This window comes from Paenibacillus sp. NN59 (assembly GCF_057597225.1).
In genome coordinates, this window is sequence record NZ_CP199678.1 from 3,806,054 (window position 1) to 3,863,724 (window position 57,671).

General features: G+C 43.9%; 49 protein-coding genes, 2 pseudogenes and 1 other annotated feature (2 of these 52 running past the window's edge). Of the genes and pseudogenes, 17 read left to right on the top strand and 34 right to left on the bottom strand.

Features of this window, described 5'->3' with window-relative positions:
- Positions 1-1,201: the 5' portion of an aldehyde dehydrogenase gene (locus ACT89M_RS16740; protein WP_261769339.1), read on the bottom strand. 104 nt of this gene lie to the left of the window's left edge; the window shows 1,201 of its 1,305 coding nt (coding positions 1-1,201); it begins with the start codon at positions 1,199-1,201; its stop codon lies beyond the left edge, outside the window.
- Positions 1,202-1,707: 506 nt separating this feature from the next.
- Between ACT89M_RS16740 and ACT89M_RS16745 the strand changes: the two genes are divergently transcribed.
- Positions 1,708-2,007, top strand: a complete 300-nt coding sequence (locus tag ACT89M_RS16745) for a hypothetical protein (protein WP_154890473.1) — start codon at positions 1,708-1,710, stop codon at positions 2,005-2,007.
- A gap of 192 nt (positions 2,008-2,199) precedes the next feature.
- Positions 2,200-2,940 carry a hypothetical protein gene (locus ACT89M_RS16750; RefSeq protein ID WP_154890474.1) on the top strand — a complete coding sequence of 247 codons (741 nt, stop codon included), beginning with the start codon at positions 2,200-2,202 and terminating at the stop codon, positions 2,938-2,940.
- Here the strand turns inward: ACT89M_RS16750 and ACT89M_RS16755 are convergent.
- Both ACT89M_RS16755 and ACT89M_RS16760 read right to left on the bottom strand, forming a co-directional pair.
- On the bottom strand, positions 2,937-3,293 hold the full coding sequence (locus ACT89M_RS16755) for a hypothetical protein (RefSeq protein WP_154890475.1): 357 nt from the start codon (positions 3,291-3,293) through the stop codon (positions 2,937-2,939). The two genes, ACT89M_RS16750 and ACT89M_RS16755, sit on opposite strands and share 4 nt — an antisense overlap.
- Positions 3,294-4,031: 738 nt before the next feature.
- On the bottom strand, positions 4,032-4,232 hold the full coding sequence (locus tag ACT89M_RS16760) for a YolD-like family protein (RefSeq protein ID WP_186809718.1): 201 nt from the start codon (positions 4,230-4,232) through the stop codon (positions 4,032-4,034).
- 394 nt (positions 4,233-4,626) lie between these two features.
- On the opposite strand from ACT89M_RS16760, the gene ACT89M_RS16765 reads away from it, so the two are divergent.
- The 4 genes from ACT89M_RS16765 to ACT89M_RS16780 all read left to right on the top strand — a co-directional run bounded on the left by ACT89M_RS16765 (position 4,627) and on the right by ACT89M_RS16780 (position 7,292).
- Positions 4,627-4,977: a hypothetical protein gene (locus ACT89M_RS16765; protein WP_308721658.1), complete on the top strand. Its 351-nt coding sequence runs from the start codon at positions 4,627-4,629 to the stop codon at positions 4,975-4,977.
- 368 nt (positions 4,978-5,345) lie between these two features.
- The gene (locus tag ACT89M_RS16770; protein ID WP_154890478.1) at positions 5,346-5,702 is read left to right on the top strand and encodes a hypothetical protein; all 357 of its coding nucleotides are present in this window, start codon (positions 5,346-5,348) and stop codon (positions 5,700-5,702) included.
- 299 nt (positions 5,703-6,001) lie between these two features.
- Positions 6,002-6,331, top strand: coding sequence for a zinc ribbon domain-containing protein (locus ACT89M_RS16775; protein WP_154890479.1), 330 nt, complete (start codon positions 6,002-6,004; stop codon positions 6,329-6,331).
- A gap of 493 nt (positions 6,332-6,824) precedes the next feature.
- The gene (locus tag ACT89M_RS16780; RefSeq protein WP_062325463.1) at positions 6,825-7,292 is read left to right on the top strand and encodes a hypothetical protein; all 468 of its coding nucleotides are present in this window, start codon (positions 6,825-6,827) and stop codon (positions 7,290-7,292) included.
- Positions 7,293-7,542: 250 nt separating this feature from the next.
- Here the strand turns inward: ACT89M_RS16780 and ACT89M_RS16785 are convergent.
- The 4 genes and pseudogenes from ACT89M_RS16785 to ACT89M_RS16800 form a co-directional block, all read right to left on the bottom strand.
- Positions 7,543-7,773 (bottom strand): annotated as a pseudogene (locus ACT89M_RS16785) (fibronectin type III domain-containing protein); the annotation flags it as partial.
- Between the two features lie 378 nt (positions 7,774-8,151).
- Positions 8,152-8,628: a hypothetical protein gene (locus ACT89M_RS16790; protein ID WP_154890481.1), complete on the bottom strand. Its 477-nt coding sequence runs from the start codon at positions 8,626-8,628 to the stop codon at positions 8,152-8,154.
- Positions 8,629-8,657: 29 nt separating this feature from the next.
- The gene (locus tag ACT89M_RS16795; RefSeq protein WP_308721657.1) at positions 8,658-9,143 is read right to left on the bottom strand and encodes a hypothetical protein; all 486 of its coding nucleotides are present in this window, start codon (positions 9,141-9,143) and stop codon (positions 8,658-8,660) included.
- Between the two features lie 166 nt (positions 9,144-9,309).
- The gene (locus tag ACT89M_RS16800; RefSeq protein WP_154890483.1) at positions 9,310-9,519 is read right to left on the bottom strand and encodes a hypothetical protein; all 210 of its coding nucleotides are present in this window, start codon (positions 9,517-9,519) and stop codon (positions 9,310-9,312) included.
- A 1,115-nt stretch (positions 9,520-10,634) separates the two neighbouring features.
- On the opposite strand from ACT89M_RS16800, the pseudogene ACT89M_RS16805 reads away from it, so the two are divergent.
- Positions 10,635-11,584 (top strand): annotated as a pseudogene (locus tag ACT89M_RS16805) (site-specific integrase).
- A gap of 106 nt (positions 11,585-11,690) precedes the next feature.
- Here ACT89M_RS16805 and glnA read toward each other — a convergent pair.
- The 19 genes from glnA to ACT89M_RS16900 form a co-directional block, all read right to left on the bottom strand.
- Positions 11,691-13,019 (bottom strand): type I glutamate--ammonia ligase, encoded by a 1,329-nt coding sequence (gene glnA / locus ACT89M_RS16810; RefSeq protein ID WP_090916813.1) that lies wholly within the window; start codon positions 13,017-13,019, stop codon positions 11,691-11,693.
- A gap of 130 nt (positions 13,020-13,149) precedes the next feature.
- Entirely contained in the window at positions 13,150-13,563 is a 414-nt protein-coding gene (locus ACT89M_RS16815; protein ID WP_056689944.1) for a MerR family transcriptional regulator, read from the bottom strand.
- Between the two features lie 82 nt (positions 13,564-13,645).
- On the bottom strand, positions 13,646-14,899 hold the full coding sequence (locus tag ACT89M_RS16820) for a methionine gamma-lyase family protein (RefSeq protein ID WP_090916816.1): 1,254 nt from the start codon (positions 14,897-14,899) through the stop codon (positions 13,646-13,648).
- Between the two features lie 86 nt (positions 14,900-14,985).
- On the bottom strand, positions 14,986-16,272 hold the full coding sequence (gene hflX, locus ACT89M_RS16825; RefSeq protein WP_154890484.1) for a GTPase HflX: 1,287 nt from the start codon (positions 16,270-16,272) through the stop codon (positions 14,986-14,988).
- 112 nt (positions 16,273-16,384) lie between these two features.
- Positions 16,385-17,356 carry an AAA family ATPase gene (locus ACT89M_RS16830; protein ID WP_154890485.1) on the bottom strand — a complete coding sequence of 324 codons (972 nt, stop codon included), beginning with the start codon at positions 17,354-17,356 and terminating at the stop codon, positions 16,385-16,387.
- Positions 17,357-17,469: 113 nt separating this feature from the next.
- Positions 17,470-18,033 (bottom strand): ribonuclease FAU-1 family protein, encoded by a 564-nt coding sequence (locus tag ACT89M_RS16835; RefSeq protein WP_090916821.1) that lies wholly within the window; start codon positions 18,031-18,033, stop codon positions 17,470-17,472.
- A gap of 299 nt (positions 18,034-18,332) precedes the next feature.
- A complete protein-coding gene (locus ACT89M_RS16840) occupies positions 18,333-21,005 on the bottom strand; it encodes a PBP1A family penicillin-binding protein (protein WP_154890486.1) in 2,673 nt (890 codons plus the stop codon).
- A gap of 167 nt (positions 21,006-21,172) precedes the next feature.
- On the bottom strand, positions 21,173-21,415 hold the full coding sequence (gene hfq, locus ACT89M_RS16845) for an RNA chaperone Hfq (RefSeq protein WP_090916826.1): 243 nt from the start codon (positions 21,413-21,415) through the stop codon (positions 21,173-21,175).
- Between the two features lie 546 nt (positions 21,416-21,961).
- Positions 21,962-22,918, bottom strand: a complete 957-nt coding sequence (miaA, locus tag ACT89M_RS16850; RefSeq protein WP_154890487.1) for a tRNA (adenosine(37)-N6)-dimethylallyltransferase MiaA — start codon at positions 22,916-22,918, stop codon at positions 21,962-21,964.
- Positions 22,899-23,684, bottom strand: coding sequence for a class I SAM-dependent methyltransferase (locus ACT89M_RS16855; RefSeq protein WP_154890488.1), 786 nt, complete (start codon positions 23,682-23,684; stop codon positions 22,899-22,901). Before ACT89M_RS16855 ends, miaA begins: the two co-directional genes overlap by 20 nt.
- A gap of 17 nt (positions 23,685-23,701) precedes the next feature.
- On the bottom strand, positions 23,702-25,999 hold the full coding sequence (mutL, locus tag ACT89M_RS16860; RefSeq protein WP_154890489.1) for a DNA mismatch repair endonuclease MutL: 2,298 nt from the start codon (positions 25,997-25,999) through the stop codon (positions 23,702-23,704).
- 22 nt (positions 26,000-26,021) lie between these two features.
- The gene (gene mutS / locus ACT89M_RS16865; protein ID WP_487344755.1) at positions 26,022-28,769 is read right to left on the bottom strand and encodes a DNA mismatch repair protein MutS; all 2,748 of its coding nucleotides are present in this window, start codon (positions 28,767-28,769) and stop codon (positions 26,022-26,024) included.
- A gap of 202 nt (positions 28,770-28,971) precedes the next feature.
- Entirely contained in the window at positions 28,972-30,222 is a 1,251-nt protein-coding gene (locus ACT89M_RS16870; protein ID WP_487344756.1) for a putative amidoligase domain-containing protein, read from the bottom strand.
- 216 nt (positions 30,223-30,438) lie between these two features.
- Complete coding sequence (locus ACT89M_RS16875; RefSeq protein WP_090916840.1) at positions 30,439-30,999, bottom strand: outer spore coat protein CotE; 561 nt, start codon at positions 30,997-30,999, stop codon at positions 30,439-30,441.
- A gap of 72 nt (positions 31,000-31,071) precedes the next feature.
- Positions 31,072-32,052: an aromatic acid exporter family protein gene (locus tag ACT89M_RS16880; protein WP_090916842.1), complete on the bottom strand. Its 981-nt coding sequence runs from the start codon at positions 32,050-32,052 to the stop codon at positions 31,072-31,074.
- 356 nt (positions 32,053-32,408) lie between these two features.
- Entirely contained in the window at positions 32,409-33,173 is a 765-nt protein-coding gene (locus tag ACT89M_RS16885; protein ID WP_090917310.1) for an ABC transporter permease, read from the bottom strand.
- An 80-nt stretch (positions 33,174-33,253) separates the two neighbouring features.
- Positions 33,254-34,048, bottom strand: a complete 795-nt coding sequence (locus ACT89M_RS16890) for an ABC transporter ATP-binding protein (RefSeq protein ID WP_090916844.1) — start codon at positions 34,046-34,048, stop codon at positions 33,254-33,256.
- A gap of 6 nt (positions 34,049-34,054) precedes the next feature.
- Positions 34,055-35,062, bottom strand: coding sequence for an ABC transporter substrate-binding protein (locus ACT89M_RS16895; protein ID WP_154890491.1), 1,008 nt, complete (start codon positions 35,060-35,062; stop codon positions 34,055-34,057).
- A 132-nt stretch (positions 35,063-35,194) separates the two neighbouring features.
- On the bottom strand, positions 35,195-36,709 hold the full coding sequence (locus tag ACT89M_RS16900) for a carboxypeptidase M32 (protein WP_253493827.1): 1,515 nt from the start codon (positions 36,707-36,709) through the stop codon (positions 35,195-35,197).
- A 224-nt stretch (positions 36,710-36,933) separates the two neighbouring features.
- Between ACT89M_RS16900 and ACT89M_RS16905 the strand changes: the two genes are divergently transcribed.
- From ACT89M_RS16905 to ACT89M_RS16920, 4 genes are all read left to right on the top strand, one after another.
- Complete coding sequence (locus tag ACT89M_RS16905) at positions 36,934-37,509, top strand: beta-class carbonic anhydrase (protein ID WP_090916851.1); 576 nt, start codon at positions 36,934-36,936, stop codon at positions 37,507-37,509.
- A gap of 174 nt (positions 37,510-37,683) precedes the next feature.
- Complete coding sequence (locus ACT89M_RS16910) at positions 37,684-38,250, top strand: PadR family transcriptional regulator (RefSeq protein ID WP_090916853.1); 567 nt, start codon at positions 37,684-37,686, stop codon at positions 38,248-38,250.
- Between the two features lie 99 nt (positions 38,251-38,349).
- Positions 38,350-38,850 carry a hypothetical protein gene (locus ACT89M_RS16915; RefSeq protein ID WP_090916855.1) on the top strand — a complete coding sequence of 167 codons (501 nt, stop codon included), beginning with the start codon at positions 38,350-38,352 and terminating at the stop codon, positions 38,848-38,850.
- Between the two features lie 5 nt (positions 38,851-38,855).
- Positions 38,856-39,137 carry a YxcD family protein gene (locus ACT89M_RS16920; protein ID WP_090916857.1) on the top strand — a complete coding sequence of 94 codons (282 nt, stop codon included), beginning with the start codon at positions 38,856-38,858 and terminating at the stop codon, positions 39,135-39,137.
- Between the two features lie 99 nt (positions 39,138-39,236).
- On the opposite strand, the gene tyrS is transcribed toward ACT89M_RS16920, so the two are convergent.
- From tyrS to ACT89M_RS16945, 5 genes are all read right to left on the bottom strand, one after another.
- Positions 39,237-40,499, bottom strand: coding sequence for a tyrosine--tRNA ligase (gene tyrS / locus ACT89M_RS16925; RefSeq protein WP_154957482.1), 1,263 nt, complete (start codon positions 40,497-40,499; stop codon positions 39,237-39,239).
- A 295-nt stretch (positions 40,500-40,794) separates the two neighbouring features.
- Positions 40,795-41,037, bottom strand: a binding site (T-box leader).
- Positions 41,038-41,110: 73 nt separating this feature from the next.
- Positions 41,111-41,557: a DMP19 family protein gene (locus ACT89M_RS16930; protein WP_154890494.1), complete on the bottom strand. Its 447-nt coding sequence runs from the start codon at positions 41,555-41,557 to the stop codon at positions 41,111-41,113.
- Positions 41,554-42,003 carry an Imm63 family immunity protein gene (locus ACT89M_RS16935; protein ID WP_487344757.1) on the bottom strand — a complete coding sequence of 150 codons (450 nt, stop codon included), beginning with the start codon at positions 42,001-42,003 and terminating at the stop codon, positions 41,554-41,556. Before ACT89M_RS16935 ends, ACT89M_RS16930 begins: the two co-directional genes overlap by 4 nt.
- Before the next feature lie 147 nt (positions 42,004-42,150).
- On the bottom strand, positions 42,151-43,620 hold the full coding sequence (locus tag ACT89M_RS16940; RefSeq protein ID WP_487344758.1) for a protein adenylyltransferase SelO: 1,470 nt from the start codon (positions 43,618-43,620) through the stop codon (positions 42,151-42,153).
- Between the two features lie 158 nt (positions 43,621-43,778).
- A complete protein-coding gene (locus ACT89M_RS16945; RefSeq protein WP_154890497.1) occupies positions 43,779-44,087 on the bottom strand; it encodes a Dabb family protein in 309 nt (102 codons plus the stop codon).
- Positions 44,088-44,277: 190 nt separating this feature from the next.
- Here ACT89M_RS16945 and ACT89M_RS16950 point away from each other — a divergent pair, with 190 nt between their 5' ends.
- Both ACT89M_RS16950 and ACT89M_RS16955 read left to right on the top strand, forming a co-directional pair.
- Positions 44,278-45,129, top strand: coding sequence for an AraC family ligand binding domain-containing protein (locus tag ACT89M_RS16950; RefSeq protein WP_154890498.1), 852 nt, complete (start codon positions 44,278-44,280; stop codon positions 45,127-45,129).
- A 5-nt stretch (positions 45,130-45,134) separates the two neighbouring features.
- Complete coding sequence (locus tag ACT89M_RS16955) at positions 45,135-46,064, top strand: DMT family transporter (RefSeq protein WP_487345318.1); 930 nt, start codon at positions 45,135-45,137, stop codon at positions 46,062-46,064.
- A gap of 133 nt (positions 46,065-46,197) precedes the next feature.
- Here the strand turns inward: ACT89M_RS16955 and ACT89M_RS16960 are convergent, their stop codons facing one another.
- On the bottom strand, positions 46,198-46,914 hold the full coding sequence (locus ACT89M_RS16960; RefSeq protein WP_154890499.1) for a pseudouridine synthase: 717 nt from the start codon (positions 46,912-46,914) through the stop codon (positions 46,198-46,200).
- A 310-nt stretch (positions 46,915-47,224) separates the two neighbouring features.
- On the opposite strand from ACT89M_RS16960, the gene ACT89M_RS16965 reads away from it, so the two are divergent.
- The 4 genes from ACT89M_RS16965 to ACT89M_RS16980 all read left to right on the top strand — a co-directional run bounded on the left by ACT89M_RS16965 (position 47,225) and on the right by ACT89M_RS16980 (position 51,730).
- The gene (locus ACT89M_RS16965) at positions 47,225-48,433 is read left to right on the top strand and encodes an MFS transporter (RefSeq protein ID WP_154890500.1); all 1,209 of its coding nucleotides are present in this window, start codon (positions 47,225-47,227) and stop codon (positions 48,431-48,433) included.
- 107 nt (positions 48,434-48,540) lie between these two features.
- Positions 48,541-49,779 carry an aspartate aminotransferase family protein gene (locus tag ACT89M_RS16970; RefSeq protein ID WP_154890501.1) on the top strand — a complete coding sequence of 413 codons (1,239 nt, stop codon included), beginning with the start codon at positions 48,541-48,543 and terminating at the stop codon, positions 49,777-49,779.
- 72 nt (positions 49,780-49,851) lie between these two features.
- Complete coding sequence (locus tag ACT89M_RS16975; protein WP_154890502.1) at positions 49,852-50,889, top strand: zinc-dependent alcohol dehydrogenase; 1,038 nt, start codon at positions 49,852-49,854, stop codon at positions 50,887-50,889.
- Positions 50,890-51,016: 127 nt separating this feature from the next.
- Positions 51,017-51,730 (top strand): HAD family hydrolase, encoded by a 714-nt coding sequence (locus ACT89M_RS16980; protein WP_154983762.1) that lies wholly within the window; start codon positions 51,017-51,019, stop codon positions 51,728-51,730.
- 166 nt (positions 51,731-51,896) lie between these two features.
- On the opposite strand, the gene ACT89M_RS16985 is transcribed toward ACT89M_RS16980, so the two are convergent.
- Both ACT89M_RS16985 and ACT89M_RS16990 read right to left on the bottom strand, forming a co-directional pair.
- The gene (locus ACT89M_RS16985) at positions 51,897-52,079 is read right to left on the bottom strand and encodes a YjfB family protein (RefSeq protein WP_154890503.1); all 183 of its coding nucleotides are present in this window, start codon (positions 52,077-52,079) and stop codon (positions 51,897-51,899) included.
- Between the two features lie 155 nt (positions 52,080-52,234).
- Positions 52,235-57,671 carry the 3' portion of an amino acid adenylation domain-containing protein gene (locus ACT89M_RS16990; protein WP_487344759.1) on the bottom strand. It continues 4,385 nt past the right edge of the window, so 5,437 of the gene's 9,822 nt are visible here — the last part of the coding sequence; its start codon lies off the right edge, out of view; the stop codon is at positions 52,235-52,237.

Genomic DNA, 57,671 nt, shown 5'->3' on the forward strand with positions numbered 1-57,671 from the left:
AATAATGCGAGGTCATGTGAGATAGAGTCTCATTAATACAGCCTCCACCAAAAGAAACCTTATTCAATACCTGCTCCTGTAAAGCTTCATTTTCAGTAAATAAATACAAAGCGAGTGGTTTAGGCCGCCGAGCGATTTCATCGAGCATTGGATTCAAATCACGATACGTAAATATGGGCAGAATAGGTCCAAAGATCTCTTCCTTCATTACTGGTGAATCCCAATCGATATCGCCAAGAATAGTCGGTTCAATCATAAGCTGATCCCGATTCGAACGCCCTCCCATTAAAGTTTTGCCATTCGTAAGGAAAGCGGTCAAACGATCAAAGTTACGTGTGTTAACGATATGAGGAAAATCCTTATTTTGCATCACATCATCCCCAAATTTATCGCGAACCTCGGCTCTGATTTCCTCGATGAATTGATCATGTACCTGTTCATCTACTACTAAATAGTCCGGTGCAACACAGGTTTGACCTGCATTCAGAAATTTACCGCGCACAAGACGTTGTGCTGCCAGTTTCAGATCAGCATCCCGATGCACAATGGCTGGACTTTTACCGCCTAACTCTAACGTCACTGGAGTTAAGTGCTCTGCTGCAGCTTTCATGACAATACGACCGACCCCCGTACTGCCTGTAAAGAAAATATAATCGAATTTCTCATTAAGCAGTGCTGTACTCGTTTCAACCTCTCCTTCCATAACAGCAATGTACTCCTCAGGGTATATGTCCTGGATCAGATCGTTAATTAAACGAGACGTCGCTGGTGTAAGCTCAGAAGGTTTGATCACAGCACAGTTCCCTGCAGCAATTGCACCGATTAGCGGCCCAAACGCCAGTTGGAACGGATAATTCCAAGGCGCGATAATCAGAGCAACTCCATAAGGCTCAGGGTAAATCGTACTAGCCGCGTCTGGCATTGCAGGGCTCGTTGGAACGTTACGTGGTGTAGCCCACTCACGCAGATGTTCCAGCGTGTAATCCAATTCACCCAATACAATGCGAATCTCCGAGCCATATCCTTCAGCCTCTGATTTATTGAGATCAGCACGAAGCGCATCCAGAATACGTTGCTGGTACTTCTCGATCCCTTCTCTCAAGTTTTGCAAAGCCTGAATCCGATACTCCACTTGTTTAGTCTGTCCTGTATTAAAAAACGTACGTTGTGTAGTCACAAGTTGCTTCGCTTGTTGTTCCAAAAATATCATCTCCAATTAATTTATAAAAATTATATTGTTCAAAATCAAATTAATTATATCTTTTATATATGAAACTATCAACATAGTTTTGAAACAGGACAGATGTCAAAAGACAAAATAAGTGGAAAGTATGACGCATACTTCTTTATTTTTTCCGCTAACTCTTTTATGAATTTTTCAGATATTGAATTTATTATATTTCTAACTCTTCATGTTCTTATTTGAGTTTAGTTTTCATTTAGAGATTTCACAATAATATAACTATTTACTTTTACTTTGCACAAATATAAATCATACCTTCTAACTTATTTAATGCAGAGGCTTGACATATTGATTTTTGACTTTCTTATTTTATCTTCATATATGTTTAATTGTGATCTGAGGATAAATATAGTAAACCATGTGACAAATGTTATTATTTTACATTGAATAATATGGTAGTTTTAAAGAGTAAAGTTTTATTAATTCATTACAAATCTTAGGAGGTATTTGTATAAAAAAAAAAAATGTATTCACTTGGAGCTTTAACTGTTATTGCGGCAATCGTCGCTGTTCCAACATCATTTGCTGCCGCTTCACCCTCTTCTCAAGATTCATTAACTTCACAAAGTATTACGATTCAGGCAACCCAGAAATATGTAAGATACTCAGACGTTAACAATAAATATGGAAATGCAAGTTATGTTCCACAGACCTACACTTATGCTGATGGCGTTTGGTATGGAAGATTAACATTAACATCTACTACCTATTCAAACGGATTATATTATGGAAACTATGAGGGTTACGTAACTAAGATGGAATAATTTATTCTTTTAGAATGAATTCATGAGCATAATAAAAGGGAGCGAAGATTGTATGATAAAGAAATTACTTGCTAGCTTATTAGCTGTATCTGCATGTTTTTGATCGAATATCAAGGCTCTGATTTAAATTAATAATCTTTGAATGAATTAAATTTAACTAATTATTATAATTATATTTTAGGAGGAGTTAACATGAAAAAGATATTAACTGTTGCTGTGTCTATTATTATGTTATTTACTTTTTCCTCAAGCATCTTTGCAAGCAATTCAGTTAAGGTTCAACTATCACAGGATGAACTTAAAAAAATCACAGAATACGCGGAGAATTTAGGTATATCAGATGCGGTAAGGGATTCTCTTATAGAAAAAATTGAAGCTGGTGGTATTCCAGATTCAGATAATCCAGAGAAAAAAGATACTGGAGTTACAGAAGAATATATTAACTCTGAGAAGCTAAAGGTTAAGAGAATAGTTTTTCCTGATGGTTCTGTAATTCAATCTACTTTTGATGCTACTGCTGCTACTTTAGAAGTTGTTAAACCTACTGCTAAACCTGACATGATTACACCTATGATTGTTGATAATGGAACTGGTTGGGTTGTAAGCGGAAGTGGTTATAAAAAATACTACAATGCACTTGTTAAAGAAGAAACTGTTTTTGTGAAAGCTAAATTTTATGCGGACTATGTATTGGTAAACGGTGGTTATGATTATATATCAAAGGTTTTTGACGGTTTTGTAGATGTGGCAGCAGGATATGCAAGTAATCAGGTTCAGCCTTATATTGTTCAGCAATATCAAACATATGACTCCCCAGCCAAAGCAACCTTTTCTTTTACTTACGTGAAATACAACGGTAATTTCAGTACTGATTACAAATTACAGCTTTATGTTATCAACGATTCACCATGGTCTTCACTTCAATCTTACTAAGGAATACAAAAAAACCTCCCTCGAGCAAAGACAAAATGAGTATAGAAAATTAAATGTGAAACGGTATAGAAAAGTCCTGTGCCGTTTCTTTTTTTGTTTAAGCACAAAAAAAGCACAGCGGAGGAAATGGCCCCAAACAAATCTCCAAAAGTTCCTCTACTGCCCCAGCTGTCAAAACACAGATAAATCAGTACAGCGGATAGACACCAAATCAATAAGAAAGCTAAAAGAATAGAACGTAGTTTCCAAACCACAAAACCTTTCTTCTTGACTTTTCCATCTTTTAATCTTGATGATTCTAAGTTTTCTACAAACAATGTGTTTGCCGTAAAATCTTTAATTTTGCTTGTCATATGTACAATTCTCCTTAACAAGTAATAACTCCATGGAAATGTGCAAGAGCAACTTGGGCATGGTAGTGTGCAAATTACATCCGATGTGAATGCTCATATTTCTATAAAGCTAGAAAAGAGAAACATTGATAAGTATCAAGAGTACACTTCCCTTATTTTTGGATCAGAAAATCAAAAACCGGGGGACGTTTGGGGGACGCAACCTCAATAGACGTGCAAGTCTCTCAAAACGTCCCCCGGTTTATTCTTTCAAAACCCCGTAGTTACAAGGTTTCTTCAATTAGTACAACGTGATATATTGATCGCGTTCCCATTGGTGGACTTGTGTATGGTTTATGTTCCTAGCTTTCAAAGTGTATCATTCACCATTTGAAACCCGCTTAAAACAAGTATTATCAATGATCAACTTTTCAAAACTAATCATAATCATTCAGACTTTTGTGGGCATTTTGTGGGCGCTTTTGTGGGCGCCCTTTTTTTCTTATTATAATGAAGAAACTCGTTTCAAATATTCATTTTGTTTTCATTACTACTCTGACATTAAATGCGATAAATCTATTCTATATTGCCTGATTAAATCGAAAATAATTAAATTAATGTACTTATACAGATATTATAAAGTATTACGTTCGCAATTCCAATGCGCTACAATCTCATTACTTAACAGAGACAATTTCGGCAAAGAAACCCAGCGGAACTCATCCTCTAGCATCAACTTTATTTCACACCGTGCAGAGTTTAATCCCACACCACAACTACTACTGAGAGCGGCTCTTCAAAGAAAGGGTTAAATAATATCAAATCAATCGTACTACTTCTATTATAAGAGTCAACAAGTAATTCACTGATCCGTTGCATTTCCTGATCGTCCAAATCTGGCTTGCCACGTCTCTTCTGTTGCTCGCACTGAGCCAACCATGCTTCTCTGTGTACAGGCATAATCATTCTGGATGTCTCATACAATCCGTTATCCTTCAGTCTGCTACGTATGACAAGCCCCCTTTATATTGAGTCCAATAGTCAATGTTTCCAGAAGGTGGTGTATGGTCTACCTTAGGACGTTCTCCCTCACTTTCCCATCCTTCCAGTATCACTATGTTGGCCGTAGCAGACCTATCTTCCCAATGTATGTATTCCGCAGCTACGCTACTAAAGAGCTACAGGCTATATGAAAGGATGTGAACAGTGGGCTGAGGGCATTGAAGGAAGAAGATATGAAATACATAAAATAATCGGATAATTTCGGGCTGGCAATTAGGTAGTGAATCTCCTAGAGAATTATCTAAATGATTGTGTGCTAGAGTTACATTAATTGAAGGGAAAAATGCTTCGTATGAGTGAACAAATGAATAAACTAAGTAATTACGTCGGTGTATTTGTTTTAGGAATAGTTGTATTAATATTTTTTTTGGTGGCAATCGTAGCTGCAATCTACATGTTTATCAATATCTATAGGAAATTAAGAGGTGTGAAAGTAAGTAAGACCAGATCTTGTAGAACGTGTGGACGATCAATATCAAGCACAGCTTTAATTTGTCCTGATTGCGGAGAAAATTATGGTGAGCTGCATGGAGCAGGTGATTCCATAGTTATGTGTTTTTTTCTCGCTTTAGTTTTTTTTGCACTAGGAGTTGCAGCTTTGACCGAGTCAGTTGGATGGTTTGAACGAACATTTTTGAATTGATTGAGTATTCCAACTAACCCATAACATACCGCCTCAATCTTTTATAGCAAATAGCTATAATTAGGTTGAGGTGTTTTATTTGTTACTGGAGATCCCGCATCTGTGTTTGAGTAATATAACAAACTGATTATAGATTTAAAGGAGGTTACTGGGGCTACTTAAGCCGTATGAAGCGGCTAAAATGTGAGTTTACGAGGTGTCGAAAGAAGTTGGAAGTGTGAGGAATAACGATGTGAAATTATTAAGGAAAATAAATTTATTATTTGAGTGTCGTCCTAATGGGACAAGCTTTTTTATCCAAAATTATGGAAATGGTAATATAGTTCTGATAGACTAATCTGGATTAAATACATAGATGGAGGAATAACATGAGTGATAAGGCTGAACTTATTTTTGCGCTAATAATTGGATTCTGCGGGATATCGCCACTTTTATATTTCGCTCACGCATGCTTTTACGCTTTATTCATGAATATTAGGGAAAAAATTCGTGGTTTGAGTTCCAAACTTGTACCGTGTAATGTATGCGGACATGAAGTATCAAAAACAGCCATTATTTGTCCCAGTTGTGGAGAAAGCTTTGGAAGAGGCAGCACATCCTCAATCGCTGAATCAATGTTTGCTATGCTTGTACTGGGCGTGTTGAGTGGTGCTTTGGCTGTGTTTCTTATTATAGTTATGTTTGAACCTGCACAAGAATTATACCTTTTATTCACTAGTAAATAGAAATTGGGGAGCCTGAAAAGGCTCCTATTTTTGTACCCTAAACTCAAATGTGTCCCTAAAAAATCTCTTTCCCGCCAACTTGACGGATACCTCCGTATAAGCATCCACCGATCCGCCGTAATCAATCAAGTGCTCCTGCTGCTCCAATGCATGCCAAAAGTATTCTCGCCTGGCGCAATACTACCATGTCACTTTTTAACTCTCGATATGTATTCATTATCCACATCCATACAATTTTATAGAAAAAAACAAATTGATCTGATAGACTATTCTGGATTGATTACATAGTGGAGGAATATATGGAAGAGAAAATATTCTTTGTTATTGCAATAATATTATTTTCAAGCTTTATTCTAGTTATATTAGGCTTATCTGCTGGTTTGTTTCTTTCTACATTCCGAAATATCAAAGCAACCATTAAAGGTAACTCATCAAGCATGGAACCATGCCGATCTTGCGGAAATCCGGTATCAAAAACTGCTATTATATGTCCTTATTGTGGAGATAATTTTGGAAATATAAATGTAGTCGCTAATTCTATAATAGGCAGTTTTTTAGCTGGAATTGTTGCTCTTGCATGTGGTCTATTACTTATATTGGGTTTAATAGAGTTCATAAGAGATTGGTAAAAAAGGAATCACTATATGGTTCCTTTTTTTGTACCCTAAATTCAAACGTATCACGAAAGTATCTCTTCCCCATAATCTTAATGGATACTGGACTATACTCCAACACCGGGTCGCCATAGTCAATGATGTGTTCGCGATCGCCCAAAACATGCCAGACTGATACGCGGACCTGGGCTAGGGCTGCTGAGAAAAAATCCATTTCTGTGGATAATATCTTATGTATATAATTCATCTCATCACCAATCTAACATTTCGATAAAAGTCGTGTTTTTCCTTCATTTCCATCTATTTTATAAATAGAACTTTCCAAAATAATAATTATAAATCCATCATTTTACAATATTATCGTTTACAAATATCGATTTATTATGGTATATTTATCCATGGTTGGCCAACCTAATTATGTGAGATCTCTTCTATATTTTTAATTTCAAATAACAACTTAACACAGAATCTTACTCTAGTGGCTCTAGTATATTTGGGAGGTTTGAATATGAAAAGATTAAGAAAATTCTCTATTTCTGTTATGGCAACGGCATGTTTGATGGCTTTCGGGTCAAGTTCTGCTTTTGCAGCAACGGGTTGGGCAGATACTCCTGAAACCGCGGAAGTAATGTATACAAGTATTAGTCCAACTTCTGGATTCAGCGCTACACAGTATTTAGACAGTATGAGTGATAATGATTATTATCTTGTAGACAATACAAATGGATCTTCTGTAATCACATTTGGCGTTATTGCTACCCCTCCACCTAATTTCGATATTGTTATGATTGTTTATAAAATGAATGCAAGCGGTGGAATAGAGTTCATTAAAACGGATAACTGGAATGGGCCTGGATACGCCGAGGCAATTGGTATGAGTGCTAAACCTGGGGAGAAGGTTTACTTTAGAATCATGGATAACGGCATTAACAACTACAACCAACCTTATAATATTCAATTTACAAAATACAACTAATCAATATTATAGTCTAAATTCAAGAAAAGGCTCTCCATCTTCATACAGGGAGTCTTTTTCATTTTGGTCTTTTAAAATGATTCATCGCTTCATACCATAAATTTTTCATAGCAAAATGTACCTAGTCCTGATAGACTATTCCGGTTGTTAATTATTACTATAAAGGAAAATGAAAAGCTATTTCAGTGTATTATAAAAGAACGAACAAAGGCTACCGCAATACAATCGCGGTAGCCTTTGTAACAAATTCTCAGTATTCGCTTACTTCAAACGTTAAGACACGATCAAATAGGATGTACTCCTTGCGACTTTTGAATGGTCCCTTGTTATTATCTTGCTTATCAATAGCGTATGATGCCTTTCCACTTCCAACTTGTTTTGATTCGTACCAATCGATAAAGTTGTTAACTTCTTGCATACTAAGATCGAATTCCTTTTCAAGACCTGTGGTCAAAGTTACCACAAAAATGGCTCGATTTCCATGGATGGCCGTAATTGAACTGTACATTATTCTGGCCCTGCAAGGCTCATTTACATGAGTTAAGGTACTTAATGAGGTTTTAAGTGATATGCATAATGATTAGATTTATATCTAATCGGCACTCGGACTATGTTCTTTTCCATTTTGGTAATCGGTACAAGTTCTTGTCCTTCAAATTTGTCGAGGGACAAAAACATGTTCCGATTACCGTATCCCCTCCCTTTTATTTCGGCACTTATTCCCATCGAACAAATTTCATTCTACACAGGAATCACTAATTTTAAAAACGCATATAAAATTGGCCAACCAGAGTTCACTGGCTGATCTTAATACGAAAGACATGTACATACAGCCAACAAACTTGGCATCCCCTTGTCGCTACTTGAATGCTCCTGAGCATCCCAAATTTGCGGCTGCCTCTCTATTGTCAATTAAACTGTCAGCATACATATTTTCAGTCTGGCCTGACTCGAGCTTCATTGATGCGCCCAACGCAACTAAAAGTCCTTTTACAACTTTAGGACATTGCTCGGCCGAGCTCCCGTCTCTTTCTCTATATTTTTTTGCCAATTCTAGTGCCATTTCATTTGCGTACTCCTCTGGTGTTGGTGCTTCGTTTAGTTTTTCAGCACTTTTGCCTAACGCATCATCTAAAAGTTCATTAAAATTAAGATTTAATCGTGTTAATTCATCGTTTATATCCTTCACAGCTTTTTTTGCGTCCTCAGGAATATGTTGAAAATCACTTCCTAACTTCTCAAAAAAATCTGAGGCATCTTTAATTTTAATACCTTTCAACTTTTTTTTTGCTCCTTCAGCCATCTTTCCTAACGTTCCACCAATTTTCAATCCCATATTAAAATCCTCCATATCTAATGTTTAATTTATTTATAAGCTTCTGTGCAACCCCAAGTTGCAGCAACAGGACCGGAAATAATAAGATAATCCGCATAAGGATTTGGAGCACCTGAAGATGCAGTTTTCATCGTTAAACCAGCAGCAACCAAAAGTCCTCCTACTGTTCCTGTACATAATTTTATAGAGGTATCGTCTTTAGTATCCTCTTTTACACGATTTGCAAAACTCAAAGCCATCTCTCTTGCAAACTCTTCTGGTGTAGGAATTTTTTCAAAAATTTCTTTCATTGAATCAAAACCATTCTCTAGTAATTCGTTAAAATTAATATTGAGACGTTTTAACTCCTCCTCAGTATCTTTTATTGCTTTTTTTACATCTTGAGGTAGATGATCAATATCATTACCTAATTTCTCGAAAAAATCGTTAACATCCTTGATTTTTAATTTTTTTAGTTCTTTCTTCGCTTTTTCAGCCAATTCTCCTAAAGTCCCACCGATAGTAATACTTGACATATGCGACCTCCTGCTTTCTTTGAGTTATTTGCTCTTCACTGGATAATTAGATGGATGGACTAGGTTCAGAATCACGATAATTCACAGAACCATCAACCGAAGATGAGAAAGAAGTGGACCCTTCTTCTCTACGTTTCAGTAACATAAAAATAGCATATTTTTGAATTTAACTAGATCTCTCCACTATCTCTGGGGACTCTCCGGTTTCCGTTTTTTTATAGGAAATCAAAACAAAATTTTGTTCGTCATCGTTACCAAATTGAAGCTGCAAAGGTAAACGTGCAATTTGTTGTCTAATATTCTCTTTAAATGTTAATGGATCGGAACTAACCAAAATTTCGTAGAATTTCCCCTCATTCACAAATCCAAACACCATTAAATTTCCTCCTTTTTTTAAAATTTCGTTTTATATTTTGTACAATGTTTTAAATTAGTATGCCCTCATGTGAATTCTCGCTATAAGAAATGTCTGTAATAACATTAAAACCTCCATTCTATTCAGTTCGGCGTCGAGGGCATGGCAAACGAATGAATAGAGTGACGGATGCGGGAATCCTTCCTACTCGCCGTCTTGACGCGTCGAAGGCATCTGTGGAAGCAGGTCCGATACATTCACTGATCGCGCTGAATCGGCTGTAAAACAAAATCGCAACGAGCTGGCTGGCTCTTCGCAGTGCCCTATAGGGTTCGCATAGGAGAAGTAACAACGAATACCCTCTATCCGCTTATCCGGAATGAGGGGTATTTTTATGCACGGAACTTGCCGTAGACGGTTAAACAGCTTCAATTGAATGTCCGGGACGGTTTGTGCTAATTTTCCACTATGTGCCAGTCGAGCTAGGTGTTTGAGATACTCCAAGGACGTAGCGTTTTTTACACTTAACTCTACCTTTCTCTTTCCGTTTTAATAAATATTGTAAATTGTGGGTCAAATGTATGTTTTTTATCCAAAACGATATGAGTTTTGTCACTGAACCAAGAACTTATATCGTTAAAATTAAGGTTCCTTAAAACAAAAAAGCCTCTATAATTGCGAATTTGAATAGAACATGATATTTTCAGTTAAATGCACAATGATTAGACACATCTCTATTCTCAGAATGAACTACGTTCTATTCCATTCCGGCACCTGGTACAAGTTCTGGTCTCGAACCAAGGACAATAACTATAAGCTAAAGTATGGTCAAACCCTCTGAAATAGGGTAGAATTAATATAGCTACTTTGTCAGTGAGAAACCACTGTCTTAAACCAATCACAACTTTTAGAGCCAATAGTGGCTTTTGCATAAACGAGCCTTAGTTACTAAGGCTCGTTTTTTGATGATTTCTTTAAAATATCTTTTTCAGATTCTAACTGAAAACTTCCCTTAAATATCTTTCAACAACAATAATTCACTGACTGTTTAAAATCAGTCAATAGGCGCTTACATCGCTGTGAGGCGGTTTTACATACACAAAAAAAGAACATAGGTTCTGATAGAGGTGATTTTTATGGCAAGCTTCAAGAAACATGCTACTGGCTGGGAGTACCGTCCAAGGTACAAAGATCCATTCACACAGACTTTTCGCGAAAAGTCTCAGCGGGGATTCAAAACCAAGAAAGAAGCTCAATTAGCTGCTGCAGAGTTCGAAAGGAGTCTCTCCGCTGGCTACGAGCAAAGTGATTTGAGTTTAAAAGATTATCTTTATTTTTGGATTGATCAATACAAAAAAGGGAGTGTTCGAAAAAACACACTACTTCTACATCAAAACAACATCAAGAATCACATCTTGCCTTATTTCAGAAACATACTACTTCGAGATGTTAAACCTATGTATCAGAATTTCATTAACTCGATTTCAGAAAAAGGTCCCACGGCTACATTTATTGGATCTTTTTCAAAGTCTTAATTGAAACAGGAATGAGAAAAGGTGAAGCTGCCGCCTTGAAATGGCCTGATATTGATCTAGAAAATCAGTTAATAACAATTGACGAAACTTTAGATTTTACCGCTAAAGATAAGGAAGGATTATTCGGAGAAACCAAGACCATCAAATCAGAGAGAACGATTAGAATATCCCAATCATTAGCTAATGATTTAAAGTATCACCAAGAATGGCAGAAGCAGAATAAAGGGGTTTTAGGGGAACGATATCATCTTGACCTTGATCTAGTGTTATGCAGAGAAGACGGTAACTATATGCCGAAATCATCATTATTCAATGCTTTCTCTCGGATACTGGACCGAAGCGACCTCCCCTCCCTCCCCATTCATTCCCTCCGACATACCTGTGCTGTATTGTTGCTTGAAGCTGGAGCAGATATGAAATTCGTACAAGAGCAATTGGGCCACGGCAGCATTCAAATTACGTCGGATGTCTATGCCCACATTTCTTCTAAAATTCAGAAAAGCAACATGGATAAGTTCGAAGTATTTACTAAAGGTATTCTTCAAGATTAAATTTTTGTGGGCAATTTGTGGGCACTATCATGTCAGTATAATATTTAATTCTTTTGCCCACAAAAAGAAAAACCCCTCACGCCAGATGGCGCAAGGGATTCGGGGATTAATACAACGTGATATATTGATCGCGTTCCCATTGGTGGACTTGTGTACGGTACATGTCCCACTCAATTTCTTTCAGCTCGTAGAAGTGAGCCAGGGCGTGGTCGCCGAGAGCATCACAGATTACTTCGCTGCGGATCAATTCGTTTAATGCTTCTTTCAGGTCAGCTGGCAAGCTAGGAATGCCTTCTTCCACACGCTCTTCTTCTGACATGATGTAGATGTTACGGTCGATCGGAGCTGGTAAGGAAAGCTCACGTTTGATTCCGTCCAGACCTGCTTTCAATAAAACAGCCAAAGCGAGGTAAGGATTAGCAGCTGGATCCGGGTTACGAACTTCAACACGAGTACTCAGACCACGTGAAGCAGGAATACGGATCATTGGGCTACGGTTACTTGCAGACCATGCTACGTAACATGGTGCTTCGTAACCTGGCACAAGACGTTTGTAGGAGTTCACAGTCGGGTTAGTAATTGCTGCAAACGCACGTGCATGCTTCAGCGTTCCAGCCATGAAGTGACGTGCAGTTTTGCTCAGGCCCAGTTCGTCCGACTCGTCAACAAATGCGTTCTCATTGCCACGGAACAAGGATTGATTACAGTGCATACCGGAACCGTTCATACCGAACAATGGTTTTGGCATAAACGTAGCATGTAATCCATGCTGACGTGCAATCGTTTTAACAACGAGTTTGAAGGTTTGGATCTGGTCTGCCGCTTTCAATGCATCCGCATATTTGAAGTCGATCTCATGCTGACCAGGAGCTACCTCGTGGTGAGAAGCTTCGATTTCAAAGCCCATTTCTTCAAGTGTAATAACGATATCACGACGACAGTTTTCACCAAGATCTGTTGGTGCAAGGTCGAAATATCCACCTTGGTCATTCAGTTCGTTTGTTGGATTTCCTTTTTCATCCGTTTTGAACAAGAAGAATTCTGGTTCAGGACCAACGTTAAAGGAAGTGAATCCCATTTCTTCGGCTTCCTTCAGGTTTCGCTTCAAGATGCCACGTGGATCACCTGGGAATGGGTTGCCGTCTGGCAGATATACGTCACAGATCAAACGCGCGACGCGATTATCGGATACCCATGGGAAAATAAGCCAAGAGTCAAGATCCGGATAGAGGTACATGTCGGATTCTTCGATACGAACATAACCTTCAATGGAAGAACCATCAAACATCATTTTGTTATCCAAAGCCTTCGTTAACTGGCTTACAGGAATCTCAACGTTTTTAATCGCTCCCAGCAAGTCGGTGAATTGCAATCGAACGAATCGTACGTTTTCTTCTTTGGAGATGCGGAGAATGTCTTCTTTTGTATAACTCATGATTCCTCTCCCTTTCTTATCTGCGTATTTGGCTTGCATGTTATATTTGTACATTAGAATGTTCCACGGGTCAAGGAGTCTGACATCAGAAGTTTGAAATTTACCTTACCCGCCTCGTTAGGTGAACCGATTATTTTTTATTAAAAAAACGAGAAAGTTCACCTTGGATGAGAGATACTTGGCCTGGTCTTTTGCCTGACACCAGCTGTTGCTTCAGCAAGCGGTGCAGTTGCGTATCGGACAGCTCTCTACGTTTAACTTCCGTATCTGGCGTAATCACCGTTGCCTCTTCAGACTCTTTTGAGACAGGATTCATCACTTGCTTGATGCCAGCAATGTTAACTCCTTTTTCAATCAGAGCTTTAATCTCTAGCAATCTCTCAACATCGTTAAAGGAAAACAAACGCTGATTCCCTGAAGTTCTTGCAGGAACAATGAGACTATGCTGCTCATAATAACGAATCTGTCTCGCGGACAGGTCGGTAAGTTTCATTACGATACCGATCGGGAATAAGGCCATATTTCTGCGAATCTCGTCGCCCATGTTCATCAACCTTCCAGTCATCTATTCTTGACCCTATTGTACATTTAGTTGTTACAAAGTGTCAATGACATGTTAGATAAACTCACAATAATTTACGATCTTTCATCGCTTGTAATGCCATCAAAACGCCATATTTAACATGAGAGTAAGTCAACCCACCTTGCATATAACCGATAAAAGGCTCTCGAATCGGTGCGTCGGCGGATAACTCCAAGCTTCCTCCTTGGATAAACGTACCTGCCGCCATAATGACAGGATGCTCATATCCAGGCATATCCCAAGGCTCAGGCACAACATGGCTATCAACAGCTGCTGCCTGCTGAATGCCTTGCACAAAAGCAATTAGATGCTCCGCAGAGCTGAATTGCACCGCCTGAATCAGGTCGGTACGCGGCTCATCCCACGCAGGCTTCGTTACAAATCCGGATGCAGCAAACATCGCCGCAGCAAAAATACTTCCTTTAATCGCTTGACCAACAATGGTCGGAGCCATGTAAAGTCCTTGGTAGATGCCTCGTGTTGTCCCCAGCATAGCACCCACCTCACCCCCAATACCAGGTGCAGTCAAGCGATACGCTGCCAGTTGTACATACTTCTCTTTACCACATATGTATCCTCCGGTTTCTGCTAACCCACCACCAGGATTTTTAATCAACGAACCTGCCATCAAGTCCACACCTACTTCCGTAGGTTCGCGTTCTTCAGTAAATTCGCCGTAACAATTATCCACAAACACGATAACGTCTGGTTTCAACGATTTAACACGTGCCACCATATCTGCAATCTCCTCAATTGTAAACGAAGAACGCCAGTCGTAACCGCGTGAGCGCTGAATGCCTATAACCTTCGTTGCTGGCGTAATAGACTTTTCCACCGCTCCCCAATCCACTTGCCCTGCGTTTGTGAGTTCAGTTTCAGCATAGCCAACCCCAAAATCACGGAGAGACCCTGTTCCATCCCCAGGCTTGCCGATCACTTTATGTAATGTGTCATAGGGCTTACCTGTGATGTACAACAGATTGTCTCCTGGCCGCAATACGCCGAACAGGGCCGTACTTATCGTGTGTGTTCCTGAGGCAAAATGAGGACGCACCAGTGCAGTTTCTGCACCAAACACATCCGCATACACCTCATCAAGCACCTCACGTCCACGATCGTTATAGGCATACCCCGTTGAGCCCGCAAAATGATAATCACTTACTTTTCTGCGCTGAAAGGCATCGATAACTTTCCATTGATTGTGATCTACAATACGATCAACCTGATGAAGTTGTCCCTCGATCTGACGTTCCACCTGATGTTGAAGTTCTAGAATAGTTGAATCAAACCTTGCCATCTTGCTTCATTCCCCTTTTATAGCACGAAACTGACGCATTCGAATCAATTCTCGTGTCAACTTATCACATTAATATGTCATGAATATTACAGTTCAATGAAATCTTCGAGTAAATATGCAAACTTCTCATATTCACCTTTTTGCAGCTCGACTTGATAGATAACATCGTTCTCATCATATTCCGTTCCTACAACGTCTCCGATTTTATAGAGTACAGATGTCAGATCCCCACGTTCCGCCGGAATACGGAATCGCTTCGTATCGCCTGTCAGTTCCGCTTGAATCAGTTCACGAACCTTGATCAAATCTGATTCATCAAGTGCACTTATTTTAATATGCTTTTTATCCAAAGGAAGCATCTGTAGTTGTTCCGGCGTGCAGGCATCTTTTTTGTTATACAGAACAAGCTGAGGCTTGTCCCCTGCACCAAGTTGCTGCAAAATGGTATGAACTGTGCTCATCTGATCGTCACGCATTTCGGATGAAGCGTCTACAACATGTAAAATCAGATCAGCCTCATTCACTTCTTCCAATGTCGCGCGGAAAGCCGCAACCAAATCGTGAGGTAAATTTTGAATAAAACCAACGGTATCCGTCAGTACAATTTCTTTACCACTCGGTAGCTCCATTGTACGTGATGTTGGATCGAGCGTAGCAAAAAGTTGATCCTGAATATATACATCCGCTGCGGTTAACTGCTTCAACAATGTTGATTTACCTGCATTTGTGTAACCTACTAAAGCAACTTGAATAATCCCAGTTTTTTTACGACGCTCTCTGTGCAGTTTACGATGACGTGTGACTTCCTCGAGGTGACGCTTTAGATCATCGATCCGTCCCCGGATGTGACGACGGTCTGTCTCCAGCTTGCTCTCACCTGGGCCTCTTGTCCCGATGCCGCCCCCAAGTCGTGACAAGTTTTTACCATGCCCCGATAAACGCGGCAACAAGTAGCTATGTTGCGCCAGTTCTACCTGAATGATCCCTTCCCGTGTACTGGCACGTTGCGCAAAGATATCCAAAATAAGCTGTGTACGGTCAATAATTTTCAGATCCAAAGCCTCTTCCAGATTTCGAACCTGAGCGCCAGACAACTCCTGATCAAAAATAGCTGTCGTTGCTCCCAGCTCGTCTGCAACCAAACGCAGTTCTTCCACTTTACCTTTACCAATAAACCATTTCGTGTCCCTTGTTTCCCGGTTCTGGGTTAATACACTGAGAACTTCAACGCCTGCGGTTTCAGCCAGCTTCACAAGTTCCTGTAATGAATACTCATGATTAATGCCTGAACGCTTCACTTCATCGGTAACCAGACTGACCAATATTGCGCGGTCTTTTTTGGTTGTATCTGTATCGTGCGTGCCCATTGTCATATATATACCAACTCCCCTGCTCCGTATAAATACATTAAACCACGAAATGCCCGTGGCATGGTTAAAGCCGAACCGGTTAGCCCGGCCGGCTCTGTTAAAAGGTTATTATCGCTTACTTTCGTTCAAACTTCAAATCTTCTGTACGAATAGTCATGAGCTCCAGCTTACCCGGACTTCCATCCGAGTACTGCTCCAGCAAACGAACAGCCTGATGCCGGATTGATCTCTCGATTGCATTCCTTACATACCTGGCGTTACTGAACGCGTGCAACGAATCATTCTTCTCCTGAAGAAGATGTTGCTTTAACTTGAGTATGGTCTGAGGCATCAAAATATAATCACGCTCTTTGGCCATAATCTCAGAGATTTGGATCAACTGGTCAATCGTATAGTCTGGAAATTCAACCTGAATCGGAAAGCGAGAAGGTAAACCTGGATTCGTTTGTAGAAAAAAATCAATTTCTTCCGAGTATCCCGCCAAGATCAGAATAAACTGGTTTTTATGGTCCTCCATTGATTTTACAAGTGTATCGATCGCTTCCTTGCCAAAATCTTTCTCCCCGCCGCGAGCCAGACTGTACGCCTCATCGATAAACAAAATGCCTCCAAGGGCTTTCTTAACCAAATCTCTGGTCTTCTGAGCCGTATGACCAATATATTCCCCCACAAGGTCAGCACGTTCCACTTCAATAAGATGTCCTTTGTTCAGCACGCCCATCTTCTGAAACATTTTGGCTACGATTCTGGCTACCGTGGTTTTGCCCGTTCCGGGGTTGCCTTTAAAGATCATATGATACACGTGTGCACCACTTAGCAGACCTGCCTCGGAGCGCATCTGCGCAATCTGAAGAAATGCATAAATTTCGAACACCAAATCTTTGATATTTTCGAGTCCCACCAGTTGCTCAAGTTCACCCTGAATCTCCTGAAAATGCGCATGCTTTGTTATACTTTTAGCCGCTTGTACCGAGAGTGCTTCATCTTTAGCGAGTATTTGAGGTTCCTGGTTACGTAGTACCACATTAATTTGCCTGGATGGTCTGCCTCCCGGTTGCCCTCCTGCAGCCATGACCCGTCCGTTCATTCGCCATCACCTCTATTTTATCGGGCTGATCTCTCCTGATTATTAATGTATTCTATCAGGTGTCCAGATATTAGAAGGATGTACAAGAAAAGTTCTGGTCAGAAAAATTCGTTTTAGACCTGGATGTTTTTGCGAAACTCCCCGTTCTCAAATAACGTTTGTCTGTGCTTCAGTGATAACTGAAAGTATGGGAACACATGAGCATCAATGGCATGGAGCAGCTCCTTCGCCGTTTTATTCGCGAGATCATAATCTCCGGTTGTAATATGTTTCCGTGACAAGGCATCCTCAAGCTCATCCTCATCCAGCAAAAAGATCTCTCCGTCCTTCAGCACAACAACGTCCAAGTAGAGGTCATCAAACCAAGGAACACCCTGATCGGTAATTCCCTGGCTACGGCAAGTATCGATGTACCACTCTACAATTTGCTGCTGATCATCAAACATGGCTGTAACAACAAAGTGTTCTCCCTTCGGATAGTACTGTAGCCAGGAGTATCCCTTGTCAGCAATACAGAAGGTTGTACCTCCATACGTCTTCCACAAGGGTTCTTTTAAATCCTGTATGGTGTACAGCGTAATGTAACCTGTGAAAATTTTGGACTGAACGAACCGGCATGTAAATTGTCGGTTCGTAATCCGGCGCCAGTTTGCGCGATCCCCGAATTTCCGTTTCATACGAACCCCTCTTTGCCGACTGCAGATCTATGATCTGCATTTTGGATTGGTGAACATTTATACGTCTACTAGAGAACAAGTGCTATGAATCTGCTCTATACAACGTATTACGAATAGCTACAGCTTACCATATTTAAAGGATACACTCAAAACTAAGCTTGTTATGTTGCTATTCATAGTTCACATGATCTTGGATATCGAATTGTAACCTTCCTTTTGTTCATACAAAACAAAAACTGCTTCACCGGCGAACCGGGAAGCAGTTGAGTACACATATATACTATTGTGAAACAGGATTTTTATCCTCCCGAACCGGATTGAGGGGTAGAAGGAACTTCTGTTCCTGCGCCGTCTCCACCGGTTCCACTGTCTGGTGGTGTAACGACTTGACCCGGTGTACTCACTCCACCATCACTTGAGCCGTCACTTCCAGGATCAGTCGTTTCTTGTCCTGGCGGAGTACCACCACCGTCCGGTTGACTATTCCCAGGACCTGATCCACCATTGTTACCATTGTTGCCATTACCATTTCCGTTGTTTCCGTTATTCCCATTGCCATTGTTGCCATTCTCGCTTCCATTACCATTGTTACCATTCGGGTTACCATTATCGCCCACACCATTGTCCGGATTATCCGTACCTGGCACTTCAGGATCTGTACCTGTTTCAGGATCTGTACCTGGATCTGGTTGCTGCGGATTAATCTCCTGAGCTTCGATCATAAGCGAAATGGTATTGGATGGGCTAGTTTCCTGTGCGGAAGCCGTATCATAAGCCGTTACATAATACTCATAGGTTAGCCCAGGTAATGCGCTTAAATCCTGCGCACTTGTTGAGCCAACAGCATCGATCAGATGAGTAAACTGAGCTTCCGATGTCTCCTTCCGGTAGACACGATACTGCGTATTCGCATCTCCAGTTCCAGTCCAGCTAAGTGAAACGGTCTGAGTAGATGGATCATAGGATCCATTCAATCCGCTCACTGATAATGTCGGTTGCTGTGGTTGCTCCACGGGAGGAGGTGCCTGACCGCCAGCTGGCGTTTTGAACTCTTTCACAGGGACACCTTTTAATGCATCTCCCATGACTTTGGCGAAAAACGCTGCAGACAGCTTACTGCTGTTCTTAAGCATATGTTTTGCATCCGGATTGTCATAACCCATCCAGACAGCACCAGTCCACTCAGGAGTGTACCCGACAAACCATACGTCACGGTTCGAACTGTTGCCAGCAATACCACTTTGCACAGTTCCCGTTTTACCGGCTACTGGCCGATCCAGACGAGCGGAGCGTCCGGTACCGTCATTTACTACGTTTTGCAACATCTGCGTAAGTTGATATGCGTTCTGTTCACTCATCACACGTTTGGTTTCTGATTTATCATGTTTGTAAATGGTTTTCTCGCTACTATCCACAATACTTTTTATGGAGTAGGCTTGCTGATACTCACCAAGGTTAGCAAAGGAACTGTAAGCTTGAGCCATCTCCAGTGTATTCGTACCTTTGCTAAGACCACCCAGAGCGATTGCCAGGTTTTTGTCTTGGTCCGTCAGCTGAATGCCTACACTTTTCGCAAAATTAACTCCCGTATTTACCCCGATCTTATCCAGTAACCATACAGCAGGTATATTTTCCGATTTTGTTATGGCATCGGTCATACTGATCGTAGAAGAGTATCCATGCAGGTTACCCGGACAATAATTTCCGAAACACTGCTTCTCATTGCTCAGCGGCGAGTTCGCACTGTATTTTCCTGTCTCCAGAGCAGGAGCGTAAGATACAATTGGTTTAAACGCTGACCCTGGCTGTCTCCGACTTTGCGTTACACGACTATATCCTTTGGTCTGATAATCACGTCCACCTAACAAGGCAACAAGACTGCCATTTTCATGATTCATAATCACCATCGAACCTTGAACCTGTTGATCATCCTTGCTTGCCTCAAACAAACTGTCATCCGAGAAAGCATTCTCCACTGCTGTTTGAGCCTGCGCATCCATCGTTGTATAGATTTTGAAACCGCCAATATTGAGATCGTCTTCCGTCATGCCCGTTACACGCTCTGCTTCACGGAGCACATAGTCAATAAAGGCTTGATACTTTCTGTCTTTCTCAGGCGGCGTATATTTATAAACCACGGCCTTCGCTTCGTTCATCTCCGCCTCGGTGATGTAACCTTGCTCATACATTAATTGCAATACTACGCCCCGACGCGTTTTCGAATCATTTGGATTACTCAGCGGATTGTATGCAGATGGCCCTTTAGGCATAGCAGCCAGTGTAGCGATCTGCCACAGCTTAAGGTCGTTCAGGTTACTCTTTCCAAAATAAAACTCCGATGCAGCCTTGATTCCATAACGCTGATGGCCAAAGAAAATCCGGTTCAGGTACATCGTCAAAATCTCATCTTTGGAAAACTTACGTTCCAGCGCCATCGCAATCGATACCTCGGTTGCTTTCCGGAAGAACGTTTTATCACGCGACAGAAACATATTTTTGGCCAGTTGCTGGGTCAGCGTACTACCGCCCTCTACCATGGAACGTGCCATGATATCTTTGACGGCTGCACGACCAATGGACCAGATATCTACCCCTTGGTGCTCATAGAATCGTTTATCCTCTGTAGCAACAAAGGCTTCTTTGACCAATTTCGGAATATCATCGGATTCCACAGGCTCCAGCTTTTTGATGGACAGCTCGCCCATAATATTATTGTTGCGATCATAAACCTTTGACGTTTCATTGATTGTTGTTTTATCCATGTTGGCTGTGAGCAGGCGTTCACCACTGATTAAAATAAACAAATATCCGCCTAGCGCACAGAATATGGCGACTGCCATGGTGAAAAACAAAGTCCATCCAACGCGTTTCCCCGTAATTTTTTTCTTTTTAGAGGTCTTAGGTTTCGCTTTTTGGTTTGACTTGTTATTGGTGTTGCGATTATTAGACCTCGATAACGGATCGTTTGGCATGTTACCTCCTGACTCCCTTTCAGTTGCATGTTTTCTATTTCTCTGGCGAGCACAAGCTTATATTAAACCTATTTTGCCCGGAATGAAAAGAACAACCCTTATTAGGTTGCTCTGTTTCAATACCTATACTTGTAGACGAAATGGTTTGTGAAAAGGTTTCGGATTTTTTAAGCTTCGCCGCCGTTGTCTTGCTGCATCAGCGATACGCTGCGTTGCGGCGTGAACGTGGAGATGGCATGCTTGTAGACCATTTGCTGGCGTCCGTCGCTGTCAATGACGATCGTAAAATTGTCAAATGCCTTGATCGTCCCGCGGATTTGGAAGCCATTGGTCAGATAGACCGTAGCCGGAATGTTTTCTTTCCGCAGTTGGTTCAAGAACGTATCTTGGATGTTGATGGACTTGTTCATTAGCCGTACCCCCATTGGTTCATTTGAATTCGTAGTGTAAGTATTATTCAATATCGCTGAGTAGCTTTCGTGCTATTATATCATGAACAGTTTCATATAATCCACAAAAACCCCTTGTCCCTTTTTCACATCTCCCAGAGGAGAGGATATAAAATTAGTAGACTTATCCATTATACACTGCCTTACAGATTTGCAAAAGAGGAACAAATTTCACGTAATAACCGTATAACAAGGCTTCACTAAACAAGTTTTAATGCGTTATACCGTGTTAAGTAATATCACACTACTAGTAAATGGTTCCACACAGGAACGACCATTTGCTCTATGAGAACGTTACGTAGCAGACTGAATAGCAGATCAGTTCCCCCTACCTTCGATCTCAAAACCTCAGATTTCCTAAGAATGATCACTTAAATTTTATCCTGAAATCAGCGATTTGAATCATATTGATAGAACCCTTTTTTTCATATATGGGTAGCATACCTGAACAAAAATAAAAAAACCTCCAGCTTTTCATCGAAAAGTAGAGGTCTTGTCTGACTAAGTTTATTTCCATGTATGTGTAATCAAATCATTTATTTGCTTAAACTGGCCTTCAAAATTCCCGGTGTCCGTCATGTCCACCCAGTGAATATCTTTCATATGACGGAACCAGGACAACTGACGTTTCGCAAAGCGGCGTGTATCCCTTTTAAGCCACTCTACCGCAGCATCCCAGCTAACTTCACCTTGCAAATATGCAGCAATCTCCTTGTATCCCAAGCCCTGCATAGAAATATGACCTCGCGCGACTCCGCGTTCCAGCAACGCTTTTACCTCATCGACCAGCCCTTGCTCGATCATCAGATCGATTCGCTCTTCGACTCGTGCATATAACTTCTGGCGATCCATCGTCAAACCGATGATGAGTAGATCGTACGGAGACTCTTTTTTCTGAACAGCCAGCTGCTCTGACCATTTCTCTCCTGTAAGATGGAAAATTTCGAGCGCACGTACAATTCGCCGTTGGTCATTCGCATGAAGACGATCCGCACTGGCTGGATCAACTTCCCTGAGCCGATCATGAAGTGCCTGTGCCCCATGCTGCTGAGCATAACTGAACTGCTCTTCCCTGAAAGCTTCATCTGAGCCACTGTCCGAAAATTGAAAGCCATAACAAACCGATTCCACGTACAAACCCGTGCCACCCACGATAAAGGGCAGTTTACCCCGTGCATGAATTTCAGGAATCAAACGTGTGCAGCTTTCCTGAAACTCCGCTACGGAATACGGATACTCCGGCTCATGAATGTCAATCAGATGATGGGGAATGCCCTTCATTTCTTCCGTCGTTATTTTCGCCGTTCCGATATCCATCTCACGATAAACCTGCATGGAATCTCCCGATATGATTTCACAGTTAAAAGCCTGTGCCAGCTCAATGCTCAATCTTGTTTTGCCTACAGCTGTCGGTCCAACCAGCACCAGTAGCTTTGGTTTTTTTTCAACTTCCGGTTTCAACATTAATCACTCCGTACAAGGTTTTTGCATTCGCCCGATCCAGCACCTGGAATCCAAGCCTTTCAAACTCTGCGCTGCCGCGTTTTTCTTTCATGACCACTCGCTTGCGTGCGACTCTCTTCGCCTCTTTAATACTCTCTTCGGCTAATGCACGGGCATTGGCATAGTCCCGTAAAGGCTTGATTGCACTCGAATCCATCATCGGTTCACGAAACATCGGATCAAAATAAACCGTATCACAGCTATGGTCAGGCAATGAACGAAGCAGTTCCAGATGATCCTGATTTCGCAGTTCAATGCGCCGGAACGCCTCGTCTATGGATGGTTCGTTGCTCTCATAATGGGACATGCCATCAAGTAAAAGTGTATAGAGTGGCGCGGAGCTTTCACAGGCAATCACATGCCCTCGAACACCTGTCGCCACCGCAAAAACGAGTGAATCCGAGCCAAGCCCTGCGGTACAATCCACAACCGTATCTCCTTCGCGAACAGCACCTGCTTCCAGCATCGGATCAGATTCTCCCCGTAACACACGTTTGGCACGTACAAATCCCATACTCGGGTGAAATTCAAGCTCGGATGCATCTTTCCGGAACAATCGCGCTCTCCCTTTCAGCACCACCAGAATCTCCTGAACCTTATACTGCTCAAGCAATTTGGGCAGAGATGTTCTGTTGCGTGCTACATAGGTGCCTCCAGTCTTAGCGGCCAATGCGCGCGCACGTTCTACCAGAGAAGCCGCCTCCTTGTCACCCGTCGTTATATACATAATATCCCCCTATAAAACTACATCACTCGTTTAAATAATTTTTCCAGATCATATGTTGAAAACGAAATCACAATCGGTCGCCCATGCGGACACGTATATGGCTGCCGGCATGAACCCAGACGCTGAATCAACACTTCAGCTTCCCGGTCGGTAAGCTTTTGATTCGCTTTGATGGAAGCTTTGCAGGAGCACATAATCGATGCGGCTTCACGCATTTTAGCCACATCAATACTTCGTTCACTGAGCACCCATTCCGACATTTCCTCGATAATGTCTTTTTCGTCCCCTTTAGGGAACCAGTAAGGATGAGAACGCACACGGAAGGTTTGGCCGCCGAAATGCTCCAGATATACCCCCGCTTGTTCAAACCAGGCGAGTCTTGCTTTTAGCTTTTCTGTCTCGGAAGGTGTGAATTCAAGGGTAATCGGCAGTAGCAGCTCCTGTGAGGCCTGAGCCGGATTGCCAAACTGTTCGTAATAGTACTCGTAATTTACCCGTTCATGCGCCGCATGCTGGTCGATCAAATATAACCCTTCATCGTTTTGTGCGATCAAGTACGTTCCGTGATGCTGACCAATCAGACTAAGTTCAGGGAACGCAGGCATAGAAGGATCTGCGTGCATTGCAGCCGACAGTTTGACCGGATCAGGTATCGATGCTTTTTTCCAGCTACGCTCTCCTTTTTGACCTGCCGATGTGTATGGCGTACGGCTTTCCCTTACTGGAGCGCCGTAAGATGGCGCACGATACGCTTCGGTTTGGATCCCGGTAGCCGCTGGGGTTTCAGATGTGCTCGTAGCAGCTACTTTGTCGGCACGCACATCTGCACTTTCACCCACATTGTTCCGAGAATGTTGGCCTGGATTCTCACGTTGATATTCAGTTATATGGGCATCTGAAGGTACAGGAGAGTCTACACCTTGAAACTCCCCCTTACTCTCCTGCTCAGAATCATTCCTTTTATCGAACTGGGCTCCATTCAACAGATCGAGCGAACCGTACGCTGGAGTAGATTCCGGTGGTACTTCGGGCAAAGGAGCCGATTGCGAGAAATCGGAAGAACTTTGCTGTAATGCTGGTTCTGACCCATTTCCTGCGCCGACTCCTGTTACTGTAGCTATTCCTGCTCCTGATTCAATTTCCGCTGGCGCATCCAGGTCGGAATGATCATCTTCTAAAACCGGTTTACCAAGCGGTCCTTGTTGGCCATATCCTTCACTTACTTCCTGCTCTTTCACGGGTCCACGAGGGAACAAAAATTGTTCTTGGATAAATGAACTGTCATCTCCACGTCTAATTTGCTGTTTCCTTACTTGCGGAATCAATACCTCTTGTCTTAAAATCCCACGCAACGTGGTTTCCACAAACTCGTATAGTTCCGCCTCTTTGCTAAAGCGAACCTCCAGCTTCGCCGGGTGAACGTTCACGTCCACGAGTGAAGGATGCATTTCCAACTGCAGTACCACGAGCGGAAAACGATTAATAGGGAGCAACGTGTGATAGGCTTTCAGAATCGCCTGATTTAATCCATAGTTGCGAATATATCGTCCGTTCACAATCGTTGACATCCCCGCACGATTCGCACGTGTCCATTCCGGCAGACTGATCAGACCGCTGATCTTGTAATCCAGATTTTCGCCCTCAATAGGCAGCATCGCTTTAGCCGCACTCGTACCATAGATCGCCGCAACCACTTGTAACAGATCACCATTACCCAGCGTTTGCAGTAACGTATTCTCATTGTGCCGAAGAGTGAACGAAATATGCGGATGCGACATCGCCATCCGATATAACACATCCGAGATGTGTCCCAGCTCGGTCTGAATGGTTTTCATATACTTTAGTCTTGCAGGCGTATTGTAAAATAACTCCTTAACCACAAACTCCGTTCCTTGTGGTGATGCAGCATCCTCGTGAGTGCAGAGCTTGCCGCCTTCAATCACGATTCGTCGTCCCCGCCCGTCGTCTCCACTAGCGGTCAGCACTTCCACCTTGGAGACGGCTGCAATACTTGGCAGCGCCTCTCCGCGGAACCCGAGACTTGTGATCTGAAACAGGTCACGTCCGTGGGTTATTTTACTGGTCGCATGGCGGTAGAAAGCTGTCTCCAGATCATCCGGCTCTATGCCTGAGCCGTTATCCTTTACCCGGATGCGAAGCAGACCGCCTTCCTCCACTGCCACTTCAATCTTGGTGGCCCCTGCATCCACTGCATTCTCCAGCAGTTCCTTTACGACAGATGCAGGCCGTTCAACCACCTCACCCGCCGCAATCTGGTTGGCAATATGTTCATCAAGCACATGAATTTTAGCCACAGATTCTCCTCCTCCCGGTTAATCAGGATAATTGCTGTGCCTTTAATTTAAGTTCATTCAAGATTTGCATCGCCTGCAAAGGCGTCATGTTCATCACATCAATTTCTTTCATATGACGGATCAGTTCGCGTGCAGGTTTATCTTCAACTATAACTGTTTTTGTAGGTTGCACAGTTGCTGACTGCTCGTCGTCGAAGATCGACAGCTGTACAACCTCCTGCTGTCCCTGTTTGGATAGATTCTTCGGGCTTTCCTCCCGAATGAACGACTCCTCCGCAACGTTCGATGACTCCAAACGAGTCGCCGCTTGCACCTTTGCCAACTGTTCGGATGACGCTCTGTTCTCACTCACAAACTCACTGCCAACCGCTACCTGTGAGGCTGCTTGTTCGAAACCATGCAGTAGTCCATTAGCACGCTCAATAATGCTATCAGGGAGACCCGCAAGCCTTGCACAATAGATGCCGTAACTGCTACTTGCCGCACCCGCAATCAACTTGCGCAGGAAGTTTACTTTGTCACCGCTCTCCTGAACTGCCATCGAATAATTTGCCAGCTTGTCCAGACTTTCCTCCAGATGAGCCAGCTCATGAAAGTGGGTGGATACAAGAGCTTTACAGCCGATCACGTCATGTACATATTCAATGACCGATTGTGCTATCGCCATGCCTTCACTGGTGGAAGTCCCTCGGCCCAACTCATCGATGATGATGAGACTGCGCGGCGTTGCTTTTTCGGTCATGACCTGAATATCGGCCATCTCCACCATAAACGTACTCTGACCACCGATCAGATCATCAGCAGCACCGATCCGTGTGAAGATACGATCCATGATCGGAACTTCAGCTTGACCAGCAGGGACAAAACAACCAATCTGCGCCAGAATCGAGATGAGTGCAACTTGTCTCATGTACGTACTTTTACCAGCCATATTCGGTCCGGTAATCAGCAGAATACGTGCCTCCTCCTCAGTCATCGCAGTATGGTTTGCAATAAACGCCCCATCACGCATGACGGCCTCCACGACCGGATGCCGTCCTTGCTCGACGACCAGATTATATCCATCCGTCAATACGGGACGCACAAAGTTACGCTCTGCACTAATCACTGCAAACGATTGATATACGTCAATTTCAGCCACTTGCTCAGCAAGCTTTTGTAGACGTGCAATCTCTTGATTAAGACGTTCACGTAGCTCTGCAAACAGACCGTACTCGATATCGACCATTTTGTCCTGAGCTTCAAGAATGAGTGTCTCCTTCTCTTTCAGTTCAGGTGTAATATATCGTTCAGCGTTCGCAAGTGTTTGTTTACGCTCATACCGTCCTTCAGGAAGTGAAGCAAGATTCGATTTAGTGATTTCAATATAATAACCGAACACCTTGTTGTACCCGATTTTCAGCGAGCGGATGCCCGTTGCTTCACGTTCTCTTGCTTCCAGCTCGGCAATCCACTGTTTACCATTCACCGAAGCTTCCCGAAGCTCATCCAGACGGGCGTGGTATCCTTCGCGGATCAAGCCCCCATCTTTAACCGACACGGGCGGTTCATCCACGATAGCCTGTCCAATCGCATCACGCAAATCAGCGCAATCATCCATCATTTCAGCGATATGCTGGAGCGTTACAGACGAAGATGCCGCGCAGTGGTGGCGCAGACTCGGAATTTTGTCCAGTGACGATTTGAGCGCGTTCAGGTCACGACCATTCGCATTCCCAAAAGCAATTCGTCCCACCAGACGTTCCAAGTCATAGATGTCTTTCAGCTCAGCTCGCAGATCCTCACGAAGAATAAACTGGTTATACAAGGTATCTACTGCTTCCAGTCTTTCATTGATCTTTCCTTTTTGCAAAAGAGGTTTATCCACCCAGCGCCGCATCATGCGGGCGCCCATGGACGTCTCCGTGCGATCCAGCAACCACAGCAGGGAGCCTTTCTTCGAACGTTCTCGCACCGTTTCTACAAGCTCCAGATTACGGCGTGTAAACGGATCAAGAATCATATAATGATCCGGCTCATACGTAGAGATTTGTGTCAATTGTCCGAGCGAGCGCTTCTGCGTTTCGCTTAGATACGAGAAAAGACGCGCTACACATGCTTGACGCTCCGGCTCCAGCCTTGCCCATACCGACTCGCCAAACTGCTGACGCACGAGGTCTTCCTTGCTTTTAGTCCATGCGGTATAGACTACCGGACGGCCGATTGGAGATGATTCGGATTCTACGAGCTCCAGCAGGGCTTCATCTCCAACAAGTTCAGACGGCTCATAGATGCCAATTTCGTCCTTAAGCCACTCCTTGGAGTATGGAACTGATGTGACGTACAGTTCTCCTGTAGAGAGGTCACAGGCAGCAAGAGCGAGCGTGTTTTGGTTACCGGTTAGACATACCATGTAGTTGTTAGACTTGTCCCCCAGCGTCTTTCCTTCCATCACCGTTCCGGGTGTAACGACACGGACAATCTCGCGGCGTACCATGCCTTTGGTTACTGTCGGATCTTCCATCTGCTCGCAGATAGCTACTTTATACCCTTTCTCAATCAGACGCTGTATGTAATTTTCCGCCGAATGATAGGGCACGCCACACATCGGAATTTTGTCGTCTGTGCCTCCGTTGCGTGCTGTTAACGTGATCTCCAGTTCTCTTGCAGCATTGATTGCGTCATCGAAGAACATTTCGTAGAAATCACCTAATCTGAAAAAAAGAAATGCATCCTGTGCTTCGGATTTCACTTGCAAATATTGTTGAATCATTGGCGTGTACTGAGCCATGATATCGATCCACCATCCGTTCCTATGATGTCAGGAAGAAAGTTCCCTGGAAGGCAATAAGGCGGTCAGGCACCAAGATCGCGCACCTCCGCCTTATGTTCGGCTATCCGCCTGTTCCTTCATGGGCTTACTGCTTCATATCTTCCGTATCTTAACGTATTAAAAGTCCTATATTTCATTATAACAAAAAAATGACGCTTCTTCATGAGCCTGCCCGAATATTCCAAAGTTTACGAATATCCCGGCTCTCATCCCAGGTATGCCCCCGTTTGAATTGCCTCATGAGAGGCGCAGCATATCGTTCATACCTAGCGTATCCGGGTAACTGTTTCAGATCGTCCATCAGTGACGGGATACAGGTCATCATGACATGACGCTGTCCTTCGTAAAACGCGGAATGAACCTTCTCCTCTGCTAAAGGACGCTGTTTTAACAGATCGTAGTGGCATGCAATCAGACCTGCAAGAGCAACAACCCCTTTAGCAACAACCGGCGAAACAAGAAAACTCGGCAGTGTCCGATATTCGAATCCACCATAGGCTTTCAGACGAAAGTCGCCTAACGTTCCGTACCTTGGTCTTCTTCCTGATCCGCGTGGATCTTGCAACACTGCCAGTGGTAGTGCCAAATAATTATCCAGAGCACGGAGTAATCCCCCCGTTAGATGCAAGCGACTAAAATGAATGTGGCCACCTAGCGGCAATCCTCGTTGCGGCATTCCACCTGCCTGCCAGATCAAAGAGGAGTCACTTATGCTGCGTGAGGCAACCGCAAAGGCTCGCAATAAATGCGACAACAACTCACGCGGTTCTGCACTCGGAGCTGGACGAAGCTCGGCAACGGGGTACACCCGTCTGCCACCAATCGTTACTGAATCACAGCCTGCGATACCCGTGCGTTCAAGAAAACGAGAAGCAGGTACAATTTTGGACTCAGGCATCTGCACCAGTAGAAACTCAGGGTCCATGCCGAGCACAGGAACCCGGTTCTCGTGCCGCTCCTGGTTCAATAACGTCTGATGTTGCTGCCAGCTTTCCCTATAAAGCAGAGCAAGGTCTGTCACACCTTTCCACGGGTCGGGATTAACCGAAATGACTGCACACCCGCCATTACCTGAAGCTTCCAAACGGACAGCCCCATGATCTAGACCTAATGTATACAATGTCTTGATCGCAAGGCGCTCTACCCGTTTATAAACAGATGATGACGCTTCACGGTCCAGTTCGCTTTCCTGTCTCGCTCCCATTCCGCTCGTGTCTCTGCGTATAATCCGAATGGCCTGAAGGCAGCTGATATGCACATCATACCGCACACGGAGTCCAGCTTCCCGCTTACGTTGCTCACTCATGGACAGCACTTCGATCCCTGCCTGTTTTAAACGCGTTATCCGTTCGCCAGCGCCCAGATGTGTATAAGCTTGAACACCCTTTTCGGCTTCTTCCATGAAGTCCATTCCGTCCCTCCCTTCGCCATGTTCTTGCTTATCAAAAAAAGACCCCGCAGCTGCGGAGCCTTCCCGTTAAACTCTTCAGGCACATAATCAGGCTCGTCACAACCCATTTTTTGTACTTTATGAAAGAAAGAGGGCTTACGCCCTCTTCGCCGCACCTTATGGTGCATATGATACCTTAGGTTATGAACATTCACTTTCCCTTTTCGAATGAGCGATTTACAACTCATCATCCAGCAGGTCTGGATCGAGATCATCATAGTCTCCATCCGCGCTGCCATAGTCATAATCCTTGTCTTCGTAATCACCGCAGCCATCCGTGCATACCTTGACACAGACTTTCGTTTCAGCCACAAGCTCTACAGCGAATTCCCGCTCAACCCGGATAATTACGCTGCCGCCCCCCGAGGACACTGTGGCTTCCACACAGCTAGGCTCCTGCGTTGCATCCGCAGATACCTCTACAGTGGAAGTCCGGTGTTTCGGGTCTAGATAGGACAAAGGTACATGTTCTACATACGATACCGTTTCTTTAGCTACATCTGTCTGTGAATTTTTGTCGTAGGAATACCAAATGTTGATATCGTAAGTACCAATAACTTCAATCCCGTCCCCCGCTGATACGGCTTCATACTGGTGGTTGATAATCCAAGCCCCCAAAATGCTGGTCGGACCATTGGGCGGAGTCACGGTATGTGTTACGGTAGAGAACTTACGACCTTTGCCGCAGATCGCCTTCGTGATAATCTCTCTACATTGATGTTTATGACTCAATGACATCTTTAAACCTCCTCCATACAATCATTCACTACAAGTGTATGCAGGACATCCGTCTAGGGTGACAACTATTTTCTATGATTCGTTTACAGATTGCGAGCGGTCTGAGATTGGAGAAGGCGCTTTGTCCTTCTTGGCGATTTTCAGATACATGGAGAGCTCCCGGCACAGCTGGAGAATAGCGGAACGCATCTCGAATTCTTCCCTTGTATCCGGCAACTCCATTTGTCTGAATTCTTCCTGCACATCAGCAAGCAACTTTTCCGTTCGTCCCGTGTACGATTCGGTCAACACGTCCTGACTGAGCTGATCGAACAGCTCCGCTACCATCTCGGCATGAGGCATTTTCTGATAGACCTGGGATACAAGATGCATCATGTGCTGTATGGAATCCAGCTGGGTTTTACGCATATAAAAGTATACGCTCCAGCCTTCATTTGGATGAATGACCTGATTCTCCAGTGAACGTTTGGCCGCTTCAATTCCGCCGAGTACGGCTTTATCCGCTTCAATTAATTCTTTGCCCGCCCATACTTCATTGGGGTTACGCAAAGTTGTGGCGAACTCCCGGAAAATTTTCGAGAACAATTCGTCAATCCGTTTGCGTATCCGGAACATCTGTGGATCAGCCGCCGGCATATACGCCAGGTTCACGACCATCGCTGAACCAAGGCCGATCAAGAGCAGCGCAATCTGTACAAGAATGACATGCACATCCATCTCTCCACCGCTAAATACCCGAAACACCACGACTGAACCTGTCACAATACCTTCCTTAAAGCCCACCCGAACAATCACCGGAAAAGCCGTGAGTATGTATACGCCCAACACCCAATAATGGAAGCCGAGAAAGTGAAAAAGTACACTTGCAAACAAAAGGCCAACCACGGATGCAAAAAAACGTGCCGATATCGTTCGAATACTCCTTTTTCGTGTAACATCCACACCCAGAATCGCAAGCAAGCCTGCTGACGTTGGTCCTGGCAGCCGGCACCAGTCCGCTATCAGTACAGCCATCAGCGCTGCGATTGCCGTTTTAATGACTCTAAACCCCATTTAACATTCCATCTCCTCTAAGCTGTACAAAAGTTCGCGGCCCATATGTCCCCTGTTTAGTATGACTCAACCGGTTACAAACTAGACGACATCAACCGGCATGCACAACACATGCCGGTCACAGAAACATGCCACGAAGAAGAAACACTGCCCTTTCAATTGCGATAACCGAAAGAGTCTAAACCTCTAACCGACCTATACTCATCCCATGTGTTTCTGCCCGGCATGAAGGTTTTCCTTCCATCAAATATCCTACTTGATTTTACAATTGGGGGCAACGTGACACCTCTTGTGAAATTGTATACATATGATGAATACTTGTAAAATGGCTCTGTCAGTCACTTTTCATTTTCGAGCTATGATCTACGACCAGACGATAGTAACTTGCGTTCTGCATATACAACCAGTTGATACATAGCGGTAGCTACGACTGCAATAATGAGCAGGCTTGATAACACAAGTGTGAAGTTGAACACCTGGAATCCGTAGATGATTAAATATCCCAGACCCTGTTTGGCGACCAAAAACTCACCGACGATGACCCCAACCCAGGCCATACCCACATTGACTTTTAACGTAGATACAATTGTGGGGAATGAAGCAGGAAACACAACTTTGGCAAAAATTTCAGATCGTTCACCGCCAAACGTGCGAATAACCTTCACATAATTGGGATCCACTTCATTAAAGCTGTTGTACACAACGAGCGTTGTAATGATGACCGTAATAGAGAGGGTTGTCATCACAATGGCTGTAAATCCTGCCCCGAACATAACGATAAAAATCGGACCGAGCGCGACCTTAGGCATGCTGTTGAACACAACCATATAAGGATCGAGCACTTTGGACAAAAAAGGAGACCACCAGATCAGAACAGCAAGCAACGTTCCGACAAGTGTCCCCAGTAAAAATCCAACGACCGTTTCACCTACGGTTACCCCGACATGTGCCCATATTTCGCCGCTGACGACATCCTTGCCAATCTGAGCAAAGATTTTACTCGGATAACTGAAGAGCAATACATCAATCCACCGTAATCTGCCCGCCAGCTCCCAGAGTAAAAACATAGCGACTAACATGGACAGCTGAACCGCAAAAATATGTTGCCGCCATCTAACCATCCTACGATGATGGTCACGATGGAGTTCTTCCAGCCAAATTTCACGTACTTCCTGCTTTCCTTGATCTGGAATTTTCTGACTCACGTATCTTTCTCACCTCCTCCAGACTGAACAAGTTCATCCCAGAGTGACTGGAACAACTCATTAAAGCCTGCCTGCTCCCTTGCATGGAAAGGCTGTGCCAGCCGAATCTGTTCAGGAATATCGAATTCACGCCGAATGCGTCCGGGGTTGCGGTCAAGTACGATGACCCGGTCGCTGACTGCAATAGCTTCAGACAAATCGTGTGTGACCAGCACGGAAGTTTTGCCATACTGTTTTAACGTATCCGATACAAGATCTTCCAGTTGTAGTTTGGTTTGATAATCCAAGGCCGAGAACGGCTCATCAAGCAAGAGTATCGCAGGGTCTGTGGCCAATGTTCGAACGAGGGCTACCCGTTGCCTCATGCCACCCGACAATTCAGAGGGGTACTGCTCTTCTGTCCCGCCAAGTCCCATACTAACGAGAAGTTCACGGGTACGCTCTCTGCTCTGTGCGTCCAGATTTCCTGTCAACTCAAGCCCAATCAGTGCATTATCCAGAATCGTCCGCCAGGGGAACAGATAGTCCTGTTGCAACATATAACCCATATTGGCAGAGGGACCTTGAACATGCTTGCCTTCGACTTCAACCTTTCCCCGGGTGGGTTTTAGCAGTCCGGCGATGATCGACAATAGCGTTGTTTTTCCGCAACCACTTGGTCCCACCAGACTGACGAACTCTCCTTGTTTGATCTCCAGATTCAAATCCTCGATGACGAGTGATGCTTCGCGTTCACTGACATACACTTGAGAAATATTGTCCAGTCGAATCACGTTCCCGGAATCAGGCATTGCTCCTCACTTCCTTCCCTGGAGCGCCTGTTCTGCAAAAGACGGATCAACAATGGTGTTCAATTCAACCCGCTCTTTTAATTCTCCGGCAGCGCTCATGACATTCAGCAGATTGTTCCACTCATCGCCATCAATGATCGGATCTGTGGCATACGTGCCTTGTTCCTTATACCGGCTTACGCTGCTGGTCAGAATCGCTGGATCAATGTCTTTGAAAAATGGGGTGATCACTTGTGCAATCTCCTCCGCTGTATGAGAATCTACCCAAAGTTGAGCCTTGTGCAATGCATTCGTGAATTTTTGTACAAGTTCTTTGTTTTCATTCAGATAACTTTGTTTGGTCATAAAAACCGTATAAGGCAGATGCCCGCTTTCCGTTCCGAACGATGCCACCACTTTACCCCGGCCCTCCTGTTCAAAGATCGATGCCTGCGGTTCAAATAGCTGTACATAATCCCCTGTGCCTGAAGCAAAGGCAGAAGCAATATTCGCGAAATCCACATTCTGAATCAATTCCAGATCACTTGACGGGTTAATGCCATGTTTGTTTAAAACAAACTCCCCGGCCATTTGCGGCATGCCACCCTTGCGCTGTCCGAGAAATACACTTTGCCTCAATTGTTCCCAATCAAAGCTGTCCTGTGCATTTCGTGCGAATAAAAACGTTCCGTCGGTCTGCGTGAGCTGAGCAAAGTTAATGACCGGGTCTTCTGCCCCTTGTTGATAGACATAGATGGATGTTTCTGCACCAACCAGTGCAATATCTACCGAACCTGCGAGCAATGCCGCCATCGTTTTATCTCCACCAGCCGTTGTTTGGATATCCACTTCAATCCCTTCTTCTGCAAAAAAACCTTGAGCCGCGGCTACATATTCCGGTGCATAAAATACAGAACGAGTCACTTCACCAATCGTAATCTTGGCTTCATTCTCTTCCTTATTGCAGCTCGTCAGCGCTACAATGAGAATCAACACAATTACAATCCCCCGGACAAACCATGGCGTATATTTCATTCGATTTCCCTCCTTTTCTGAGTTCAGCAGTTTCTCTTTACTATGAATATGCCGAGGCCCAGTAAAAGGTTAAGAACTTGCACACAAAAAAAGGTCAACCAGAATTTTCTGGCTGACCTTCATTCAGACGCTTTATAATTTATAAATCTCAGCATACTTGGCTTCCAAATAGTCTGCCAAATAATCCGGATTCAGTTCTTCACCTGTCACTGCAACTATTAGTTCGGAAGGGGTGCGGCTCTTACCGTAGCGATAAATCTTGTCTGTAAGCCACTCTTTGATTGGAATCAGATTCCCTTCTTCAATCAGACGATCCAGCTCCGGCATCTCCCGACGTAACGTATGCATAATCTGTGCAGCATACATATTGCCTAAAGAATAAGAAGCAAAATAACCGAAATCTCCACCGGACCAGTGTACATCCTGAAGCACACCCTCACCATCGTTGGTTGGCAGAATTCCGAGGTATTCCTTGTATTTTTTATTCCATGTTTCTGGCAGATCCTTCACTTCCAACCCTTCATTATAAAGCATTTTCTCAATCTCATATCGAATAATGATATGCAGATTGTAAGTCAGCTCGTCTGCTTCAATCCGGATCAGAGAACTCTCCACCCGGTTTATTGCACGGTAGAAATCTTCCAGCTTCACTTCGCTCAGTTGCGGGAAATGTTGCTGTAGATCTTTATAATAACGTGTCCAGAAAGGTAGACTGCGTCCGATCATATTTTCCCAAAGACGGGATTGAGATTCGTGGATACCCATCGATGTGCCTTCGGCAAGAAGCGTACCGGCAAGACTCTCATCAATATTTTGCTCATATAGTGCGTGCCCGCCTTCGTGCAGAGAACTAAAGATCGCACTGGTTACATCATCCTGTAAATAGTTAGTCGTTATTCGAACGTCACCGGGATTCAAACCTGTAGCAAATGGATGCACACTTTCGTCAAGACGGCCTGCTTCAAAGTCGTATCCCATCTGTTCCAGAATAAACAGACTGAACTTCTCCTGCTGTTTGGTGTCAAAAATTTGATTCAGAAAATCAGTATTAGGCTTATTCTCAGCCGCATTGATTTTCTCTTGTAGTGGAACGAGACGCGCTTTGAGGCGGGCGAATACAGCATCTACCTTTTCCACAGTCAATCCGGGTTCGTACATGTCCAGTAGTGTATCATACCTTGTATCCTTGACACCCCAATAGTCAATAAACTCCTGTTTAAGTTTCACGATGTCGGTGAGATATGGTGAGAATCCGGCATAGTCACTGTTATGTTTGGCATCTTCCCAAGCCGTCTCGGATTTGGCAGTAAGTACGGTATAGGCTTGAACTTTCTCAGGTGGAACCGACTGACTGCGATCATACTCCTTCTTGCACTCCTCCACTTGGCGGCGGTCGGTGTCTTCGAGTTGCTCCAGCACATCCGGCTCAGTCAACGTATCTAGATAAGTTTTCATCTCAGCGGAGGTTTGCAGTTTGAATGCCTCAGTAGAGAGCAATCCCAGCGTCTCGGAGCGAGTTGGAACGCCTTTTTTCGGTGCTCCTGTGCGTAAATCCCAGTGAAGCAAACCAATGGCTTCGTGATAACTTTTTATTTTACGGGCCAGAATAAGGAAAGATTGCAAATGTTGCTGTGTTTGTTTGTCCATGGTTACCGTTCACCTCTTCAAAAAAAATTTGTACACCCTATTGATGATACTTTTTGCATTGCGTATAATCAACTTTTGACAGAAGTATAATGCATTATGCTTCTAAAATAGGGATAGCGCGGTCTACTGACTGCGGTGCTCTAATTAATCAAAGGCGTGTAGGACAAGCTGCATCTCATGCAAATGGCCGTGCTCGTCGTATTGGATAACAGGAGGCAATGGACATGAACAACATTCAAGAGATTTTGGCTTACAACAAATCATTTGTCGAGACTAAAGAATACGAGAAGTATACGGCTAGCAAGTTTCCAACCAAAAAGATGGTCATCATCACTTGTATGGATACCCGTCTTGTAGAGATGTTGCCGAAAGCGATGAACCTGAAAAATGGCGATGTAAAAATCATCAAAAATGCAGGTGCAATTATCTCCCAACCTTTTGGTAGTGTTATGCGTTCTGTATTGGTTGCTATCTATGAATTGGGCGCCGATGAGGTGCTTGTGGTAGGTCATACAGAATGTGGTATGGCTTCCCTGCATGCCGAAACAATGATTGGTCACATGACAGAACGTGGAATTTCCGAAGAGGTCATGTCTACGCTTGAAAATTCCGGCATTCGTCTGCAAAAGTGGCTGCGCGGGTTTGATAGTGTTGAAGAAGGGGTAAAAGGAACTGTGGACGTGATTAAAAAGCATCCATTACTTCCTCCCAATGTACCTGTTCACGGTATGGTGATTGACTCTGCCACAGGCGAGCTTGATCTTGTCGCTGACGGGTATGGACAACAGGCATCTCTCTAAATGGTTTGGAGTGCGGACCTTCTTGGTTCGTACTTTTTTTTGTCTAAATTAAGGCAGTTATCCTGTCAGGTTGTCAAACCATACAGTTTCAGTGTACACTTTTATGAAAGCGGTCAACGAAACAAAACAAGGGTTGTTTCGTTGGCCCAGCCCTAATATTAAGGAGACATGTGCATGAACATACTTTCCTACGGATTACTCGGGCTGCTTACCCGCGAGGAGTCTTCCGGTTATGATCTAATGCTGAAGATTCAGCCGCATTGGCAGGCCAAACACAGCCAGATCTACCCGCTCCTGTCCAAAATGGAAAACGAAGAGTTACTCGCCTCCCGCTGGGTACAACAGTCTGACAAACCGGACAAAAAAATGTATGCAGTTACGGAAAAAGGCATTCAGAAGTTACTGGAGTGGATGATTACTCCGGTTACGGCGCCCGTTACGCGCGATGAATTTAATCTTCGCATTCTATGTGTAGGTATTGCCGAAGATGGAAGCATGAGACGTATCCTGAATGAGCGGAAAAGCTGGTTCATGGAACGTATACGGTATTTCGAAGAATTGAAATCACGGATACCGCAGGATAATCTTCGGGTAGGCAACCGGGATTTTGGAAGTTACATTTTGGTGCAAAAAGGGTTAATGCATGCCCAGACGGGGTTGGAATGGTGTCATTGGGTCACCCAGCTTCTCGATGGTCAAGCGGCTATTCAAGACCCGAGTCCAAGTATTTCAGAAATTTAAATTAATTTTGAAACGTTCCAGCAGGTTGACCCGTATTACTAGAGTAAGGCCCATTTTGGGGAGTTAAACAAATTTATTCAGGGGGTTACGATCTATACAATGAAGAAAAAATTCGGAATTAAACATCTAATGATGGTTTTCATGGCATTCACACTACTGTTCGCGACGGTTGGTGTTACGAATCCGGACAGTGCTGATGCAAGACGAGGCGGCGGTGGGTTCAAATCCGGTACGAAGAGTTACACGAATACCCCTAAGAAATCAGACAATAACGTAAGTCAGTCCAATTCCCGTAACAATTCCAATACTGGCGCAGCGGCAAATAACCGTGGTGGATTCTTTGGCGGTGGCGGCGGCTTCATGAAAGGTATGATGCTGGGTGGTCTGGCAGGTATGTTGTTCGGCGGACTGTTTGGCGGTATGGGAGCACTGGGTAACATTCTTGGATTGCTCGTGAACGTAGCAGCAATTATGTTGATTGTTATGCTGGCTATGGCATTGTTCAGAGCCATTACAAATCGCCGTAAGCCTGCTGCGGATGGTCGTTATGACCGCCGTGACGATCGTGATGATGATCGTAACAGAAACGGACGGTACTAAGCTCTATGGTTCTAAGTATGGATGAGATTGTGAATGCAATTTGCATTCACATGGCAGAGCGTAAAGGTGTGCGTCCTACGGACGTAAATGTGGAGTTAAGCTGGGAAGAAGATACAGGTTATTCCGCAGAAGTCTGGATTCAAGGTCGCAGTCAGTTCCTGGTAGAATCCAACATGATCGAAGCAATTCTTCGCTACTTGCACAGCGAGTACAACATTCGTGCGTATCGTGAAGATGTTACCTTGGATCTGGATGAAGAGATTACTGCGATTGTCAATCAACATTAAAATCCGGCTAGCTTCTAGCTTGTTATACAAAAGACCGTCTCCCCTCTGTCATCTGACAGCATGGGAGACGGTCTTTTTGGTTGCTTGACTTGCAAATAACTATGCTTGAAGCTTAACCAGGCTGTAGTTCTTTTTACCTTTACGGATGATGATAAATTTACCGCCAATCGCGTGCTCTGCAGATACCGTAAATTCAAGCTCGGTTATTTTTTCGCCGTTCATAGAGATGGCTCCCTTGGTCACATCCTCACGAGCTTGGCGTTTGGAAGGCTCCAAACCAAGATCAACAAGCCAGTCTACAATATTTTTAGCTTCACCGTCTGTTTCGTATGTTGGCATTTCCTTGAAACCCTGCTCGATCTCATCTGCTGTCAGGGAACGAATATCTCCGCTGAACAAAGCTGCTGTAATACGTTTTGCCTGCTCCAGCATCTCTTCGCCGTGAACGAACTTGGTCATTTCCTCTGCCAAGGCTTTCTGCGCTTCACGTTTATGCGGCTCTGTTTCAACTTTCTCAGCCAAGGCTTCGATTTCTTCTTTGCTCAGGAATGTGAAGTATTTCAAGTATTTAATCACATCCCGATCATCTGTATTCGCCCAGAATTGGTAGAATTCAAACGGTGTCGTTTTATTCGGATCAAGCCAGATCGCACCACCAGCTGTTTTACCAAACTTCGTACCGTCCGACTTCAGCATCAGTGGGATGGTCAAGCCGTAAGCTTTCGATTCTGAGCCTTCTTTTTTACGAATCAGATCCAGACCGCTCGTAATATTACCCCATTGGTCAGATCCACCAATCTGTAGTTGTACATCCTCCGTTTGGAACAGGTGAAGGTAATCTAGTGATTGAAGAATCTGGTAAGAGAATTCCGTGAATGAAATTCCGCCTTCAAGACGGCTTGCTACGACATCTTTTGCCAGCATGGTGTTCAGGTTAAAGTTTTTCCCGTAGTCACGCAGGAACTCGATAACGTTAATCTTATGTGTCCAGTCATAGTTGTTAACCATGCGAACCTGATTGTCACCTTCGGTAACAAACAACTTTTTCATCTGTGCCGTTAACGCGTCTACATTCTCTTGCACTTGCTCCAACGTCTGCAAAGAACGTTCGGACTGACGACCACTCGGGTCACCAATCGTACCCGTTGCGCCGCCTATAAGAATTACCGGACGGTGCCCTGCCAATTGGAAACGTTTCAGCATCATAAACGGAATCAAGTGTCCGATATGCATACTGTCACCTGTCGGGTCTACACCGCAGTACAGGGAGATCGCTTTGGTCTCCGTCAGTTCACGTAGCCCTTCCGCATCCGTTTGTTGATTAATGGCGTCGCGCCACTGTAGTTCGTCAATAATGTTCATTGTAATAACCCCTTTTCATCATCAAAATTCAGTCATGACTTACGTTCTATATAAGTTGAACCAAGGAATTTACACCGTCCACTTCGATGACAGAATAACCCTCCAATCGCTGTTATCCCCAGATTTTTTGGTTCCCTTTCCCAAAGGGGAAAATCCGGTGATAAAGGCGAACGCTTCGCTTTTTCAGGTTTTTTCTGTCCTCTCCGTTAAAGTGTAAAATTAGTTCAACTTATCTGGAACTAACATTGCAAGTGGTATTTTGGACACAAAAAAATCGCCGCCTTGTCTTCACAGACACAGGGACGATTAGAATAACCGTGGTACCACCCAAATTGCATGGACAACCTCTCCGAACATTCATATGTTCAAGAAATAGCGATCCATACCACTTTCAGCAAGTTATCGTTTGCCCATCCGCTTGGCATTACCCAAGTACTCCAGAGTGTAATTCGCAGCCCTTGTATGTATCAGGTTCCATCAACCCCTGACTTTCTGTAACAGGGACAAAGCCGCTACTGCGCTCTATCAACGTAATTCATATATTTAATTATAGCCAGTATAGCGAAACGTTCTGCACATTGCAAGCGCAAGTATTCAAATCATCAACAAAACTATAACCTGATCCGTAGCTCGTCATGGTAATGAGCGTAAGCCTTCTCCGCAACCTGATCTTCGTTATTCCAGAGTTGCTGGTCCAGCTCATCCAAACGTTCTTCTTGCTCCGTCTCCAGATATTTTGGGATGTCCCACAACCCCGTTAGTCTAGAATCGTTTTCCAAATGCTCAAAACAAGCATACTGCTGCTTCACATTACTCAGAACCTGGTTTGCCCCGATCGTTTCAAGTGCCTTGCATGCGAACTTATAAGCCTCTTCTCCCCAGTTGCAGAAGAATTGTATAAAACCACCATTATAGACATCTGCCTCAAACAGCCACAACGCTGCAATCTCTTGTTCCGTCTGGGAAAGCGCAGTCCATCCTTGCGCAGACTGGTTCTTTTTCTCCACAAAAGTCAGTGCGTAATCATACCACACATCCTGAATGTCCCGTTCGCTCATATCGAAGATTTCCCCTTCCTGGGTTGAACCGTTTCCAGTTCCCGGCGTTTACCCTCTTGATGCCAAGTTAAATATGGTTCACCGATTCTTCGAAAAGCTGCCCGTACGTTGTCTTCGATCTCTTGCCACACTTCACTTGTATAATCGAGATGGGTGTTAACGTTATCGACACCATACTTCTTAAGCAGGCTTACATGGGCGGCTGTAAAAATCATATCTTCCAGCAACCAGTAGAGGACCTCCTCCACGTGCTTCAGCTTTTTAATCAGGGACGGTACACCGCGTTCATAGATTGTAACAATATAATGTCCATCGCCTATTTCGACATAGGGTGCACCTTCCCATTTGAACGACTCGCCCAATCGGGTCACATAACTTTCCATCTGTTCCATCGGGTAAGAAGTGCGTGATAACAATTCAAGGAGTTGCTGGGCTAGCTCCTCCATGCTTAACACATTTGGCACAAGATTCACCTTCCTTCTCTCTAACATCTAGGGTGTGAGATCAACCTCATATAATCGATTATAGCGGCTAACAATGAAAAAGCTGCCTCTCGGCAGCCCACACCTTTTCCTCTCAGGTTCACAGAGAGGCTACGTCCCGCAAAATGTCTTATACGAAGGGTCACAGGACACTGGCATCGCACCAAATGCTTCCTGTTCAGGAGTATACGCATAAGGACGCTGGAGAATATCCAGCAAAGGCTGGATCAAGCTGTAGTCTCCGTCCTGCTCCGCTCGCTCCAATACTTCTTCTACCTTCTCGTTCCGCGGAATCACTACGGGATTGTTTCGTTTCATCTGTTCCATCACTTCATCGCTGGATTCCGGCTGTCTAACTAATCTGTCTTGCCAGCGTGTATGCCACTCCTTGAAGTCGGACTTGTCACTAAGTGTGGAGGTTTCCAGTTTATTCAGAGTCAATGTCACAAACGTATTCGTGAAGTCTGCAGCATGCTTTTCCATCAGATCGAGCAGGTCCTTAATCAAGGTCTCATCTTCCGCTTCTTCCGTAAACAAACCGAGTTTGGCTCGCATACCCGTTAACCAGTGATGATGATAGTGCTCCGAAAATTGTGCAATGGCATCCTGAGCGATTTGAACAGCCTGCTCTTCATCTTCATGTAGTAACGGCAGTAATGTCTCAGCAAAACGAGCCAAATTCCAGCCCGCAATGTATGGTTGATTGCCATAAGCATATCGGCCTTGTCTGTCAATTGAGCTGAACACCGTCGCTGGGTTATACGTATCCATAAAGGCACAGGGACCATAATCAATCGTTTCCCCGCTAATTGCCATATTGTCCGTATTCATGACCCCGTGAATAAAGCCTACGTTTTGCCACTTTGCAACAAGGTGCGCCTGAAGTTTGATCACTTCCTGTAGGAAGCTTAGATAACGCTGTTCGTTACCTTCTACTTGCGGGAAATGACGACGTACCGTGTAGTCTGCGAGCGCACGTAAATCCTCTACCGAACCAAATTGGGCTGCATACTGAAAAGTTGCGACTCGAATGTGACTGGCCGCGACTCGAGTGAGAATAGCCCCTGGGCGCTCTGTTTCACGATAAATGTTCTCTCCTGTGGAGACAACAGCCAAGCTTCGTGTCGTAGGAATTCCCAGGCCAGCCATTGCTTCACTGATAATGTACTCCCGAAGCATCGGGCCAACGGCAGCACGTCCATCCCCTCCGCGGGAATACGGCGTCCGTCCTGAACCTTTTAACTGAATATCCACTCGGTCCCCTTGCGGAGTAATCTGTTCACCCAGGAGCAAAGCACGTCCATCCCCAAGCATATTAAAGTTACCAAATTGATGACCTGCATACGCTTGTGCAAGGGGCTCGGCTCCGTCTGGTATGTTATTACCCGCGAAAATAGCTGTGCCTTCGGGGCTTTGCAGTACATCTGCATTCAACCCCAGGCTGACCGCCAGTGTTTGATTAAAAATGATCCAGTCTGGAGACTGGACAGCCACAGCTTGTTGTCTTGTATAAAACGTTTCAGGCAGTTCTGCATAACTGTTTTCCAGATTCCAGCCTGCGTTTAAATCGTTTTTTTCCATGGGTCACACTCCTTCTCCTAACAAAGAAATTCCTTTGTTTATCTTCATGTAGCATTTGTGAACCCATACTCATTTATGTCGTCGCATGGAAATTCCAAAGTAAAACAGTTCTTATCTGACGTGATCATCCGGCATAAAACCAAGTGTTTATTGGTATTTTACTTCGCAGGGATCGGATAATCTGTTACAATCACGTTCTCAATCCAGCCATCCAGAGAGGCTACGAATGCCTGATGTGCAGGGTGCGGACCGTATGCTCGCAAGGCTTCCTGATCTTCAAATGTCACTCTTAATCCCAGGGTGAATCCTTGAATGCGATCGGTTTCCTCCGTTACATTCATGCCAGCCGTCAGATCAACAATCCCAGGAATTTGATCCTGTAACGCAAGCAACTGAGCTACAAACTCCTGTTGCTTCGCAGGTGTGATTTTATCGTTAAATTTAAAAATAACCAAGTGTTCAAACATATTATCCCATCTCCTTATCCATTGGAGGATAATCTTACATTCAGCCTCATTCTTATTTTAAATTAAACCTAAACTGAACTCAAATAGATGTTCTCGATTCACCGCTTCGGTATAATAAGCAATATTGTTCAAGAATTCAGCCTCAGATGCACGTTATAATCACCTAAACATACCAGAAAGAAGGTGCATCATGAGCCGCGAAGTGCGAACCGTCGTGTATGATCCAGATTTGCAACTGGAAGCTTATCAATTTGAAGGCATCATGCAGAAATTTCCCAATCATTTTCATGACTATTATGTGATTGGTTTTATTGAAGAAGGGAAACGGCATCTCGTCTGTAACAACGAGGAATACCTATTAAATAGCGGTGACATCATTGTTTTCAACCCCCAAGATCCTCATGCCTGTGAGCAGGTAGATGGAAGAAAATTGGATTACCGTTGCATCAATATTCAGCCAGAAGTTATGCTGGAGTACGTGCGTGAAATTACTGGACAAGCCTATTTGCCAAGGTTCTCCACCCATGTTCTATATCAGAGTGAGCTGGTCTCCTCGCTCCATGAGCTACATCAGTTCATACTTGAGGAACAACCCGACTTCTGCAAAGAAGAGATGCTTCTCTTGCTACTAGATCAACTGCTGAAGGACTACGCTGATGCAGAGATGGCTGAAACCGAACAGAAGATAACGTTAGAGATTCGGCAACTGTGTGATTATATGGAAGTCCATTACTCGGAAAACATCAGCTTGAATGAATTATCCGAGATTTCGGGGATTAGCAAATACCATTTACTGCGACAGTTTACTCGTCAAAAAGGCATATCTCCCTACCGCTATCTTGAAACGATACGGATCAATCATGCCAAACGCCATTTGGAACAGGGACTATTGCCTATAGATGTTGCTGCTCAGACAGGCTTTAGCGATCAAAGCCATTTCACCAACTTTTTCAAAAAACTGATTGGTCTAACGCCCAAACAATATCGTCGTATTTTTAATCACGGAGCCGAGACTAAACGATTGCAGGAAAACAAGCGATGACTTTAATGCGTAATCACAACCATGTTGCCGGACACCTGCTTGCCTTATTTACCATTCTCATCTGGGGAACCACCTTTGTTTCAACAAAAGTGTTACTGAAGGACTTTACACCTGTTGAAATCTTATTGTTCCGTTTTCTGATTGGTTATCTCGTCCTGTGGATGATCTATCCACGTACTCAGAAAATTGTTTCTTTGCGGGGAGAAGCATTATTTATCGGTGCAGGTTTATGCGGAGTGACCTTATATTTTCTCATTGAAAATATGGCCTTGGTATATACGACAGCTTCCAATGCAGGCATCATTGTATCCGTTGCTCCTTTCTTCACCGCTGTACTTGCCCACTTTTTTCTGGATGGGGAACGGTTAACGACCCGCTTTGTAAGCGGATTTGGCATTGCGATCTGTGGCATTATCCTGATTACCCTGAACGGAAGCTATATGTTGCAACTTAATCCCTTGGGTGATCTACTCGCATTTATCGCTCCTGTGGTGTGGGCAGTGTACTCGGTTATGATGCGTAAAATCGGATTACGAAACTACAACGTTATAGGCGCAACACGTAAAGTGTTTTTCTATGGCCTGCTATTCATGCTACCAGCGTTGGGTTTAGTAGAATCTGATCTGAATGTCGCTAGATTCACACACCTCACCAATTTATCGAACCTTCTCTTTCTCGGTGTGGGCGCTTCAGCCCTTTGTTTTGTGACATGGAATCAAGCCGTTAAGCTACTAGGAGCGATTCCAACAAGTGTATACATCTATCTCGTACCTCTGATTACAGTTGGTTCATCTGCACTTATTCTTCATGAGCAACTGACATGGGTTAGCATACTAGGTGCATCCCTTACGTTGTATGGCTCTTACATTTCGGAGAGCACGGCGAGAGGCAAAAAGTGCAACGTATTTTCGGCAAAATTACGTCGCAACACTTAACTCACTTCTCGTTAGAAGTTACGTAATCACGTTCACAATGTAAAAAACACGATCCCTAGCAAACGGGGTCGTGTCTTCTGCGTCTTTTTCGAAAAAAATTAGCTTATATCACAGAGATTGGGCAAGTCCATCACTACTCATCCCCTGCTTTGTCTTGATCTAACTGAGACATAAGTAACTCCAACTCCTGTTTCTCCAGATGTCTCCACTCTCCCCTTTTCAACCGTTCATCCAGTGTAATGTTCATAATCCGAATTCTCTCCAGCTTTAAAACCCTGTACCCCAGCGCTTTGCACATTCGGCGGATTTGTAAATTAAGCCCTTGTGTCAAAATAATTCGAAAGACGTTCTCGTCTTGTCTATACACCTCACATGGTTTGGTAACCACATTCAGAATCTCCACACCTTTTGACATGGATTGAAGAAATGCATCAGTGACTGGCTTGTCCACGGTAACGACATATTCTTTCTCATGATGATGCTCCGAACGCATCATTTTGTTCACGATATCTCCATTATTGGTGAGTAAAATCAACCCCTCTGACCCTTTATCCAACCGGCCGACTGCAAAAATGCGTGAAGGATAATTCACAAACTGAATGATATTGCCCTCAATATGTTCAGCTGCCGTGCATGTAATGCCAACGGGTTTGTTCAGAACGATATACACGGCCTCATGATTCCGCTCTGGAATGCGCTCCCCATCCATCAGCACGATGTCTCCTGGTGCAACCGTATCTCCTTTTACACATACCCTGCCGTTGATTGTAATTCTTCCGGCTGCAATGCGCCGAGTCGTTTCCCTGCGGGAAAAATGCCCCGTCTCACTTATGTATTTGTTGATTAACATATTTCACCGCTTCTCATTATTTGATCTGTATATACAACTGTTCTTTCATTCATTTGAACAATTATTCCGTTTACCTTAAAAGCGTTGAACCTCATCTTCTCATGAAATGAAAAGCGACGCAACTGAGTCACCTTCGACATAAATCTTGTAATCGGACAGGATGAACTAAAAAAAGAATGACCTCGCCAAACTTTAACATAATTTTACAATAAAAAGCTTGTACATTTTCAAAATTATGGTATAAGTTAAATATAAAATAAACATTTATTTCAATTTATAAAAATGTTATCCACTTCAAGGAGGTAGACATTTGAAAAGAATATTCGTTTTAAGTTGCGGCTTCTATCTGCTGATTGGCATAACCAGCGTAGTACTTGGTGCGCTTCTACCCGTTTTATTACCTCACTATGAACGCGGTTACAGTGACGGGGGATTTCTACTATTTTTGCAGTTTCTCGGGTTTCTTGTCGGTGTACTTGTGTCACCGTCCATGACGGCTAAAATTGGTCGAAAATGGATGCTCACCCTTGCGTTGATCTTCATTATTGCAGCTTATTTGGTGCTCGGATGGTTGCCTTCGTGGAACGTCCTGCTTTTGTTAACCATTCTTGTCGGGTTTGGCTCAGGCATCATCGAACCTTCTGTTGGAGCCTTCACTATTGAATTTACGGAAAATCAGAAAGCGGTCGCCATGTCCAAACTGGATGTTTATTTCGCCCTTGGCGCACTTCTCATCCCCGCGGCGGCAGCTCTGTTCATCTGGTTGGGTCAGTGGCACTTGACGTTCTTCACGGTTGCTGCCTGCGCACTTATCCTCATGGTTTCATGGGTCACCATGCCTCGGCCTGCTGCACAATACCTCGAACAGGCTGGAGAAAACACGGCACAACAGGGGGCAAACAAAGTCCGTTATTCCAAAAAACATCTGGGGCTGCTCTCCCTCTTCGTTGTCTTTTTCTTTGTTTACATGGGACTGGAGCTTGGATTGATGAATTTCCTGCCCTCCATTCTGGTAGAACGTTTGGAACTGAAAGAATCTATCGCCTCCCTAAGTGTATCCATTCTGTGGATTGCCATGATTGTAGGACGCCTTTTCTCTGGCAAAATCGCTGAAGCCGTCAATTATATGCCCTTCCTGATCTGGAGCACGATAGGTACATTGCTGTTTACGGTATCTATGATATTCGTGTCCGGTCAATGGGTAACATATGGGCTAATCTTTGGAACAGGATTATTTATGTCGGGTTTATTCTGCATCGCACTCGTCTATGCGAATGTACTGATTCCTGGCATGACGGAAAGGACAACGAGTATATTGATTGCCTCCGGCGGTATAGGCGGTGCAACGTTACAGTACCTCACGGGATGGAGTATGAGCGCATGGCCGATCGTCGGCACCATCATGATTTTAGCGGGATTTTGTTTGCTTTTATTGCTGACATTGATCCTCTCCCACCTGTGGAACACTCGAGATGAATCGTTGAGCTCTGCATTCCCGCAACAAACCAAAGAAATATAATTTGCAAGGCTACTGACTTCAACACCTGAAAGGGGGGATGCCCAAACCATCCGGAATGAATCATATTGTTCACCTAGCTAGTACACTAAACTATTGGAGGAATCCGAATGCAAACTTTAACCAATAACCGCTTTACAGTCGGAAAAGGGATTAAGTTGATTGACGATGCAGGTGTGGAATATCTAGATGGCGTCTCGGGTACGTTTAATCTGTCCTTGGGATATAATCATCCACATGTAGTCAATAAAATTCAGGAACAAGTCGGCAATCTTACGCATATGTCTTCCTCCTTCACGGAACCTTACGTCAATGAAGTATTGGAACACTTGATTGAGTACGCTCCGAACAATATCGATGCCGGATGGATGCGGGATATTACCGGGTCTACGGCCAATGAGTGCGCAACTAAAATTGCCCAGAAGTATACAGGATCAACGGACATCATCAGCTTGTACCTTTCTCATCATGGACAGACCCAATTCGCAACGGGCATCTCAGGTAATGCCTTTAGACGCAAGCGTTTTCCTAATTCGTCAGCCCCTAATGCGGTTCATGTACCCGCACCATATTGTTATCGTTGCCCGTTCAAAAGTGAAAGTAGCGAGTGCGGATATCAATGTGTTGAAGCGATATCTGATGCTATAGAGTATGCCAGCTCAGGCTCGGTTGCTTGTATGATTATTGAGCCCATTCTCGGAAATGGCGGCAACATCGTTCCACCGTTAGGATATTTCAAGCGCCTTCGCCAATTATGTGATGAGAACAACATGCTTCTCATTGCTGATGAAGTCCAAACGGGTGTCGGACGTACGGGTACGATGTTTGCTAGCGAATTATTTGATATCCAGCCCGACATGATTACACTTGCCAAAGGCCTTGGCGGTATCGGTGTACCTGTAGCTGCAGTTCTGATGCAATCTCGATTAAATGTACTGGAAAAACATGAGCATTCTTTTACCTCAGGCAGTAATCTCATCTCGGTCACCGCTGCCAAATCCACACTGGAAGTGGTCTCAGAACCGGGATTTCTGGATGCGGTCAAACGAAAAGGATTTTTGCTTGGCGGACTGCTACACGAGCTCGCTCTGAAATATCCTAGCATCGGAGAAGCCCGCGGAGTGGGACTCATGTGGGGACTTGAAATCGTGGGTGATCAAAATGAGCCAGATACTCCAAAAACCAATGCGATCATCGACCGTGCCTTTGAAGATCAACATTTGATTCTACGCAGTTCACGGTACGGCTTTGGCAACGTCGTTAAAGTACGCCCTTCTCTGACAACGACCGAAGACGAACTGGTGGAGATTGTCGATCGATTGGATTCTGTCCTCGCCAGCGTTCATTAATGATCGGAAGTTATTTTAGCGTCGAAAGTAGTTTGAAAAAATGTAGTTCCTACAAAAAAAGGAGGTTCCATCATGCTTGCATTAGTATATAAATCTGCATGGGATGTCGCACTCGAGGAACGACCCGTTCCCGAAATTACCAGAGATAATCAGGTGCTTGTGCGTATACGGGCAACCGGGGTCTGTGGAACAGATTTAGGTATTGTTAGCGGAAAATATCATGCGATTCCTTCCGTCATTCTTGGACATGAATCCGCAGGTGAAGTAATTGCTGTCGGCTCCGCCGTCACCACTCTGCAACCAGGAGATCGTGTCGTCATCGACCCTACGTATTATTGTGGTCAATGCGAGATGTGCAGGACAGGAAGGCAGAACCACTGTACTCACAAGTCCGTTACGGAAACGGGAGTAAGTGCAGATGGCACGTTCACGGATTATTACGTGACAGAAGATCGCTTTTTATATCAATTAAAAGATCATGTTAGCTATGAAGAAGCTACTCTAACCGAGCCGCTAAGCTGTATGTTGACAGGCATTAATCAGATTCATTTGTTGCCGAATTTCAGAACGATTATTCTTGGGGCTGGACCCATTGGCATCCTGTACAGCTATGCACTTGCTTCCAAAGGTGTCACCGGAAGTCTGGTCGACATCTCCGAGGAACGCTTAGCCATTGCAGGTTCCATCGCACCCGATCGCTGGCAAGTTCATTCTTCCTTTGAACAGGCGATTGCAGACATCGCTCCTGCAACCGGACAAGTGGATATGATTGTAGATACTACTGGAGTTGTAGGCACTCAAGTATTGTCACAGCTTGCCAGTGGCGGCTATTTGATGCTGGTTGGTTTACGGGATGGAAATACGTCATTTAACCCGAAGGAAGTAGTGGATCGCAGCCTGAAAATTATCGGCTCTATTGATTCGCTTGGAACGTTTGCCACCGCACATTATATGATTGAACAACAGATTATTCCTGCCAAAAAAATTATAACCCATTCTTTTCCGCTGGAAGATTACGAAGAAGCATTCCGCACACTTGGATGCGATATACAGGGACGCACCTTACAAGCCTCCTCTCATGCCATCAAGGTTGTACTGCAATCCAATTAATTCGTTTTTCGTAGCTTGCTGGAATGCTGAATAAAAAGCAGTTACACTAAAACATATGAGACATCATTCAGAGGAGGAATGCAGCATGACAGCAGATCAAGTGGCTGGACGTCTGGACAGGAATCAGATGCAAGATGAACATCGTCATCTTTCTATTCAAGGGGTCATTTTTGATATGGATGGCGTTCTGATCGACAGTGAACCGATTTATTTCGAGATAGAGCGAAGTTCATTTGATCATTTTGGGGCAGCCGTGACGTTGGAAGAACATCATTCTTTTGTTGGTGTCACGTTAGAATCCATGTGGCAACATGTTATCGACAAGTATCAGGTCAAGGTGCCGCTGGAAGAGATTCTTGCGTATCATCAGCAGCATGTCATGGAAAAGATGTTAGCTCATGCCAAGCTTGTGGCTATGCCTGGGGTAGAACGGTGGATACGCTGGCTACATGAGCAACACATCCCGATTGCCGTTGCTTCCTCATCCCCTCGGGCACTCATTGATCTAATCATGGAGAAAACGGGATTGGGTGCGTTCTTTGATGTTCGCCTGACTGGTGAAGAGGTTGAACACGGCAAACCGGCTCCGGATATTTTCCTGGCCGCAGCCGAGCGAATCGGTGTATCTCCGGCGAATTGTCTGGTTATAGAGGATTCACGCAACGGGGTTCAAGCAGCCATAAGTGCAGGCATGCGTTGTATCGGCTATCATAATCCGGGGTCAGGCAATCAGAATCTGTCCAAAGCAGATGTGCAAATTTCCAGCTATGATGAGCTATGGACATTGAAAGATAAGCTGCCTTTTGAGAACGTAGCACCGGACTTACCAAGATCAGTTTAATATCATAATATCTATACTGAAAACCTGCATATTAACAAACACGAAATAATTTAATAACGCAAAACAAACACGAAGCAGCTCAATTCCAATGAATTGAAGCTGCTTCGTGTTTTGCTTGCTGCATGTTTTGTAAAGATAATAAACTTAAAATGCCGTCGGAACTAGCTTAACCCGAAATGTCCAGACTTCTGCCTAGATTGGGGTGAGGAGCCTGCGCCGACTTCAACATCTCGGCCATCTGCTGACCTTGCTGCTGTGCCATATCTTTGGTCATTGACATCACTTGCAGACTTGCCGCCTGAGCTAGCGAAGCCTGACTCTTGGCCATAGATAGTGCTGCGATATCCATGTGATCTCTCCTTCCTTATCTTCGCATGTAATTGTACTCATTATATATCGGCCAGAAGGGAAGCTATTGTTAAAAACCCGGTCAACATATCAGCAAAAAGAACAACCCAAACCGCTGTTAATCACTGAAAACAGTTGTTTGGGTTGTTACATACATTAATAACTTTCCGATGTAATCAAGTCTAGATCATTGATATGAACCTCGGGGTTCAGCACCACTTGTTGAATGATAGAAACAAAGTGTTTTTGAATCTGTTCAACCGTAGCGATGTCATATATCTTAGCATTGAACATTAATATGATTTTCATTTGCTCATGGGGTTTAATAATTAAAGTAAAATCGAAACTATTGTGTTCCGTTCCCCCAACATTCGTGATTTCAAGCGGCACTTCACCTATTTTGCCCAAATCCTCCAGCCGATCCTGTACCGGAAAATTTTGATACACGACTACATGGTTAATCAAGGCTTGTTTTTGTTTAGTCAAATTTTGAATATCATATAACGAGTACGTATCATAAGCATGTGAATCCACAGCTTGTACTTGGGTCCTTTTCATCAGTGTGATAAAGGGTTCTTCACCCTCAGCCCGAATACGAACAGGAATAGCATTGATAAATAGTCCAATCATGCTTTCAATCCCAGGAATAACTGCTGGTCTGCCCGATACAACACTGCCAAATACGACATCTTTACTTTCATTATATTGTTGCAGTAATACGCCCCACGCGGTTTGCATAAATGTATGCACCGTCACCTGTTGTTGCTCAGCAATTTGTTTCATTCTCTGAACCAGTTCCTCATCCAAATGACAGTTTAGCGTTCTGGAATCCTGTCTTTCATAGTGCGGTTTAGTTTTCCCTCCAGGTAATCTGGTTTGTCCCTCATAACCTTCTAGGTAACGACTCCAATAGGTTATCGCTCCTTCATTGTTCTGCTGCTCCAACCATTCAATGAATTCACTATAGGGTGTTAACAGGCTCATTTCAGGTTTTCGATTTTCCCGGATCGCAAAATAATTCTCGAAAATCTCTTTACTGATCAGAGACATACACCAGCCATCCATCAAAATATGATGAAAACTCCAAATGACATGATAATTTTCTAGGGCTGTTCGTATAACAGACATCCGGATTAACGAGTCTTTTTGCAAGTCAAATCCCAAAGCCTGATCCTGCTTGATGTATTGATCGATATACTCTTTACGCTGCATTTCGCTTTTGCCTGTTATATCCTCAACTTTAAATTCAAATTTCTTCTGCTCATACACAATTTGAAGAGGAATGTCCAGCATTCCCGTGTAAAAATTAGTTCTTAATATGCTATGCCTTTGCATGATTTGATCCAGGCTTTGTGCAAAAGAGGTCACATCCAAATTCCCGGCCATATCAAACAAGATTTGTACAAAGTACGCACCCGAAACAGGATTCCGCTCGCTCTCGTACAGCATTTCCTTTTGCAAAGGGGTAAGTGGATACACATTCACAATTTGACCGATACTTCGGGTATATTCGACTATCTGATCCCATTGATTTATCGTCAATCCCTTAAGTGAAAGATCACTTGGGGTGAGCTCCCTTTGTTCTTTAATGGTGCAATGCTCGATTATTTTACGAAGGTTATCCTTATAAGAATAGGCCAGTTGCTCCATCGTTTCTCGTTGATATTGCTTTTGACTATAATTGATAGTCAGTGCCAATTTCCCCTCTACAACGATGCTGTTGATATTAAGCACAAACGGTCTCTTGTTATTTTCACTGACGGAAGGTCCACTGGAATACGTTGAAAACTGAATACCAGCCTGGTCCGAATTCTGGTTTATTTGACCCATATAATTAAAACTGATTTCGGGATTTCGCTCTAATTTGTCTCCTTCAGTCCATGCTGACAAATACCTTAAGATCCCGTAACCGATCCCTTTACTCGGGACCTGGCGCAGTCCTTCCTTGACAGACTTGATTCTTTTAGATATGTCAGCTCCCGCTTCCATCCTAATCATGACTGGATACATGCTCGTAAACCATCCCACGGTACGCGTAATATCCAGCTCTGGAAGAATATCCTCCCTGCCGTGCCCTTCCAGGTTCACGACCACTTTATCCATGCCTGTCCAATCATGAACTGCCATTCCCAAAGCCGTTAGCAAAATGTCGTTAATCTCCGTATTGTACGCACGATGGGTCTGCTTTAATAACAGCTCCGTTTCCTCTGCCGTCCAATGCAAGGTAATCGTTTCGCTGTCTTTTCCAATGCTTTCTTTACAATCCATATCTTTAGGCAACGGAGTTCGCTCGACTTGATCCACAGAACACCAGTATGCATATTCCTGCTTCATCACAGGCTGAACAGCAAAGGCAGATAACTCTTCTGCCCATTGTTTATACGAAGTCGTTTTTTGAGGCAGGCAGATTTCTTCCCCTCTGTGGAACTGATCAAGCCCTGTTTGAATATCTTCATACAAAATACGCCATGACACTCCATCAATCACCAGATGATGAATGGCAATGAGCAAATGATCCCCTTCAGCGCATTGAAACAAGCCAAGTTTAATCAATGGGCCGTGAGCCAGGTCCAAGCTGCTCTGGATTTCTTTTGCTTTTATTTCAACCAAAGGTGCCGGATCCGTTACATTCGTCAGATTGAAGATATCCAAACTGTATAATCCGTCTTCTTCAGCTCCGCGGTTCCACGCTTCATATCCACCTTCTGGTACCTGACGATAAACGATGCGAAGTGCATCATGCTGCTTGACCATTTTCTTCAACATGCTGTGAATGAAGCCGATATCGAAACCATCTTTACGGAAGAACATCATTTCCTGGTTGTAATGATGTGCATCCACCATGTTTTTATCAAAGAACCAACGCTGAACAGGTGTCAGTAAGACTTCCCCTGTTACTTCCCCTTGATCATAATGAGTGTTCACAGAGGTGACGTGTTCACTTAATTCGGATACGACCGGATAGGTGAAAAAATGCTTCATTTCCACTTTATAGCCTGACTGAAGCAATCGTGATGCCACTTGAATACATTTGATCGAGTCTCCCCCAAGCTCAAAGAAATGATCTGATCTGCCGATTCTCTGAACACCAAGCACGGCTTCCCAGGCAGAGATAATCGCTTGTTCCACTGGGCTCTGCGGTGCCTCATATTCGGCTATCTGATCTACATTTTTTTGTGGTAAAGGTAATGCCTTCCGGTCAACTTTACCATTGGAAGTTAACGGAATATGATCTACATGAACAAAATAAGACGGAATCATGTAATCCGGGATTTCATGAGCTAATGCTGATCTAATCTCCTTGGCTGACAATGCACTGTTGCCTTTCCAATAAGCACATAATTGCTTGGATCCGTCCTCCTGTTCATGGGCGATTACAACCGCTTCTTGGACCGTTTCTATTTTTAAAATAGCGGTCTCCACTTCTCCCAGTTCAATTCGATAACCTCGAATTTTCACCTGCTGATCGATTCGTCCCAAATATTCAATATTTCCATCTGCCAGCCATCTGGCAGCATCTCCAGTTCGGTACATCTTTCCTTCAGTAATCCAGGCATGTTCTACGAATTTCTCTGCTGTCAACTCAGGTCGATTCAGATATCCCCTGGCCAGTCCCTCTCCCGCAACATATAACTCTCCCGGAACCCCAATCGGCTGCAGCTGTTGATGCGTGTTCAATATATAGGTCTGCAGTGTCGGGATCGGTTTACCGATGTTGCTCCTACCCGCCTGTATCTCAATTTCAGTAATTTCCTTATAGGTTACATGAACGGTTGTTTCCGTTATGCCATACATATTGATTAACTGAATAGATGGATATTTCTCTCGCCAGTTTTTTAGTAAAGCCGGATTGAGTGCTTCCCCTCCAAAAATCACTTTTCTAACATTCAATCTTTCTCCATTACTTGTTAACTCCTCCTGAAGGAGATGGTAGAAATACGTTGGCGTTTGATTCAAAATGGTTACTCGCTCATCTCTTAACAATTGTAAAAATTGCTGCGGGCTTCTAGCTGTCATTTGGGGGACGATAACCAGTTTGCCTCCATAGAGCAAAGCACCGTACATTTCCCATACGGAAAAATCAAAGCAAAAAGAGTGGAACAGCGTCCATGTATCTGATGATTGAAAATCAAATCTATTTTGACTGTTAAACAATAATCGAACCACATTTTTATGTTCAATGCATGTGCCTTTGGGTCTCCCTGTTGTTCCCGAAGTATAGATTACGTAGGCCAGCCCTGTTGGGCACACCGTTACTCCCAAGTTGGAATCATCTTCATAATCGTCTAACTGATCAAGGTAGATGCGTTCTCCTGTAAAAGAGATACGCTCCTGTATATGCCGCTGCAGCAGCAATATATGCACACCCGAATCTTCGAGCATATAATTCACACGTTCCTCTGGATAATCAGGATCAATCGGTACATACGCACCGCCAGCTTTTAGAATCGCAAGCATTCCCACCACCATGTCTAACGATCGCTCAGCGATAATTCCAATTAACTGCTCTTTTTGAATCCCTCTAGCATGCAGAGTTCTTGCCAATTGATTGGCTTTTCTGTTCAGTTCCTGATAGGTGAGCTGTTGACCTTCGAACACAACCGCGATGTGTTCAGGCGTTTGTTCCACCTGTTCTTCAAACAGTCCATGAATCGTTTGGTCCATCGGATATGTGGCCTTCGAGTCATTAAAAGATTGCAATATATGCACTTTCTCCTGTGCTGTCATCGGGTCTATATCATCGATGGAGATATATGGATTCAGGACGACCTGCTCTAAAAGTTGAATGAAGTGTCCTTGGATCTGTTCTATGCTTCCCCGATCATAGACATTGGCATTGTAGTAGAACATGCATTTCATTTCTTGGTCCGGTTTGATAATTAAGTTAAAATCATAATTGGTTTGTTCGTCTGCTTCTACATTCGTAATGCGAAGAGCTGTCTGCTCTTGATCCCCAAACTGTTCCGTGATGCCTTGGACCGGATAATTCTCAAACACGAGAATGTGATCGATCAAATTTTGCTTTTGCCTGGTTTCCGCTTGAATCTCGTATAATGGATACGTTTCATGCGGATGCGAAGCGACAGCTTGCTCCTGGATCCGTTTCATCATCCCCGCGAATGTTTCGTTTCCTTGCGATTGAATTCGCACAGGGATCGTATTAATGAATAGGCCGATCATACGTTCAACACCAGCGATCCCTGCGGGTCTGCCGGATACCACACTTCCAAATACGACATCCTTACTGTTATTGTATTTCTGCAACAACATTCCCCAAGCCGTCTGCATTAGCGTGTTCAGGGTTACCTGATTCTGACTTGCAACCTGTGTGATGCGTTCAGTTAATTCCCGACTCAGTGGAAAAATTAGATTTTCGGAATGATATTCGTTGCTTTTCCGAATGCTGTGCTCTTTTGGCAAAGCGGTCTGCTCCTCATAGCCTTCCAAGTAGTCATTCCAGTATTTCAGTGATGCTTTATGATCCTGTCTATCTAGCCATTCAATATAGTGTTTGTAAGGCGAAGCTGTTTGTTGTTCACCTTGCCGTCGTTCCAGAATTGCAAAATAACCATCGAACAGCTCCTGGATCACA

Bases quoted from the DNA above. Each gene is read 5' to 3' on its own strand.
- ACT89M_RS16750 (WP_154890474.1), top strand. From the start codon at position 2,200: ATGAAAAAGATATTAACTGTTGCTGTGTCTATTATTATGTTATTTACT.
- ACT89M_RS16820 (WP_090916816.1), bottom strand. From the start codon at position 14,899: ATGGCAAGGTTTGATTCAACTATTCTAGAACTTCAACATCAGGTGGAA.
- ACT89M_RS16930 (WP_154890494.1), bottom strand. From the start codon at position 41,557: ATGAGCGAACGGGACATTCAGGATGTGTGGTATGATTACGCACTGACT.
- ACT89M_RS16885 (WP_090917310.1), bottom strand. From the start codon at position 33,173: ATGGTTAGATGGCGGCAACATATTTTTGCGGTTCAGCTGTCCATGTTA.
- ACT89M_RS16970 (WP_154890501.1), top strand. From the start codon at position 48,541: ATGCAAACTTTAACCAATAACCGCTTTACAGTCGGAAAAGGGATTAAG.
- ACT89M_RS16760 (WP_186809718.1), bottom strand. From the start codon at position 4,232: ATGCCTGTACACAGAGAAGCATGGTTGGCTCAGTGCGAGCAACAGAAG.
- tyrS (WP_154957482.1), bottom strand. From the start codon at position 40,499: ATGAACATTATTGACGAACTACAGTGGCGCGACGCCATTAATCAACAA.
- ACT89M_RS16835 (WP_090916821.1), bottom strand. From the start codon at position 18,033: ATGAAACGGAAATTCGGGGATCGCGCAAACTGGCGCCGGATTACGAAC.
- ACT89M_RS16960 (WP_154890499.1), bottom strand. From the start codon at position 46,914: ATGTTAATCAACAAATACATAAGTGAGACGGGGCATTTTTCCCGCAGG.
- ACT89M_RS16795 (WP_308721657.1), bottom strand. From the start codon at position 9,143: ATGTCAAGTATTACTATCGGTGGGACTTTAGGAGAATTGGCTGAAAAA.
- ACT89M_RS16880 (WP_090916842.1), bottom strand. From the start codon at position 32,052: ATGGGGTTTAGAGTCATTAAAACGGCAATCGCAGCGCTGATGGCTGTA.
- ACT89M_RS16780 (WP_062325463.1), top strand. From the start codon at position 6,825: ATGAAAAGATTAAGAAAATTCTCTATTTCTGTTATGGCAACGGCATGT.
- ACT89M_RS16900 (WP_253493827.1), bottom strand. From the start codon at position 36,709: ATGGACAAACAAACACAGCAACATTTGCAATCTTTCCTTATTCTGGCC.
- ACT89M_RS16755 (WP_154890475.1), bottom strand. From the start codon at position 3,293: ATGACAAGCAAAATTAAAGATTTTACGGCAAACACATTGTTTGTAGAA.
- ACT89M_RS16765 (WP_308721658.1), top strand. From the start codon at position 4,627: ATGAGTGAACAAATGAATAAACTAAGTAATTACGTCGGTGTATTTGTT.
- ACT89M_RS16985 (WP_154890503.1), bottom strand. From the start codon at position 52,079: ATGGATATCGCAGCACTATCTATGGCCAAGAGTCAGGCTTCGCTAGCT.
- ACT89M_RS16905 (WP_090916851.1), top strand. From the start codon at position 36,934: ATGAACAACATTCAAGAGATTTTGGCTTACAACAAATCATTTGTCGAG.
- ACT89M_RS16890 (WP_090916844.1), bottom strand. From the start codon at position 34,048: ATGCCTGATTCCGGGAACGTGATTCGACTGGACAATATTTCTCAAGTG.
- ACT89M_RS16775 (WP_154890479.1), top strand. From the start codon at position 6,002: ATGGAAGAGAAAATATTCTTTGTTATTGCAATAATATTATTTTCAAGC.
- ACT89M_RS16830 (WP_154890485.1), bottom strand. From the start codon at position 17,356: ATGAACGGACGGGTCATGGCTGCAGGAGGGCAACCGGGAGGCAGACCA.
- hfq (WP_090916826.1), bottom strand. From the start codon at position 21,415: ATGAACAAGTCCATCAACATCCAAGATACGTTCTTGAACCAACTGCGG.
- ACT89M_RS16815 (WP_056689944.1), bottom strand. From the start codon at position 13,563: ATGGGCGACGAGATTCGCAGAAATATGGCCTTATTCCCGATCGGTATC.
- ACT89M_RS16940 (WP_487344758.1), bottom strand. From the start codon at position 43,620: ATGGAAAAAAACGATTTAAACGCAGGCTGGAATCTGGAAAACAGTTAT.
- ACT89M_RS16910 (WP_090916853.1), top strand. From the start codon at position 37,684: ATGAACATACTTTCCTACGGATTACTCGGGCTGCTTACCCGCGAGGAG.
- mutS (WP_487344755.1), bottom strand. From the start codon at position 28,769: ATGGCTCAGTACACGCCAATGATTCAACAATATTTGCAAGTGAAATCC.
- ACT89M_RS16875 (WP_090916840.1), bottom strand. From the start codon at position 30,999: ATGTCATTGAGTCATAAACATCAATGTAGAGAGATTATCACGAAGGCG.
- ACT89M_RS16980 (WP_154983762.1), top strand. From the start codon at position 51,017: ATGCAAGATGAACATCGTCATCTTTCTATTCAAGGGGTCATTTTTGAT.
- ACT89M_RS16920 (WP_090916857.1), top strand. From the start codon at position 38,856: ATGGTTCTAAGTATGGATGAGATTGTGAATGCAATTTGCATTCACATG.
- ACT89M_RS16955 (WP_487345318.1), top strand. From the start codon at position 45,135: ATGCGTAATCACAACCATGTTGCCGGACACCTGCTTGCCTTATTTACC.
- ACT89M_RS16950 (WP_154890498.1), top strand. From the start codon at position 44,278: ATGAGCCGCGAAGTGCGAACCGTCGTGTATGATCCAGATTTGCAACTG.
- ACT89M_RS16770 (WP_154890478.1), top strand. From the start codon at position 5,346: ATGAGTGATAAGGCTGAACTTATTTTTGCGCTAATAATTGGATTCTGC.
- ACT89M_RS16800 (WP_154890483.1), bottom strand. From the start codon at position 9,519: ATGGTGTTTGGATTTGTGAATGAGGGGAAATTCTACGAAATTTTGGTT.
- ACT89M_RS16975 (WP_154890502.1), top strand. From the start codon at position 49,852: ATGCTTGCATTAGTATATAAATCTGCATGGGATGTCGCACTCGAGGAA.
- ACT89M_RS16895 (WP_154890491.1), bottom strand. From the start codon at position 35,062: ATGAAATATACGCCATGGTTTGTCCGGGGGATTGTAATTGTGTTGATT.
- ACT89M_RS16840 (WP_154890486.1), bottom strand. From the start codon at position 21,005: ATGCCAAACGATCCGTTATCGAGGTCTAATAATCGCAACACCAATAAC.
- ACT89M_RS16870 (WP_487344756.1), bottom strand. From the start codon at position 30,222: ATGGACTTCATGGAAGAAGCCGAAAAGGGTGTTCAAGCTTATACACAT.
- ACT89M_RS16790 (WP_154890481.1), bottom strand. From the start codon at position 8,628: ATGGGATTGAAAATTGGTGGAACGTTAGGAAAGATGGCTGAAGGAGCA.
- ACT89M_RS16935 (WP_487344757.1), bottom strand. From the start codon at position 42,003: ATGGAGGAGCTAGCCCAGCAACTCCTTGAATTGTTATCACGCACTTCT.
- ACT89M_RS16915 (WP_090916855.1), top strand. From the start codon at position 38,350: ATGAAGAAAAAATTCGGAATTAAACATCTAATGATGGTTTTCATGGCA.
- glnA (WP_090916813.1), bottom strand. From the start codon at position 13,019: ATGAGTTATACAAAAGAAGACATTCTCCGCATCTCCAAAGAAGAAAAC.
- ACT89M_RS16855 (WP_154890488.1), bottom strand. From the start codon at position 23,684: ATGTATATAACGACGGGTGACAAGGAGGCGGCTTCTCTGGTAGAACGT.
- miaA (WP_154890487.1), bottom strand. From the start codon at position 22,918: ATGTTGAAACCGGAAGTTGAAAAAAAACCAAAGCTACTGGTGCTGGTT.
- hflX (WP_154890484.1), bottom strand. From the start codon at position 16,272: ATGACAATGGGCACGCACGATACAGATACAACCAAAAAAGACCGCGCA.
- ACT89M_RS16745 (WP_154890473.1), top strand. From the start codon at position 1,708: ATGTATTCACTTGGAGCTTTAACTGTTATTGCGGCAATCGTCGCTGTT.
- ACT89M_RS16945 (WP_154890497.1), bottom strand. From the start codon at position 44,087: ATGTTTGAACACTTGGTTATTTTTAAATTTAACGATAAAATCACACCT.